This is a genomic window from Micromonospora sp. NPDC049529, from assembly GCF_055586685.1.
Genome location: NZ_JBVJHT010000003.1, coordinates 5,504 through 56,777, shown reverse-complemented (window position 1 = coordinate 56,777; position 51,274 = coordinate 5,504). Strand labels below are relative to the sequence as shown.

Annotated in this window: 50 protein-coding genes, 2 tRNA genes and 2 pseudogenes; 23 read left to right on the top strand and 31 right to left on the bottom strand. The window is 71.8% G+C overall.

What is annotated here, in order from left to right; genetic code table 11:
* Nucleotides 1-430: 430 nt before the first annotated feature.
* The gene (locus tag ACZ6QQ_RS05470; protein ID WP_465874631.1) at nucleotides 431-1,570 is read left to right on the top strand and encodes a cell wall anchor protein; all 1,140 of its coding nucleotides are present in this window, start codon (nucleotides 431-433) and stop codon (nucleotides 1,568-1,570) included.
* A gap of 96 nt (nucleotides 1,571-1,666) precedes the next feature.
* Here ACZ6QQ_RS05470 and recG read toward each other — a convergent pair whose 3' ends face one another.
* The 3 genes and pseudogenes from recG to ACZ6QQ_RS05455 all read right to left on the bottom strand — a co-directional run.
* The gene (gene recG, locus ACZ6QQ_RS05465; RefSeq protein ID WP_465874630.1) at nucleotides 1,667-3,889 is read right to left on the bottom strand and encodes an ATP-dependent DNA helicase RecG; all 2,223 of its coding nucleotides are present in this window, start codon (nucleotides 3,887-3,889) and stop codon (nucleotides 1,667-1,669) included.
* A gap of 20 nt (nucleotides 3,890-3,909) precedes the next feature.
* A pseudogene (locus ACZ6QQ_RS05460) lies at nucleotides 3,910-5,391 on the bottom strand (DAK2 domain-containing protein); the annotation flags it as partial.
* Between the two features lie 111 nt (nucleotides 5,392-5,502).
* Nucleotides 5,503-5,700, bottom strand: a pseudogene (locus ACZ6QQ_RS05455) (DAK2 domain-containing protein); the annotation flags it as partial.
* A 200-nt stretch (nucleotides 5,701-5,900) separates the two neighbouring features.
* Here ACZ6QQ_RS05455 and rpmB point away from each other — a divergent pair.
* Nucleotides 5,901-6,092, top strand: a complete 192-nt coding sequence (gene rpmB, locus ACZ6QQ_RS05450) for a 50S ribosomal protein L28 (RefSeq protein WP_326560460.1) — start codon at nucleotides 5,901-5,903, stop codon at nucleotides 6,090-6,092.
* A 246-nt stretch (nucleotides 6,093-6,338) separates the two neighbouring features.
* On the opposite strand, the gene ACZ6QQ_RS05445 is transcribed toward rpmB, so the two are convergent.
* A complete protein-coding gene (locus ACZ6QQ_RS05445) occupies nucleotides 6,339-6,806 on the bottom strand; it encodes a GNAT family N-acetyltransferase (RefSeq protein WP_465874629.1) in 468 nt (155 codons plus the stop codon).
* Between the two features lie 138 nt (nucleotides 6,807-6,944).
* Nucleotides 6,945-7,883: a thiamine-phosphate kinase gene (locus ACZ6QQ_RS05440; protein WP_465874628.1), complete on the bottom strand. Its 939-nt coding sequence runs from the start codon at nucleotides 7,881-7,883 to the stop codon at nucleotides 6,945-6,947.
* A gap of 189 nt (nucleotides 7,884-8,072) precedes the next feature.
* Here ACZ6QQ_RS05440 and ACZ6QQ_RS05435 point away from each other — a divergent pair, with 189 nt between their 5' ends.
* Nucleotides 8,073-8,306 (top strand): Lrp/AsnC ligand binding domain-containing protein, encoded by a 234-nt coding sequence (locus ACZ6QQ_RS05435; RefSeq protein WP_326560463.1) that lies wholly within the window; start codon nucleotides 8,073-8,075, stop codon nucleotides 8,304-8,306.
* Complete coding sequence (locus ACZ6QQ_RS05430) at nucleotides 8,307-8,945, top strand: DUF3515 family protein (RefSeq protein WP_465874627.1); 639 nt, start codon at nucleotides 8,307-8,309, stop codon at nucleotides 8,943-8,945.
* Nucleotides 8,946-9,087: 142 nt separating this feature from the next.
* Here the strand turns inward: ACZ6QQ_RS05430 and ACZ6QQ_RS05425 are convergent, their stop codons facing one another.
* From ACZ6QQ_RS05425 to ACZ6QQ_RS05415, 3 genes are all read right to left on the bottom strand, one after another.
* Nucleotides 9,088-10,188, bottom strand: a complete 1,101-nt coding sequence (locus ACZ6QQ_RS05425) for a D-alanine--D-alanine ligase family protein (RefSeq protein WP_465874626.1) — start codon at nucleotides 10,186-10,188, stop codon at nucleotides 9,088-9,090.
* 222 nt (nucleotides 10,189-10,410) lie between these two features.
* Nucleotides 10,411-10,632 (bottom strand): hypothetical protein, encoded by a 222-nt coding sequence (locus ACZ6QQ_RS05420; RefSeq protein ID WP_329108301.1) that lies wholly within the window; start codon nucleotides 10,630-10,632, stop codon nucleotides 10,411-10,413.
* A 222-nt stretch (nucleotides 10,633-10,854) separates the two neighbouring features.
* Nucleotides 10,855-10,977 carry a hypothetical protein gene (locus ACZ6QQ_RS05415; RefSeq protein ID WP_281278644.1) on the bottom strand — a complete coding sequence of 41 codons (123 nt, stop codon included), beginning with the start codon at nucleotides 10,975-10,977 and terminating at the stop codon, nucleotides 10,855-10,857.
* Between the two features lie 285 nt (nucleotides 10,978-11,262).
* On the opposite strand from ACZ6QQ_RS05415, the gene ACZ6QQ_RS05410 reads away from it, so the two are divergent.
* Nucleotides 11,263-12,108, top strand: coding sequence for a helix-turn-helix domain-containing protein (locus ACZ6QQ_RS05410; RefSeq protein WP_465874625.1), 846 nt, complete (start codon nucleotides 11,263-11,265; stop codon nucleotides 12,106-12,108).
* A gap of 4 nt (nucleotides 12,109-12,112) precedes the next feature.
* Nucleotides 12,113-12,334 (top strand): DUF397 domain-containing protein, encoded by a 222-nt coding sequence (locus ACZ6QQ_RS05405; RefSeq protein WP_465874624.1) that lies wholly within the window; start codon nucleotides 12,113-12,115, stop codon nucleotides 12,332-12,334.
* Between the two features lie 163 nt (nucleotides 12,335-12,497).
* Here the strand turns inward: ACZ6QQ_RS05405 and ACZ6QQ_RS05400 are convergent, their stop codons facing one another.
* Genes ACZ6QQ_RS05400 through ACZ6QQ_RS05390 form a run of 3 tightly spaced genes read right to left on the bottom strand, consistent with a single transcriptional unit; the run spans nucleotide 12,498 to nucleotide 15,405 of the window.
* Entirely contained in the window at nucleotides 12,498-13,628 is a 1,131-nt protein-coding gene (locus ACZ6QQ_RS05400) for a cystathionine gamma-lyase (RefSeq protein WP_465874623.1), read from the bottom strand.
* Between the two features lie 32 nt (nucleotides 13,629-13,660).
* A complete protein-coding gene (locus ACZ6QQ_RS05395; RefSeq protein ID WP_465874622.1) occupies nucleotides 13,661-14,659 on the bottom strand; it encodes an NAD(P)H-dependent glycerol-3-phosphate dehydrogenase in 999 nt (332 codons plus the stop codon).
* On the bottom strand, nucleotides 14,656-15,405 hold the full coding sequence (locus ACZ6QQ_RS05390) for a lysophospholipid acyltransferase family protein (protein ID WP_465874621.1): 750 nt from the start codon (nucleotides 15,403-15,405) through the stop codon (nucleotides 14,656-14,658). Before ACZ6QQ_RS05390 ends, ACZ6QQ_RS05395 begins: the two co-directional genes overlap by 4 nt.
* Nucleotides 15,406-15,533: 128 nt before the next feature.
* Between ACZ6QQ_RS05390 and cofC the strand changes: the two genes are divergently transcribed.
* From cofC to ACZ6QQ_RS05365, 5 genes are all read left to right on the top strand, one after another.
* The gene (cofC, locus tag ACZ6QQ_RS05385) at nucleotides 15,534-16,154 is read left to right on the top strand and encodes a 2-phospho-L-lactate guanylyltransferase (RefSeq protein WP_465874620.1); all 621 of its coding nucleotides are present in this window, start codon (nucleotides 15,534-15,536) and stop codon (nucleotides 16,152-16,154) included.
* A 60-nt stretch (nucleotides 16,155-16,214) separates the two neighbouring features.
* Complete coding sequence (locus ACZ6QQ_RS05380; protein ID WP_465874618.1) at nucleotides 16,215-16,412, top strand: cold-shock protein; 198 nt, start codon at nucleotides 16,215-16,217, stop codon at nucleotides 16,410-16,412.
* A gap of 252 nt (nucleotides 16,413-16,664) precedes the next feature.
* Complete coding sequence (locus tag ACZ6QQ_RS05375) at nucleotides 16,665-18,953, top strand: RNA degradosome polyphosphate kinase (RefSeq protein ID WP_465875020.1); 2,289 nt, start codon at nucleotides 16,665-16,667, stop codon at nucleotides 18,951-18,953.
* A gap of 34 nt (nucleotides 18,954-18,987) precedes the next feature.
* Nucleotides 18,988-20,517 (top strand): CYTH and CHAD domain-containing protein, encoded by a 1,530-nt coding sequence (locus ACZ6QQ_RS05370; RefSeq protein ID WP_465874616.1) that lies wholly within the window; start codon nucleotides 18,988-18,990, stop codon nucleotides 20,515-20,517.
* Nucleotides 20,514-21,383 (top strand): NUDIX hydrolase, encoded by an 870-nt coding sequence (locus tag ACZ6QQ_RS05365; protein ID WP_465874614.1) that lies wholly within the window; start codon nucleotides 20,514-20,516, stop codon nucleotides 21,381-21,383. Before ACZ6QQ_RS05370 ends, ACZ6QQ_RS05365 begins: the two co-directional genes overlap by 4 nt.
* Nucleotides 21,384-21,441: 58 nt before the next feature.
* Here the strand turns inward: ACZ6QQ_RS05365 and ACZ6QQ_RS05360 are convergent, their stop codons facing one another.
* The 4 genes from ACZ6QQ_RS05360 to leuC all read right to left on the bottom strand — a co-directional run bounded on the left by ACZ6QQ_RS05360 (nucleotide 21,442) and on the right by leuC (nucleotide 26,442).
* Nucleotides 21,442-23,430, bottom strand: a complete 1,989-nt coding sequence (locus tag ACZ6QQ_RS05360) for an endonuclease/exonuclease/phosphatase family protein (protein ID WP_465874613.1) — start codon at nucleotides 23,428-23,430, stop codon at nucleotides 21,442-21,444.
* A 152-nt stretch (nucleotides 23,431-23,582) separates the two neighbouring features.
* Nucleotides 23,583-24,167, bottom strand: coding sequence for an HU family DNA-binding protein (locus tag ACZ6QQ_RS05355; protein WP_465874612.1), 585 nt, complete (start codon nucleotides 24,165-24,167; stop codon nucleotides 23,583-23,585).
* A gap of 218 nt (nucleotides 24,168-24,385) precedes the next feature.
* Nucleotides 24,386-24,973 carry a 3-isopropylmalate dehydratase small subunit gene (gene leuD, locus ACZ6QQ_RS05350; protein WP_465874610.1) on the bottom strand — a complete coding sequence of 196 codons (588 nt, stop codon included), beginning with the start codon at nucleotides 24,971-24,973 and terminating at the stop codon, nucleotides 24,386-24,388.
* 14 nt (nucleotides 24,974-24,987) lie between these two features.
* Nucleotides 24,988-26,442: a 3-isopropylmalate dehydratase large subunit gene (gene leuC, locus ACZ6QQ_RS05345; RefSeq protein WP_465874608.1), complete on the bottom strand. Its 1,455-nt coding sequence runs from the start codon at nucleotides 26,440-26,442 to the stop codon at nucleotides 24,988-24,990.
* A 49-nt stretch (nucleotides 26,443-26,491) separates the two neighbouring features.
* On the opposite strand from leuC, the gene ACZ6QQ_RS05340 reads away from it, so the two are divergent.
* Complete coding sequence (locus ACZ6QQ_RS05340) at nucleotides 26,492-27,178, top strand: IclR family transcriptional regulator (RefSeq protein WP_465874606.1); 687 nt, start codon at nucleotides 26,492-26,494, stop codon at nucleotides 27,176-27,178.
* 304 nt (nucleotides 27,179-27,482) lie between these two features.
* On the opposite strand, the gene ACZ6QQ_RS05335 is transcribed toward ACZ6QQ_RS05340, so the two are convergent.
* The 3 genes from ACZ6QQ_RS05335 to ACZ6QQ_RS05325 all read right to left on the bottom strand — a co-directional run bounded on the left by ACZ6QQ_RS05335 (nucleotide 27,483) and on the right by ACZ6QQ_RS05325 (nucleotide 28,661).
* Nucleotides 27,483-27,555: transfer RNA gene (locus ACZ6QQ_RS05335), tRNA-Glu, on the bottom strand.
* A gap of 96 nt (nucleotides 27,556-27,651) precedes the next feature.
* Nucleotides 27,652-27,723: transfer RNA gene (locus tag ACZ6QQ_RS05330), tRNA-Gln, on the bottom strand.
* A 134-nt stretch (nucleotides 27,724-27,857) separates the two neighbouring features.
* On the bottom strand, nucleotides 27,858-28,661 hold the full coding sequence (locus tag ACZ6QQ_RS05325) for a fumarylacetoacetate hydrolase family protein (protein WP_465874604.1): 804 nt from the start codon (nucleotides 28,659-28,661) through the stop codon (nucleotides 27,858-27,860).
* A gap of 165 nt (nucleotides 28,662-28,826) precedes the next feature.
* On the opposite strand from ACZ6QQ_RS05325, the gene ACZ6QQ_RS05320 reads away from it, so the two are divergent.
* From ACZ6QQ_RS05320 to ACZ6QQ_RS05300, 5 genes are all read left to right on the top strand, one after another.
* On the top strand, nucleotides 28,827-30,644 hold the full coding sequence (locus ACZ6QQ_RS05320) for a hypothetical protein (protein WP_465874602.1): 1,818 nt from the start codon (nucleotides 28,827-28,829) through the stop codon (nucleotides 30,642-30,644).
* A 142-nt stretch (nucleotides 30,645-30,786) separates the two neighbouring features.
* A complete protein-coding gene (locus ACZ6QQ_RS05315; RefSeq protein WP_465874600.1) occupies nucleotides 30,787-31,221 on the top strand; it encodes a protein-tyrosine phosphatase family protein in 435 nt (144 codons plus the stop codon).
* An 83-nt stretch (nucleotides 31,222-31,304) separates the two neighbouring features.
* Complete coding sequence (locus ACZ6QQ_RS05310) at nucleotides 31,305-32,168, top strand: 3-methyladenine DNA glycosylase (protein WP_465874598.1); 864 nt, start codon at nucleotides 31,305-31,307, stop codon at nucleotides 32,166-32,168.
* A gap of 55 nt (nucleotides 32,169-32,223) precedes the next feature.
* Nucleotides 32,224-33,711 carry an outer membrane protein assembly factor BamB family protein gene (locus ACZ6QQ_RS05305; RefSeq protein ID WP_465874597.1) on the top strand — a complete coding sequence of 496 codons (1,488 nt, stop codon included), beginning with the start codon at nucleotides 32,224-32,226 and terminating at the stop codon, nucleotides 33,709-33,711.
* Nucleotides 33,712-33,731: 20 nt separating this feature from the next.
* Entirely contained in the window at nucleotides 33,732-35,147 is a 1,416-nt protein-coding gene (locus ACZ6QQ_RS05300; protein WP_465874595.1) for an outer membrane protein assembly factor BamB family protein, read from the top strand.
* 144 nt (nucleotides 35,148-35,291) lie between these two features.
* Here ACZ6QQ_RS05300 and ACZ6QQ_RS05295 read toward each other — a convergent pair whose 3' ends face one another.
* The 3 genes from ACZ6QQ_RS05295 to ACZ6QQ_RS05285 all read right to left on the bottom strand — a co-directional run bounded on the left by ACZ6QQ_RS05295 (nucleotide 35,292) and on the right by ACZ6QQ_RS05285 (nucleotide 36,653).
* On the bottom strand, nucleotides 35,292-35,486 hold the full coding sequence (locus ACZ6QQ_RS05295) for a DUF397 domain-containing protein (RefSeq protein ID WP_465874593.1): 195 nt from the start codon (nucleotides 35,484-35,486) through the stop codon (nucleotides 35,292-35,294).
* A 193-nt stretch (nucleotides 35,487-35,679) separates the two neighbouring features.
* Nucleotides 35,680-35,874, bottom strand: coding sequence for a DUF397 domain-containing protein (locus tag ACZ6QQ_RS05290; RefSeq protein ID WP_465874591.1), 195 nt, complete (start codon nucleotides 35,872-35,874; stop codon nucleotides 35,680-35,682).
* Entirely contained in the window at nucleotides 35,865-36,653 is a 789-nt protein-coding gene (locus ACZ6QQ_RS05285; protein WP_465874590.1) for a helix-turn-helix domain-containing protein, read from the bottom strand. The genes ACZ6QQ_RS05290 and ACZ6QQ_RS05285 overlap by 10 nt, the downstream gene beginning before the upstream one ends.
* A 242-nt stretch (nucleotides 36,654-36,895) precedes the next feature.
* On the opposite strand from ACZ6QQ_RS05285, the gene ACZ6QQ_RS05280 reads away from it, so the two are divergent.
* The 4 genes from ACZ6QQ_RS05280 (at nucleotide 36,896) to ACZ6QQ_RS05265 (ending at nucleotide 38,347) form a co-directional block, all read left to right on the top strand.
* A complete protein-coding gene (locus tag ACZ6QQ_RS05280) occupies nucleotides 36,896-37,117 on the top strand; it encodes a hypothetical protein (protein ID WP_465874589.1) in 222 nt (73 codons plus the stop codon).
* Nucleotides 37,114-37,380 carry a flavin reductase gene (locus ACZ6QQ_RS05275; RefSeq protein ID WP_465874587.1) on the top strand — a complete coding sequence of 89 codons (267 nt, stop codon included), beginning with the start codon at nucleotides 37,114-37,116 and terminating at the stop codon, nucleotides 37,378-37,380. The genes ACZ6QQ_RS05280 and ACZ6QQ_RS05275 overlap by 4 nt, the downstream gene beginning before the upstream one ends.
* 29 nt (nucleotides 37,381-37,409) lie before the next feature.
* Nucleotides 37,410-37,595, top strand: coding sequence for a hypothetical protein (locus tag ACZ6QQ_RS05270; protein WP_465874585.1), 186 nt, complete (start codon nucleotides 37,410-37,412; stop codon nucleotides 37,593-37,595).
* A gap of 371 nt (nucleotides 37,596-37,966) precedes the next feature.
* Nucleotides 37,967-38,347 (top strand): VOC family protein, encoded by a 381-nt coding sequence (locus tag ACZ6QQ_RS05265; protein ID WP_465874584.1) that lies wholly within the window; start codon nucleotides 37,967-37,969, stop codon nucleotides 38,345-38,347.
* Nucleotides 38,348-38,358: 11 nt separating this feature from the next.
* Here ACZ6QQ_RS05265 and ACZ6QQ_RS05260 read toward each other — a convergent pair whose 3' ends face one another.
* The 9 genes from ACZ6QQ_RS05260 to ACZ6QQ_RS05220 all read right to left on the bottom strand — a co-directional run bounded on the left by ACZ6QQ_RS05260 (nucleotide 38,359) and on the right by ACZ6QQ_RS05220 (nucleotide 47,396).
* Nucleotides 38,359-39,003, bottom strand: a complete 645-nt coding sequence (locus ACZ6QQ_RS05260; RefSeq protein WP_465874582.1) for a M15 family metallopeptidase — start codon at nucleotides 39,001-39,003, stop codon at nucleotides 38,359-38,361.
* A complete protein-coding gene (locus ACZ6QQ_RS05255) occupies nucleotides 39,000-40,175 on the bottom strand; it encodes a UDP-N-acetylglucosamine--N-acetylmuramyl-(pentapeptide) pyrophosphoryl-undecaprenol N-acetylglucosamine transferase (RefSeq protein WP_465874580.1) in 1,176 nt (391 codons plus the stop codon). Before ACZ6QQ_RS05255 ends, ACZ6QQ_RS05260 begins: the two co-directional genes overlap by 4 nt.
* Nucleotides 40,176-40,180: 5 nt before the next feature.
* Nucleotides 40,181-41,218, bottom strand: a complete 1,038-nt coding sequence (locus ACZ6QQ_RS05250; protein ID WP_465874579.1) for a D-alanine--D-alanine ligase family protein — start codon at nucleotides 41,216-41,218, stop codon at nucleotides 40,181-40,183.
* 1 nt (nucleotide 41,219) lies between these two features.
* Entirely contained in the window at nucleotides 41,220-42,404 is a 1,185-nt protein-coding gene (gene alr / locus ACZ6QQ_RS05245) for an alanine racemase (protein WP_465874578.1), read from the bottom strand.
* Nucleotides 42,405-42,618: 214 nt separating this feature from the next.
* Entirely contained in the window at nucleotides 42,619-43,038 is a 420-nt protein-coding gene (gene arfB, locus ACZ6QQ_RS05240; RefSeq protein WP_465874576.1) for an alternative ribosome rescue aminoacyl-tRNA hydrolase ArfB, read from the bottom strand.
* 88 nt (nucleotides 43,039-43,126) lie between these two features.
* Nucleotides 43,127-44,044, bottom strand: coding sequence for a S1C family serine protease (locus ACZ6QQ_RS05235; RefSeq protein WP_465874575.1), 918 nt, complete (start codon nucleotides 44,042-44,044; stop codon nucleotides 43,127-43,129).
* 179 nt (nucleotides 44,045-44,223) lie between these two features.
* Entirely contained in the window at nucleotides 44,224-45,183 is a 960-nt protein-coding gene (locus tag ACZ6QQ_RS05230; RefSeq protein ID WP_465874573.1) for a VWA domain-containing protein, read from the bottom strand.
* The gene (locus tag ACZ6QQ_RS05225; RefSeq protein ID WP_465874572.1) at nucleotides 45,180-46,190 is read right to left on the bottom strand and encodes a DUF58 domain-containing protein; all 1,011 of its coding nucleotides are present in this window, start codon (nucleotides 46,188-46,190) and stop codon (nucleotides 45,180-45,182) included. Before ACZ6QQ_RS05225 ends, ACZ6QQ_RS05230 begins: the two co-directional genes overlap by 4 nt.
* 150 nt (nucleotides 46,191-46,340) lie before the next feature.
* Nucleotides 46,341-47,396, bottom strand: a complete 1,056-nt coding sequence (locus tag ACZ6QQ_RS05220) for an AAA family ATPase (RefSeq protein WP_465874570.1) — start codon at nucleotides 47,394-47,396, stop codon at nucleotides 46,341-46,343.
* A gap of 187 nt (nucleotides 47,397-47,583) precedes the next feature.
* On the opposite strand from ACZ6QQ_RS05220, the gene ACZ6QQ_RS05215 reads away from it, so the two are divergent.
* Nucleotides 47,584-48,516 (top strand): endonuclease/exonuclease/phosphatase family protein, encoded by a 933-nt coding sequence (locus ACZ6QQ_RS05215; RefSeq protein WP_465875019.1) that lies wholly within the window; start codon nucleotides 47,584-47,586, stop codon nucleotides 48,514-48,516.
* Between the two features lie 48 nt (nucleotides 48,517-48,564).
* Here the strand turns inward: ACZ6QQ_RS05215 and cimA are convergent, their stop codons facing one another.
* Nucleotides 48,565-50,154: a citramalate synthase gene (gene cimA, locus ACZ6QQ_RS05210; RefSeq protein WP_465874569.1), complete on the bottom strand. Its 1,590-nt coding sequence runs from the start codon at nucleotides 50,152-50,154 to the stop codon at nucleotides 48,565-48,567.
* A gap of 518 nt (nucleotides 50,155-50,672) precedes the next feature.
* On the opposite strand from cimA, the gene ACZ6QQ_RS05205 reads away from it, so the two are divergent.
* Nucleotides 50,673-51,080, top strand: a complete 408-nt coding sequence (locus tag ACZ6QQ_RS05205; protein ID WP_465875018.1) for a PRC-barrel domain containing protein — start codon at nucleotides 50,673-50,675, stop codon at nucleotides 51,078-51,080.
* Nucleotides 51,081-51,274: the final 194 nt, after the last annotated feature.

Sequence of the window (51,274 nt, the reverse complement as noted above, 5' to 3'; positions counted from 1 at the left end):
CCTCCCCCCCCCCTTCTCTTTCCCCTCCCCCCCCCCCCCCCCCCCCACCCCCCCCCCCCCCCCCCCCCCCCCCCCCCCCCCCCCCCCGCCCTCGGCATTCTCCGCCACAAGCCGACCAACCACTTCGGACGATCGACGGAAATCACTCTGAGCAGTCGAGCCAGTACGGAACCGCAGAACATGTACCCAGATGCAAATTCCCGTGGAACTTCCCGCAACGTCGACTATCTCGAATGAATAACAGAATCCTTAACTGCTGCTCAAGACTGTCGCTGCTCCGTCGACATCGCTAAGGTCGGGCGCTGTGCCGGTACGACTCAACCGGCGTACGACGTCGGGGAGGCGTCAACGCGGATCGCGCCTTATTCGGCAGCGACCGTTCTCGTCACTCCTCGTCGTGTCCTGAAGCTTTCATCCCTCAGGAGTACCTGTGATTCGTCCCAAGCTGTCGCTCCGGCGGCCGCTCGCCGTACTCGGGGCCACCTTCGTGGGTCTCGCTGCAGCAGTCGCCGTAGCCGCTCCCGCCAGTGCCCACATCTCCGTGCCCTCCGGTAGCGCCGTCTGCGACACCAAGACCGGCGAGTGGGTGGTCACCTGGAAGGTCGAGAGCACCCTGCACTTCGATTCCGACAAGTTCAAGCTGCACTACATCCGCACAACCCCGCAGGACGCCGCGATCGATGGCATCGTCCGCAACAAGGACTACCCGGTCGACACCCCGATCGTGGGCACCCAGCGGGTTCCCGGCACCCTCACCAAGGCCGAACTCGACGTGAAGGCAACCTGGAGCGACGGGTTCCGCGAGAAGGACCTTCGCGAGGGCAACGTCACCCTGGAGGGTACCTGCGTCAAGGAGACCCCGGAGCCCAGCCCTTCGGCGTCACCCAGCCCCACGCCGACCGTCACACCGACGACTCCTCCGGCCAAGGTGAGCAGCCCGAACGCGTCCACCTCGTCGGCTTGCGACGGCACCGTCCAGGTAACCCTCAGCAACGGCGAGGACGCCACCGCAGACGCGGTACTCCGGGTCAAGGCCACCGGCTTCGACAAGACCTACACGCTGAAGCCCGGCACGAGCAAGGACGACATCGTCGTACCGGCCAATGCCGGCGAGATCAAAATCACCGAGGGTGACAAGCAGGTCGGTAAGACCATCACCTGGGCCGAGCCGGAGAACTGCGTCGAGCCAGGCGAGCCGGTGGGCGGCTACGAGTCCACCTGCGAGGAACTCATCTTCATGATCAGCAATCCGGAAGACGGCGAGCCGGTCACCCTGACGCTCACCCCGAGCACCGGTGAGCCGAAGACCCTGACCGTGGCGCCGGGCACGACCGAGACCGCGAAGTTCCCGGCCTCGGAGGGTCTGACCGTCACCCCGAGCGCCGAGGGCCTCGATGACACCACACCGATCGCCTGGGAGAAGCCCGAGGACTGCGGTGGTGGCGGCGGCGGTCTGCCGGTCACCGGTGCTGCCGCCGGTGGCATCGCCGCCGGCGCGCTGGTCCTGCTCGCCGCCGGTATCGCGCTCTTCGTACTGGCCCGCCGTCGCCGGCTGACCTTCACCGTCTGATCCCGCCGAGGCAGGTGAACTGAACCAAGCGCACCGAAGCAAAAACTCGCGGGCGTACCGACCATATGGTCGGTACGCCCGCGAGTTTTTGCCGGCTCAGCCCTTCTCCAGGTACTCCGCGCGTTCCTCGTCGACCAGGGCAGCCACCGAGGCGGCCAGGGCCGGCTGACCGGTCAACTCCGGATCCTCCTCGACCAGGGCGATCGCCTCCACCCGCGCGTCCCGGATCAGGTCGGTGTCCCGCAGCAGCGAAAGCAGCCGCAGGTGCGAACGCCGACCGGACTGGGTCGCGCCGAGCACGTCCCCCTCGCGGCGCTGCTCCAGGTCCAGCTCCGCCAACCGGAAACCGTCCGAGGTGGAGGCGACCGCGTCCAGCCGCTCGCGGGCCGGCGTACCCTCCAGCGCCTCGGAGACCAGCAGGCAGAGGCCGGCCGCCGAACCCCGCCCCACCCGCCCCCGGAGCTGGTGCAACTGGGAGACGCCGAACCGGTCGGCGTCGAGCACGATCATCACGGTGGCGTTCGGTACGTCCACCCCGACCTCGACCACCGTCGTGGCGACCAGCACGTCCAGGTCCCCGGCGGCGAAGGAGCGCATCACGGCGTCCTTCTCGTCCGCCGGCAGCCGCCCGTGCAGCACCCCGATCCGCAGCCCGTGCAGTGGCCCCTCGGCCAGCAGCGGCGCCACCTCGGTCACCGCCAGCGGGGGGCGCTTCGCGGACTCGTCCGCCGGTGCCTCCTCCGCCGAGGCCGGGCCGTCGCCGATGCGCGGGCAGACCACGTACGCCTGGTGTCCGGCGCCCACCTCCTCGCGCAGCCGGCGCCAGGCCCGGTCCAGGAACGCCGGCTTCTCCGACGCCGGCACCACGTGCGAGGCGATCGGCGAGCGGCCACGCGGCAACTGGGCCAGGGTGGAGACCTCCAGGTCGCCGTAGACGGTCATCGCGACCGTGCGCGGGATCGGGGTCGCGGTCATCACCAGCACGTGCGGCGGCTGCTCCGCCTTGGCCCGCAACGCGTCCCGCTGCTCCACCCCGAACCGGTGCTGCTCGTCGACCACCACCAGGCCCAGGTCGGCGAAGTCGACGCCCTCGTACAGCAGGGCATGGGTGCCCAGCACGATGCCGGCGCGGCCGGCGGCCACCTCTTCCAGCGCGGCCCGTCGGGCCGCCGCGCCGAGCGACCCGGTGACCAGCGCGACCCGTGTCCCGGCCGGGTCGCCGTCGAGTTCGCCGGCCCGGCCGAGCGGGCCGAGCAGGTCGAGCATGCCCCGGAAGTGCTGGGCGGCGAGCACCTCGGTCGGCGCCAGCAGCGCCGCCTGGCCCCCGTCGTCGACCACCTGGAGCATGGCGCGCAGCGCGCACACGGTCTTGCCCGAACCGACCTCGCCCTGCAACAGCCGGTGCATCGGGTGGGCGGTGGCCAGGTCGGTGGCGATCTCCTCGCCGACCGCGCGCTGCCCCTCGGTCAGCTCGTAGGGCAGGCGCGCGTCGAAGGCGGCCAGCAGGCCGGCGTCGCGGGCCGGTCGGGGTCGCGCCGGCCACGCCGCCGCGCGGTGCTTGCGCTGCACCAACGTCAGCTGTACGGCGAACGCCTCGTCCCACTTGAGCCGGTGCCGGGCCCGGTACAGGTCCTCCTTGGTCCCCGGCCGGTGGATCTCCCTCAGCGCGGTGCCGAGCCCGATCAGGTTCCGGCTGGCCCGCAGGGTCGCCGGCAACGGGTCCTCGGGCATCGTCACGGTGTCCAGCACCACCCGGACGCAGCGGGCGATCACCCAGGTCGGCACCGCCGCCGCGGCCGGGTAGACCGGGATCAGCGCACCGGCGAACTCCTCGACCTCCTCGGCGGCCGCCACCTCACCGTCGGCCGCACCCTCGCCGAGCAGGACGTACTCGGGGCCGTTGAGTTGCCGTCTGCCCCGGAACTCGGTCACCTTGCCGGCGAACAGTCCCCACCGGCCGGGACGCAGCTCCCGCTCGCGCCAGGCCTGGTTGCCGAAGAAGGTCAGGGTCAGGGTGCCGCCGGAGGAGTCGCCGACGACCACCTCCAGCAGGTTGCCGCGCCGCTGCCGCATCGGCCGGACCGTGGTCCGCTGCACCTGGCCGAGGACGGTCACCTGCTCGCCGATCTCCAGCGACCGGATGTCGGTGTGCTCGCCGCGTTCGTCGTACCGGCGGGGGAAGTGGTAGAGCAGGTCACCGACGGTGTGCAGGTCGAGGTGGCTGGCGAGCGCCTTGGCGGTCTTGTCGCCGAGCGGTGTCTTCAGCGGTGTGTCGGCCGTCAGCCGCAGTGGCGTCTCGGGCGTCGACGGCTCGGTCATGCCTTCTGCTCCCCGCTCGGTCATTCGATCCCCACCAGCAGCGGGTAGAACGGCTGCCCGCCGGGATAATCGTGCACCTCCACGAACGGCCAGCGGCCCGACACGTGGGCCCGTACGGCGTCGGCGAGCCCGGCCGGCGCGTCGGCACCGAGCAGCAGGGTGACCAGTTCGCCGCCGCCGCCGAGCATCCGGTCGATCAGCCCGGTGCAGGTCGGCAGCAGTTCGGTGCCGATCAGGTGCACCTCGCCCTCGACCAGCGCCAGTACGTCACCGGGCTGGCACCGCCCGGCCACCGTCAGCGCCTCCCGGGTGGCGTGGCAGACCTCGCCGTACCGGCACGCCCCGGCCGCCTCGGCCATCGCGATGACGTCGTCCTCGAACCGGCGCCCCGGGTCGCGTACGGCGAGCGCCGCCAGCGCCTGCACCGGCGAGCGGGTCGGCACCACGCTGACCTTCACCCCGTGGCCGTGCGCCTCCTTCGCGGCGGCGTTCGCCACCGCCTGGGTGTTCGGGTCGTTGGGCAGGACCACCACCTGGGCGGCGCCGGTGGACCGGATCGCGGCGAGCAGGTCACGCGTCGACGGGTTGCCCGCGACCACGGTGGCGCCCTCGGCGGCGACGAGTTCGGCCAGCCCCGCACCGTGCGCGACCACCACCGCCGACCGCTCCCGCTCGGCTTCCCGCGCCCCTGCACCGGCGGCCTGCTCCCACGCCCCGGCACCGGCCTGTTCCGACGTCCCGGCACCGGTCAGCGGATCGGCGAAGCGGACGACCGAGATGTGGTACGGCCGGCCGGCGTTCACTCCGGCCTCCACCGCCGCACCGACATCGTTGACGTGCACGTGCACGTTCCAGGTGGTGACCGCCCCGGAGGTCGCCTCGTCGCCCACCACCACCAGTGAGTCGCCGAGCCCGGCGAGGACCTCCCGCAACCGTCGCACCGCCGCCGGCTCGGCGTCGAGCAGGAACTGCACCTCGTAGGCGTACGTCTCGGCGCCGGTCTCCCGGACCGCGGTGACCGGCCCGGCCGGCACGGACGCCGGGACGGTGGGCGCCGCACGCTGCGGGGCCGCACCGGTGATCACCTCGACCAGCGCGTCGAGCAGCACGCAGAGGCCGCGCCCACCGGCGTCGACGACCCCGGCGCGGGCCAGCACCGGCAACTGCTCGGGAGTACGCGCCAACGCGTCCGCACCGCCGTCGGCGGCCGCCCGCGCCACCGCCCCCAACTCGTCGGAGTCGTCCCGGGCAGCCGCCTCGGCCGCCGCCGCGACAACACTCAGTACGGTCCCCTCGACCGGCACCGCCACCGCCGCGTACGCCGCCGCGCTCGCCGCCCCCAGGGCGCGGGCCAGGTCCCGCCCACGTACGACGGTCGAGGTGGCGAGCGTGTCGGCCAGGCCGCGCAGGATCTGCGAGACGATCACGCCGGAGTTGCCCCGGGCGCCGAGCAACGCCCCCCGGGCCATCAGCCGCAGCACCCGCCCGTGCGGGCTCTGCCCGACCGGCCCACCGGTCGGCGTCTCCCCCGCCGAGCGGCCCCGGCCCCGCGTGTCCCGCGCCGACCCGGCCCGCGTCCGCTCCGGCGTGTCCTCCACCGAGCCGGCCCGCGTCTGCTCCGGCGTGTTGTCCAGGTCGAGCGCCAGTGCCTGCTGGGCCGAGGTGAGGGTGAGCACCAGGTTGGTGCCGGTGTCACCGTCGGGCACCGGGTAGACGTTCAGCTCGTCGATCTCGGCCTGGTGCCGTTTGAGTGCCGCCAGCCCGCCCGCGCACCACCGCCGGACGGCGGCGGCGTCGAGGGTCTCCAGCACGGCGTGAAGCCTACTGGTGGGCACCGACGCGTGCCGGTCGCCGCGACGGCCGTACGGTTCGTTGACGCGCCGCGTACCCGCCTGGTGCTCGGCGGGTGGAGCCGATTCGCCGGCCGGTCAGGGCATCGGGTAGCCTGACGAGGTTGCCCGGACAGCACCCTGCCGGCGACTTCATGAACGATCAATCCCAGGAGTATCCCGTGGCTAGCGTGTGCGACGTCTGTGGCAAGGGGCCGGGCTTCGGCCACAACGTTTCCCACTCGCACCGGCGGACCAACCGCCGCTGGAACCCGAACATCCAGACCGTGCGCACCCCGGCCGGTGGCGGCAACACCCGCAAGATGCAGGTCTGCACCTCCTGCATCAAGGCCGGCAAGGTCGTCCGCGCCTGACGCGTCCACCGCGTCCCCCGGTTCGGCACCCCACCGAACCCCAAGCATCAGCCGTCGGGTCCCCACGACCCGACGGCTACTTGCGTTCCTCCCTCCCCTCCCCCCCCCGCCGCCCGCGCCGCCCGCGCCGCCCGCCGGCCACTCTTGTAGAGAATGAGTGGTAATCCGGGGTGCCGAAACCACTCTTTCTCTACATGAGTGGGCGGCGGTGCGCGGGGGGGCGGGGCGGGTGGGGGTGGGGGTGGGTTAGAGGGGGCGGGCGAAGGAGAGGCAGCCGGGGGAGTCTCGGTAGTAGCCGAAGTTCTCGATCTGGACGTAGCCGCAGGCCTGGTACATCGCTATCGCCTCGGGTTGCTGGTCGCCGCACTCCAGGATGAGGCGTTTGCGACCGTGCTCGCGTGCCGAACGCTCGACCGCCGTCAGTACGGCGCGGGCCACGCCCCGGCCACGGGCGGCCGGGGCGGTGTACATCCGCTTCAACTCGGCCGTCTCCCCCGCGTCGCCGTGGCTGCGCCAGCCGCCGCAACCGACCGCCTCACCACCCCGGTACGCGACCAGGAACGCCCCGGACGGGGACTCGAAATCGCTCACCTCGACCGGCGTCTCGTCGCCGCTGCCGCCGTACCGCAGGCCGAGGTCGGCCAGGGCGTCGGCGACGAGTTGCTGGGCCACCAGGGAGTCGTAGCGCACCACGCGGATCTCGATCTCACTCACCCGTAAAGGGTACGGCCGCAGCCGGCCCTTACTGATCCGGTTCCCGGTCAGGAAGATCTCACCGGAATCCGGGTTATCTCCCGGCGAACGGGCGCTGAACAGGTCAAACGTCCGTCCGCCGGGTCTACCCGTGCCGGGCTACCGGAAGTGGTCCCAGCCGGTCGGCCCCCGGTAGGGCTTACCGTCGACGGTCAGCCCGCTCCCGTCGACCACCCGTCCGATCACCCGCCAGTCGTCCGGCAGCGCGAGGTGCGCCGGGAACGTCGCGGCCAGGGCGTGGTCGTCCCCGCCGCCGAGCACCCAGGCGTACGGGTCGACGCCGAGGGCGTGCGCCGCGTCCCGCATCTGGGCCGGCATCTCGAAGGCGGCGGTACGCAGGTCGATGCCGACCTCGCTGGCGGTGGCCACGTGTCCGAGATCGGCGAGCAGCCCGTCCGACACGTCGATCATCGAGGTGGCGCCGAGGCGGGCTGCCTGCGGTCCGGCCCGGTACGGCACCTCCGGCCGCCGGTACGCCTCGACCAGCAGTTTCGGCGTACGGAATCCGCGCGAGAGCACGGTGTAGCCGGCTGCGGCGTACCCGACCCGGCCGGCGAGGGCGACCACGTCGCCGGGCCGTGCTCCGCTGCGCACGACGGGCGCCCGGCCACCCAGGTCACCGAGGGCGGTGACGGCGATGGTGAGCGTCGGACTCGCCGACATGTCGCCGCCGACCACGCTCGCCCCGACCAGCGCCGCCTCCGCGCCGAGCCCGTCGGCGAGCTCCTCGGCCCAGCGCACCTCCAGGTCGGCCGGGATGCAGAGCGCCACCAGCAACGCCGTCGGCAGGGCTCCCATCGCGGCGATGTCGGCCAGGTTCGCGGCGGCGGCCCGGTGCCCGACATCAACCGCCGAGGACCAGTCCCGCCGGAAGTGTCGCCCCTCGACCAGTACGTCCGTCGAGGCGGCCACCCGACCGTCCGGGGCGGTCACCACGGCGGCGTCGTCGCCGGGGCCGAGCAGCACCGACGGGCCGCTGCCCAGCCGGGCGGTGACGCGCGCGATCAGACCGAACTCACCGGCCCGGGCCACGCTCACGCGCCGACCCCGGCGCCAGGGCCCGTTACCCGGGCATCCGGCGCCGGTCGGCGCACCAGCACGCCACACCCACCGATTCGCTCGCTCCGCACGCTCACTTGCGCCTCCCTTGACCACCGGTGGGGAACAGACCCACTCCGTACGGTATTTTCACGGTCGAGCCGCTCGGCGGCGGACGGAGGTCGGGTCGTGGTCCAGGCGTACATCCTCATCCAGACCGAGGTCGGAAGGGCGCGTGACGTGGCCGCGCAGATCACGGATATCTCGGGCGTGGTCCGGGTCGATGCCGTGACCGGGCCGTACGACGTGGTTGTCCTCACCGAGGCGCACACGGTCGACGAGTTGGGCAAGATGATCGTCAGCAAGGTTCAGTTGGTGCCGGGGATCACCCGTACCCTGACCTGCTCGGTGGTGCGGCTCTAGATGGCACAGCCCGTTCCCGGATCGACCGGTTCCACCGAATCCACCGAATCGCCCACCACCGGGGCGGCGGACGGGTCCATGCGGCAGGCCGCGATCTGGGCGACCGTGGTCGCCCTGCCACTGACCGTGCTGGTGGCGTTGTTCGCCTTCGGCCGGCTGGCGCCTGATTCGGAGGCCGCCGCGAAGCCGACGCCGTCGGCCACCTCCGCAGCCCCACGGGCGCAGTCCACCGCCCCGGTGCCGGTGACCGCCGTACCGCTCGGCGACCGGGCGGCGACAGTCTGCCGGGCGCTGCTCTCCCGGCTCCCGGCGAACCTGGGCGAACTGGCACAGCGGCCGGTCAGCGCCGGGCCGGAGCAGAACGCCGCGTACGGCGACCCGGCGGTGACGGTGGCCTGCGGCAGCCCGCCGCCCTCGTTCCCCCCGACCGATCAGGTCTGGGTGGTGAACAAGGTGTGCTGGCACGCGCAGGAGCAGACGGACGCGACCGTGTTCGTCACGGTGGACCGCGAGGTGCCGGTGCGGGTCACCGTGCCCCGTGGCTACGACCCGCCGTTGCAGTGGATCGCGCCGATCGCCGACCCGGTGGTCGCCGCCGTCCCGTCCGCGACGACGAGGCCCACCGGCTGCGTCGCCTGAACCGAGCGCCGAACCGGACCAGGGAAGCCCGACCGGGGAAGCCGGACCGGGTCTGCTACCGGTGGGAAGCAGCGGACCGGGCCCACGGCTGCGGGCCCGGTCGGATGTTGGGTCGGGCTCGGGTCAGTCGGTTCGGGGTGGGTCAGCGTAGGCCGGTGCCGCGCCGCAGGGCGGTACGGATCAACCGGTCGACCAGCTTCGGGTACTCCAACCCGGCCGCCGCCCACATCTGCGGGAACATCGAGGTCGAGGTGAAGCCCGGCATCGTGTTGATCTCGTTGAGGTAGATCTCCAGGTCGGGCGTGACGAAGAAGTCGACCCGGGCCAGGCCGGCGCAGTCCAGCGCGGTGAAGGTACGGCAGGCGTACTCCTGGACCTGCCGGGTGACCCGCTCGGGCAGCGCGGCCGGGATGTCGTACTCGCAGGCGTCGCCGAGGTACTTCGCCTCGAAGTCGTAGAACTCGCGATCGCCCGCGACCCGGACCTCGGCCAGCACGGATGCCTCCGGGCCGCCGCCGGCCTCGCCCTCCAGCACCCCGCACTCGATCTCCCGGCCGACGATCGCCGCCTCGACCAGCACCTTCGCGTCGATCTGTCGGGCGGTGACGATCGCCGCCTCCAGGTCGGCCCAGTCGGAGACCTTGGTGATGCCGTACGACGATCCGGCGCGGGAGGGCTTGACGAAGACCGGCAGGCCGAGCCGTTCCTTGTCCTGCTCGGTGAGCGTCATCCCGCTGCGCAGCACCACGTACGGTCCGGTGGGGATGCCCTCGGCCACGGCGAGCTTCTTGGTGAACTCCTTGTCCATCGCCGCGGCGGAGGCGAAGACCCCGGAGCCGACGTACGGGATGCCGGCCATCTCCAGCAGCCCCTGGATGGTGCCGTCCTCCCCGTACGCCCCGTGCAGGGCGGGGAAGACGAGGTCGATGTCGCCGAGTGCGGCGGGTCCCTCGGTCGCGTCGAGCACCATCAGGCCGTGACCGGTCGGGTCGGCCGGCAGCACGACGGCGGAACCGGCACTCGCGGTGATCTCCGGAAGATTACGTTCAGTAATGACCAATTGCTGTGGGTCACCACTGGTCAGCACCCATTCTCCGGCTTTGGTGATGCCCACCGGCACCACCTCGTACTCGTCCGGATCCAAGGCGTTGATGATGCTTCCGGCGCTCACGCAGGAGATCGCATGCTCCGTGCTACGACCGCCGAAGACGACTGCGACGCGGGTCTTCCGTGGGCTTGTCACGCGGGTGACCCTACTCTGCGTGGCCGCCGTGCGGGTCGATAGGCCGGGAGTTCGATCAAGGAGCAGGCTCACCCCGACCGATGGTATGGAGCGTGCTGCGGGCGCGCGGTTCCGCGGACCCGCCCCGGGGCAGTCGGCCGGGCGGGCACCAGCCGGTGCCCCGGGGCGGCGCGGGCCAGGGTCACGGTGGTCGGGGACCTCGACCACCGGGGGCCCCGGCATTCAGTGCGGTTCGGGACATCGCCGTCCGACGGCGATGACTTTGACCCGTTGCCGTCCGGCCCGGACCATGCCGAGCGCGGCGAACGCGCCGGCGATCCGGTCGGCGGCGTCCCGGCTGGTGGCGCCGACGACCTGGCGGCGTCGTTCCGGCTCCACCCGTTCGTTGCGCCCCTCGACGCTGAGCGGGCGGACGTCGGTGAGGACAACGAGGTAACGGGTCACCACGGGCGGCCTGCCGGCACCGATCGAGCGGACCGGGCGACACGCCCCCACCCTGGCGGATGCGGATGCGGGTGCGGATGCGTTCGTGAGAGCGGTCGCGAGTGACGGTGTGGGTGCGATCGCGGGTGCCGATGTGGGCGCGGGTGCCGATGTGGGCGCGGGTGCCGATGTGGGCGCGGGTGCGGGCGCAATTGCGGGCACTGGTCCTGCTCCTCGTCCTGGTCAGCCGGCATGGCGGGCCACCGCCTCGGGTTCGGCCGTGGTGCCGGCCAGGCCGCCGGAGCGGTCCCGGCAGACGTACGCCAGGTCGGCGTGGATCCACGCGCCGTCGTTGTCGCGCAGCACCGGCCGCGTACACCATCGGCATCGTGAGACACGAGGCCAACAGGGGGTCGCTGTCATCCGACACCTCCGGGTCCACGGCGGGTGGGGCACACGGCGGCCGGGTCCGGGGGAGGTCCCCGACCACCGTGCGCCTCATTCCCCTTTCCGTCACTCGCCGCCACCGTCGACACGACCACCGGCAGCGAGGACGCCAACACAGGTTGCCATCCGTGAAAGCGTGAATGCAACTCTCATGGGCGATCTCTCATGCACACTTTCTCGCCGACGTATGTCAGACTCTGCTCCATGGCACCGAAGACCGCTCGCGCCCGCCGCCTCGGCATCGCCCTCAAGTCCTATCGCGAGGCTGCCGGGTTGACCCTCGAACGCGCGGCCGAGGAGATCAACAGCACCCGCAGCACGCTGTCCAGATACGAGAACGCGCTCAGCCTGCCCAGCCCGGCAACCGTCCGCGCCCTGCTCACGCACTACAACGTGGACGGTGACGAGCTGAAGAACACGATCGATCTCGCGAAGGAGGCCAAGAAGCCCGGCTGGTGGGTGTCGTACTCGTACCTGCTGGACCGCAGGACCGCCGACTTCATCGCGCTGGAGTCCGAGGCGACGTACATCCAGTCCTTCGAACCGTCCCTGGTGCCGGGACTGTTGCAGACTCCGGACTACATCCGGGCGATCATGCTCGGCGGCCCGCACACGCTGGGCGACGACGAGATCGAGGAGCGGGTCCAGTTCCGCCTCAACCGCCAGAAACGGCTGACCGCCACCCCCGATCCGCTGGTTCTCGACGCGGTGATAGACGAGGTGGCGCTACTGCGCCGGGTCGGCGGTGACGACGTCTGGGCGGAGCAACTGGAGCACCTGATCAAGCTCTCCGAGATACCGCACATCACGATCGGAGTGATCCCGCTCTCCGCCGGTTACCACCGGGGCACCAGGGGATCACTGCACATCCTCGAATTCGGCCCAGATGATCAACCCTTGGCCTCGGTCGAGACTGTCGCAGGTCAGCTCTCCTTCGACACCACGCTCGAGTTGGACACCTGCACGAAGATCATGCAGCACCTCCGTACCGTGGCGCTGAGCCCGGAGGAGAGCAACAAACTGATCTCCAACCTCCTGAAGGGACGGTAGACACATGTCCGCTCCAACCACCACCACAATGGCCGCTTTCGCGACGGCCGCCTGGCGCAAGAGCAGCCGCAGTGGCGACCAGGGCGCCTGCGTGGAGTTCGCCGTCACCACCGAGGCGATCGGCGTCCGGGACTCCAAGGACCCGGGCGGCCCGATCCTCACCTTCCCCGCCAACGCCTGGTCGGCGTTCGCCGGCGCCGTGCCGACCGGCCCGATCGTCGACTGATCGAGCCCACCGGCGCCTATCGACCAGCGCCACACCCGCGCCCGCCCGGCCCAGTGGGGACTTCGGCGGCCTCGACCGAGCGAGCGCGACCAGCACCTCGGAAGCCCCGATCTCCTCCGATCGGGGCTTCCGCCGTTGTCGTACGCGTGAAGGTCGCTCGGCCTCAGCGGGCCGCGTCGAGTGCCGTGGTGATGTCCGCGACCAGGTCGGCGGTGTCCTCCACGCCGCAGGAGAGCCGGACGAAACCGTCCGGGGTGTCGTCGCCCCACTGCGCCCGCCGGTCGGCGCTGCTGTGCAGACCACCGAACGAGGTCGCGGCGAAGACCAGCCTGGCGGCGCGCAGGAACCGGGTCACCCGCTCGGCGTCGCCGAGGTCGAACGAGAGCACCCCCGGCACCCGGCGCATCTGCCGGCTCGCCACCGGGTACGACGGGTCGCCGGCAAGGCCCGGCCAGCGCAGCCCGGTCACGTCGGCCCGCTCGCTCAACGCCAGCGCCACCGCCGCCGCGTTGGCGCTCTGCCGGGCCAGCCGCAGGTCGAGGGTGGCCAGCGACCGGTGCGCCAGCCAGGCGTCGAACGCGCCCGGAACCGAGCCGGTGGTGGCCCGCCAGGCCCGCAACGGCTCCAGCAGCTCGGCCGACCGGGTCGCCAGGTAACCGAGCAGCAGGTCGGAGTGGCCGGTCAACGCCTTGGTACCGGAGGCGACGACCAGGTCCGCGCCGAGGTCGAGCGGGCGCTGGCCGAGCGGGGTGGCGGTGGTGTTGTCGACCACGACCAACGCCCCGGCGGCGTGCGCCCGGTCGGCGAGTTCGGCCACGTCGCAGACGTCCAGGCCGGGGTTGGCCGGCGTCTCCAGCAGCAGCAGCCGGACCCCCTCGAACGACGGGTACGGCCCGGCCGTCGGCGCGAACTCGACCCGTACGCCCATGGTGGCCAGGGTCGAGGTGGCGAACGCGCGCACCGGGAAGTAGCCGTCGGTGGGCAGGACCACGCCGTCACCGGGCTTGAGCAGTGCCAGCAGCACGGCGCTGATCGCCGCCTGCCCGCTGGCGAAGGCGAGGCAGTCGCCCCCCTCCAGCTCGCCGATGGCCGCCTCCAGTGCCCGCCGGGTGGGGTTGTCCGGCCGGCCGTAGCCGTTCGGGCTCGCCGCCGGTCCGGCCGCCGGGTCGAGGTGGTACGGCGCGGCGAACACCGGACCGGGCAGGAACGGCTGGCCCGGCTCCGGCTCGGGAAGTCCGGCGTGCACGCACCGGGTGCCGTCACCGTAGCCGCGCGGGTCCTGCTCGTCGATCATCGTCTCTCCTGCTCCGTACGGCGTTCCGGTGGTCATTCCGGTCTCGGCTTGCGGCTCATCAGCACCGCCATCGCCAGGCGCGGGTTCGCGCCCTCGTGGCAGACCAGCTCGACCTGCTCGGTGATCGGCATCTCCACCCCGTGCGCCCGGGACAGGTCCCGGATAGCCAGGCAGCTCTTGACTCCCTCGGCGGTCTGCCGGGTCGCCACCTGGGCCTGTTCGAGGGTCTCCCCCCGGCCGAGGTGCTCGCCGAAGGTCCGGTTGCGCGACAGCGGGGACGAGCAGGAGGCGACCAGGTCGCCCATGCCGGCGAGCCCGGCGAAGGTGAGCGGGTCGGCGCCGAGCGCCACGCCGAGGCGGGCGGTCTCGGCCAGCCCCCGGGTGATCAGGGTGGCCTTGGTGTTGTCGCCCAGTCCCATCGCGGTCGCCATGCCGTACGCGAGCGCGATCACGTTCTTCACCGCGCCGCCGAGTTCGCAGCCGATCACGTCGTCGTTGGTGTAGGGCCGGAAGTAGGGCGTGGTGATCGAGGCCTGGACCAGGGTGGCGCGGTCCATGTCGGTGCAGGCGACCACGGTCGCGGCCGGCTGTTCGAGGGCGATCTCGGGGGCCAGGTTGGGACCGGAGACGACCGCGACCCGGTCCTCGGACACCCCGGCGGTTTCCATGATCACCTGGCTCATCCGCTTGGTCGTGCCCAGCTCGATCCCCTTCATCAGGGAGACCAGCGTCGCGTCGGGCTCGATGTACGCGGCCCAGTCGGCCAGGTTCCCGCGCAGCGTCTGCGACGGTACGGCGAGCACCACCAGGTCGGCACCGACGATCGCGGCGGCGGCGTCGGTGGTGGCGGTGACCCGCTGCGGCAACCGCAGATCGGGCAGGTACTCGGAATTGTGGCCGGTGGTCCGGATCGCCTCGACCACGGACTCGCGGCGGGCCCAGATGGTCACGTCCCGGCCGGCGTCGGCGAGGACCTTGGCGAAGGCCGTACCCCAGGAACCGGCGCCGAGGACAACGACATGGCCGGTCACGCGGTGTCCCCGGCGTGCTGCTCGGGCTCACCGGCGACGGTCTGGCGCTGGCCGTTCGGCGCCCAGATCGGCGGCGGCGTGCCGCCCCGGATCTCGGCGAGCTGGTCGCGCAGGCGCAGCATTATCTCGTTGGTCATCTCGTCCAGTACCTGCTTCGTCGGCGCCGCACCGGTCCACCGGTCCAGGTCGACCGGTGCTCCGGCGACCACCGTTACCGGGATCCGGGGGCGGAGGTTGAGCTTGGCGTTGCGGGGGTCGAACATCTTCTGCGCGCCCCACATGGCGATCGGCACGACCGGGGCGCCGGTGGCCAGGGCCAGCCGGGCCGCACCGGTCTTGCCGCGCATCGGCCAGAGGTCGGGGTCCCGGGTGGTGGTGCCCTCCGGGTAGATCACCACCGCGCCGCCGTCGTTGACCGCGGCGACCAGGGTCTCCAGCGACCGGGCGGCGTCGACGGTGCCCCGCTCCACCGGGATCTGCCGGCACCGGAGCAGGATGTAGCCGACCAGCGGCACCCGGAAGATGCTCGCCTTGCCGAGAAACTGCGGCCACCGGCCGGCGTCGTTGATGTAGTGCGCCACCACCAGCGGGTCGGCGTGCGAGATGTGGTTCGGCACGATGATGACGCCGCCCGAGGTCGGCAGGTGTTCCATGCCGGCCCAGGTCCGTCGGGTCCAGACCCGCAGCGCCGGCTTCACCAACGCGATCGCGAACCGCCGCCAGAACCCCAGCCTGCGCCGTGCCACTATGCCCCTCCTCGTTGTTCCCGGGTGCCCAGGGGCACCGGCCGCCCCGGCCCCGCAGCGAAATCATGCCTGCTCGCCCCTGGTACGGCCAGCGAGGGGCCGGTGCCCGCGGCTGGCAGGATGGTCGGGTGACCGAACCGACCTGGACCGTGGTGGTGCCGGTCAAGCGGCTCAGCGCGGCCAAGAGTCGGCTGCGTGGCGCGCTGCCGGGGGTCGCGCACGAGTCGCTGGCCATGGCCCTGGCGCTGGACACGGTGAGTGCCGCGCTGGCCTGTCCGGCGGTCGCCGGGGTGCTGGTCGTGACCGACGACATAACGGCCGGTCGGGCGTTGCGCGGGCTCGGGGCGCGGATCACCCCGGATCCGCCGACCGGCGGGCTGAACGGTGCGTTCACCCTCGGTGCGACCCTGGTCGACGGGACCGGGGTGGCCGCGCTCACCGCCGACCTGCCGGCGCTGCGGCCGGACGAGCTGACCGCCGCGCTGACCGCGTCGGCGGCCGGTCCGCCCCGGCTGCGCCGGTTCGTCCCGGACACCCCGGGCACCGGTACGGTGCTGCTGGTCGCACCGGCCGGCGTACCCCTGGATCCGCGCTTCGGCGGGGAGTCGGCGTCGGCGCACACGGCGTCCGGGGCGCTCGCCCTGACCGGGGCCGGGGCGAGCCTGCGCCGGGACGTCGACACCCGGGCCGACCTGCTGGCCGCGGCGGCGCTCGGCCTCGGCCGGCACACCGCCGCCCTGCTCCCCTGACCGCTCCGCCCGCCCGGTCGGGCCGTCCGGGGCGGCCTGGCCCGGTGTACGGTGCTGGGCATGCAGGGCACCGTGGCGACGTACGATCCGCAGACCCGCTCCGGCACGTTGCTGCTGGACGACGGCACCGAGGTCGCCTTCCCCGCCGCGGCGTTCGACAACTCGGGGTTGCGGCTGCTCCGCCTCGGCCAACGACTGAAGATCGAGTACGGCGGGTCCGGTGAGGTAACCCGGATCACCCTGCCCGGCCTGGTGTGATCATTCACCCCCGGATAAACAGGGACGAATCAGCCCGTTTCAGCAGCCGATGGCCGGATCCGATCACCGCGGACGCGCGCATTGTCCGACTTGCCGTGATCCGAAGACGGCAAGTTCATTTTACGTTCACCGGGTTCGGGCAATGATGAAGCGGTGAGCACCCCGCCCGCCCACCCTCGCCCCCAGTCACCCGGCCGCGCCCTGGCCACCACCGCCCCCCGGGCCGCACTACCGGACGCCCCCCGGGCCGCAGTGCCGGACGCCCCCCGTGCGGCACTGCCGGACTCCGAACCACTCGTCCCGGCCGGCACCCCCCAGCGGGGACCGAACGGACGGTTCGTCCGGACCGACGGCAACGGCGCCGACCAGGGATCCGGTGGCACCCCGCCGCCGGCCGACAACCCGCCGCCCGCCGCCGAGCCACTGCCCGAGGACCGGTTCCTCAACCGGGAGCTCTCCTGGCTGGACTTCAACGCCCGGGTCCTCGCCCTGGCCGAGGACCCGACCACCCCGCTGCTGGAACGCGCCAAGTTCCTGGCCATCTTCGCCAGCAACCTGGACGAGTTCTACATGGTGCGGATCGCCGGACTGAAGCGCCGGCTACAGGCCGGACTGCCGGTACGCGGCGGCGACCGGCTGCCGCTGCGTACCCAGCTCGAACTGATCTCGGAGAAGACCGCCGACCTGGTCGCCCGGCACGCCAACTGCTTCGTCGAGGACGTGGTGCCCCGGCTCGCCGCCGCGAACATCCACCTGATCCGCTGGGCCGAACTGCCCGCACCGGAACGGGAACGGCTGCGCACCTACTTCCGCGAACACATCTTCCCGGTGCTCACCCCGCTCGCCGTCGACCCGGCGCACCCGTTCCCGTACATCTCCAGCCGGTCGCTGAACCTCGCGGTGGCCGTACGCGACCCGGACGGCGGGCCGGAACTGTTCGCCCGGGTGAAGGTGCCGAACAACGTGCCCCGCTTCGTCCGGGTCGAACGGGACACCCCCGGCATGCGCTTCCTGCCGCTGGAAGACCTGATCGCGGCCCACCTCAACCAGCTCTTTCCCGGCATGACGGTGGCCGAGTGCCACCTGTTCCGGATCACCCGCAACGCCGAGGTGGAGGTCGACGAGGACCGCGACGAGGACCTGCTCCAGGCCCTGGAACGCGAACTGGCCCGGCGCCGCTTCGGCCCGCCGGTACGCCTGGAGGTCGCCTCCTCGATCTCCGACCACGTGCTCGACCTGCTGGTCCGGGAACTCGACATGGACGACCAGGACGTGCTGCGGGTGCCGGGGCTGCTCGACCTCTCCTCGCTCTGGCAGGTCTACAACGAGTGCGACCGGCCCGACCTCAAGGAACGCCCGTTCGTCCCGGCGACCCACCCGCGCCTGGTCGAGGGCGAGGTCCCGCGCAGCGTCTTCGCCACCCTGCGCGACGGCGACATCCTGGTGCACCACCCGTACCACTCGTTCGCGACCAGCGTGCAACGGTTCATCGAGCAGGCCGCCGCCGACCCGAACGTGCTCGCGATCAAGCAGACCCTCTACCGGACCAGCGGCGACTCCCCGATCGTCGACGCGCTGATCGACGCCGCCGCCGCCGGCAAGCAGGTGGTGGTGCTGGTCGAGGTGAAGGCCCGGTTCGACGAGGTGGCCAACATCGGCTGGGCACGGGTGCTGGAGCGGGCCGGCTGCCACGTCGTCTACGGCCTGGTCGGGCTCAAGACGCACTGCAAGACCGCCCTGGTCGTACGCCAGGAGGGCAACCAGATCCGCCGCTACTGCCACATCGGCACCGGCAACTACCACCCGAAGACGGCCAGGCTCTACGAGGACTTCGGCATGCTCACCGCCGACCCGGAGGTCGGGGCGGACCTGACCGACCTGTTCAACGTACTGACCGGTTACAGCCGGCAGACCCGGTTCCGCCGGCTCCTGGTCGCCCCCGACGGCGTACGCAGCGGGATCATCGAGCGGATCGACCGGGAGATCGCGCACGCCGCGCTCGGCGTACCGAGCCTGGTGCAGATCAAGGTGAACTCGCTGGTCGACGAGGACATCGTGGACGCGCTCTACCGCGCCTCGCGGGCGGGGGTGCACGTGGACCTGATGATCCGGGGGATGTGCACGCTGCGGCCCGGCGTACCCGGTCTGTCGGAGAACATCCGGGTCCGGTCGATCCTCGGCCGGTTCCTCGAACACTCGCGGGTCTTCCGCTTCGGCAACGGCGGCGGCACGCTGGCCGCCGACGCGGCCGCCGGTGGCCGGCCGGTCGGCGCGCAGGGCGGCTCGGCCGAGTTCTGGATCGGCTCGGCCGACCTCATGCACCGCAACCTCGACCGCCGGGTGGAGGCGCTGGTCCAGGTCACCGACCCGGTCGCGCGGGCCGAGCTGGACCAGGTGCTGAGCACCGCGATGAGCGACGACGTCGCCTCGTTCGAGTTGCACCCGGACGGGACGTGGAGCCGGCGGTCCGGCGAGCCCGGTCGACCGCTGGTCGACTTCCAGGACGCGATGCTGCGCCGGGTGGCTCGTACCGCGAAGTAGCCGCCGCGCGCACCGGCGTGGATAGGCTTGGCGGATGTTGGAGGAGGAACGCAAGTACGAGGTTGACGAGAATTTCGCGCTGCCGGACCTGTCCGCCACGGTGCCGGCCGGCGGCCGGGTGGTGGCGCTGCCCGCGGTGACCCTGACTGCCACCTACCTCGACACCGCCGACCTGCGGCTGGCCCGCGCCGGTGTCTCCCTGCGCCACCGCAAGGGTGACCCGCTGCCCTGGACGGTCAAGCTCCCGTCGGACGTGCCCGGCACCCGACACGAGATCTCCCGCCCCGGCAAGCGGCGGGAGACCCCGGCCGAGCTGACCGCGCTGGTCACCGCGTACTCGCGCGGGGCGGCCCTGCTGCCGGCTGCCGTGGTCCGCAGCGTGCGACACGCGTACGAGCTGCGTGACGGCGCCGACCGGGTGCTCGCCGAGATCGCCGACGACGCGGTGTCGGTGCTCGACGGCGACCGGGTCCGGTCCCGGTTCCGCGAGGTCGAGGTCGAACGCAAGAGCGGTGACCGGGACCTGCTCGACCGAGTGGAGGCGGCGCTGCGCGAGGCGGGTGCCGTCGCGGGCGGCTTCACCCCCAAGCACGTACGCGCGCTCGGCGAGGCGGCGGCCGGTGCACCCGACCTGGTCGGCCCGACCGACCTGCCGGGCAAGCCGAGCGCCGCCGACGTGGTCACGAACGCGATCCGCCGTGGCGTCGGCAAGGTGCTCACCCACGACCCGCTGGTCCGGTTGCGCCAACCGGTCGGCGACGACGACACCGCCGTACACCAGATGCGGGTCGGCAGCCGGCGGCTGCGCAGCGACCTGCGGACGTTCCGGTCGCTGCTGGCACCGGAGTGGGTCGGCCCGCTGCGCGACGAGCTGAAGTGGCTCGCCGACGTGCTCGGCGCGGCCCGCGACGCGGAGGTGCTCGGCGCCCGGCTGCACGTGACGGCCGCCGCCGACCCGCTCAGCCCGGTGGATCCGGCGGCGGTCGACCGGATCGACACGGTGCTGACCCAACGGCACGAACGGGCGCTGGGCGCCGTCGACGAGGCGCTCGGCTCGGCCCGCTACGCGGCCCTGGTCGAGGCGCTGGTCGCCGCCACCCGCGAGCCGCGGTTGACCCCGGCGGCGCGGGGGCGGGCCCAGGACGTACTGCCGAAGCTGGTCGCCAAGCCGTGGCGCCGGCTGGCAAAGGGCGGCAAGGGCAGCGACGCCGCCGCCGACCTCGACCCGCTCGCCCCGGACGAGCGGTGGCACGCCGTACGGATCAACGGCAAGAAGGCCCGGTACGCGGTCGACGCGGTCGCCCCGGTCCTCGGCGGCGGGGCCCGGAAGCTGGCCAAGTCCCTGTCCCGGGTGCAGGAACTGCTCGGCGAGCACCAGGACGCGGCGGTGGCCGCCGACACCTGGCTGGAGGTGGCGGCGGCCGATCCGACCGACCATGCCCTCGCGGTGACCGCCGGCCGGCTGGTCGAACGGGAACGAGCCTCGATCCGGGCGGTCCGGGCCGAGTTCCCCGAGGCGTGGGCCGAGACCACCAAGGGCAGCCGGACGGACTGGCTGCCGTGACCGCGCTGATCCGGGCGGCCGGCGGTGTCGTCTGGCGCCCGTCCGAGGGTGGCGTGCAGGTGTGCCTGGTGCACCGGCCGCGCTACGACGACTGGTCGTTGCCGAAGGGCAAGCTGGAGTCGGACGAGCACCCGCTGGTCGCCGCCGTACGCGAGGTCGCCGAGGAGGCGGGCGTACGGGCGGTGCCGCAGGCCCGGTTGCGCAGCGTCCGGTACTTCAGCGAGGGCCGGCCGAAACGGGTGGACTACTGGGCGATGCGGGCGGTCGCCGAGGGCGGGTTCGAGCCGGAGACCGAGGTGGACGACATCCGCTGGCTCGCCCTGGACGAGGCGATCGCACTGGTGACGTACCCGCACGACACCTGGGTGCTGCGCGACTTCGCCGCCCTGGCCCCGGTGACCTCGGTGCTGGCGGTGTTCCGGCACGCGAAGGCGGGCAGCCGGGCCACCTGGTCGGGGCCGGACACCGCCCGGCCGCTGGACCCGGAGGGCGTGGCGCAGGCCCGTACGGTGGCCGCGCTGGCGGCGCTGATCCGCCCGGTACGGCTGCGCTCGGCGACGGCGCGGCGCTGCGTACAGACCCTGGAGCCGCTGGCCGCGCTCCTCGACCTGCCGATCGAGGTCGACTCCGATCTCGACGAGCCGAAGCCGGGGCAGGACGTCACCGAGTGCGCGTTGGCGCTGGCCGCCCGGCTGACCGAGCTGGCGCTGGACGGCCGTACGGCGGTGGCGTGCAGCCAGGGCAAGGTGATTCCGGGCGCGCTGGCGCACCTGTCCGGCGCACCCGCCGACTACCGCACCCCGAAGGCCGGCGGCTGGCTGCTCGCCTTCTCCGCCGACCACCTGCTCGGCGCCGACCGGCTCTGAGCGCCGGCCCGGCTGCGGGTGCCGACCCGGCTCCGAGTGCCGACCACCCGGCGGGGGGTCAGTCGCCGGGCAGGGTGAGGGTGACCGCCACGGCGAGGTGGTCGGAGGCCACACCCGGTACGGCGGCCACCTCGCTCGCACCGACGCCACCGGCGACGAGCACGTGGTCGATCTGTTCCACCGGGTTGTCGGCCGGGCTGGTCATCAGCGGCCGGTCGGCGGCGAACGCGTCGACCAGACCGGCGTCCAGCAGGGCCTGGAACGCCGGCTCCCCCGGTTGGGTGTTCAGGTCCCCGGCCAGCACCAACGGCCGCCCAGTGGCCAGCTCGACGGCGTAACGGGCGGCCGTACGGGCCTGTTCGACCGGTCCGTCGTCGGGTGGCGGCTGGAAGTGGGTGGAGACGACCACCAGCTCACCGCCGCCGGCCCGGAGCACCACCCCGAGCGCCTGGGCGCCGGTCGGGGCACCGAGGCGCGGCAGCACCACCGTGCCGGCCGACTCGACCGGCAGCGAGGTCAGCACGGCGTCACCCCAGACCGGGTCGGCGGCCGGGGCGAAGGCGTACCGCATGCCGAGGCGGCCGGCGAGCAGGGCGAGGCTGTCGTGGCCGCCGTTGAGCAGCCAGGCCCGGTCGACCTCGCTCAACACCACCACGTCGGGCCGCTGGCCGGCGATGGCATCGGTCAGCCCGTCGAGGTCGAACCGCCCGTCGAGCCCGAAACCCATCCGGATGTTGTAGGCGACCAGCCGTACCCGGTTGCCGTTCGTCTCCCCGGCGGCGTCCGCGGCCGGCGGTGTCAGCAGGCCGGCGACCACCGCGAGCGCGGTTCCCGAGATCACCGCCGTGCGCCGCCAGGACCGCAGCGGCGTCCGCACCCCGTCACCGCCCGCTTCCGGTACGCCCGTCGCCGGCTCGGCCGGGACGGGTCCCCGGACCGCCGTCCCCGCCCCGGCCGGCGCCCGGATCGCCACCACTGCCACGAACAGCGCCACCAGCAGCGGTATCGCCGCGTTCGGGTAACCGATGTCGTAGGCGGCGTAGTAGCCGATCGCGCCGACCACGAAGACGACGGTGCCGCCCAGTGCGGCCCAGCCCCGCCGGACGGACGGCCCACCCGCCCCGCCGGTCCCACCGGTCCCGCCGGCCGGCGTCGACCTTCCCCCGGCGTCGGCCAGGGCCAGGCAGCCGCCGAGTCCGGCGGCGGCGAGCGGGATCGCGGCCACCAACGCCAGCGGTTGGTGGAGCGCGAACAGGCCGGTGCCGGCCAGCAGCGCGACCGGGTACAGCCAGCGCAGCACGGGTTGGCGTACCGGCCCGAGCCCGGTGGCCAGGAACAGCCCGACCGCGGCGGCGACCAGGACCGTCGTCGACAGCGGCCCGGCCGGTGGTGGGACCGCCACCCGGTCGAATCCGGCGGCGGCACCGGCCAGGTAGGACGTGCCGGTCGCGGCGAGCGCGGGCGAACCGGCGAGCATGCCCCAGAGCAGCAACGCCGGGCCGGCGAGCAGCCACGGCCGCGCCGGCCCGACCGGGTACGGACCCGCCGCCCGGACCTGCGCGACCAGGAAGGCGGCCGCCACCGGTACGACCACCAGCAGGTCCACTCCCCCGCGCCAGACCAGGTCGTGCGTGCCGAGCGCGGTGTGCAGTACGGTCGTCGCCGTCAGCCCCACCACCACCCCCGGTACGGCGACCGGTGCGGTGGCGGCCAGTCCGGCCAGCCAGACCAGCCCGGCGAGCAGGCCGGCGCTGGCGAGGTAGAGCTGGGCCGACCCGCCCGAGGTGGCCGGCAGTACGAGCCGGCAGCCGACCAGGGTGACCGCCGCGACCAGGGTGACCCGGCCGGCGCCGAGCAGCCGCAACAGCGGCGGCGCACCGAGCGGGAGGACGAACCAGAGCAGGGCGAAGGCACCCATCAGCTCGGCCGGGGTGGACGCGGCCTGTCCGAAGATGGTGATGATCGAGGGCAGCCAGACCCGGAGGATGTCGACGAGGAGCAGCACGCCGAGTGCGGCGGCGGTGAGCGCTGGAGCCGAACGACGCACCGGTACTCCCGTGGGGGCGGGGCGGACGGGGTCGGGCCATTCTCCGGCCAACGCATCGACGGGTCAACGCCCGGTCGACCAGTAGTGGCACCCGGTGACCGCAAAGAGGCGCCCACCGGCGAACCGGTGGGCGCCCCACGTACCTCGCTGTTTCAGCGTCGGGCGGCGGCCTTCTTGGCCGGGGCCTTCTTCGCCGGAGCCTTCTTCGCCGCTGTGGCGCGGGTGGAAGTGCTCTTCGCCGCCGTGGTCTTCTTGGCCGCGGCGGTCTTCTTGGCTCCGGCGGCCTTCGTCGCCGGTGCGGTCTTCTTCGCCGCCGCCTTGGTGGCGGTGGCCTTGGCGGGGGCGGCCTTCTTGGTGGCGGTCGCCTTCTTCGTCGCCGCCGCCTTCGTGGCCGTGGTGCCGGTGGCCTTCGCCGCCGCCGTCGCCGTGGTCTTCTTCGCCGCGGCGGTGGTCTTCGGCACCTTGCCGCTGGACACCATGTCCTTGAACCCGGCGCCCGGCCGGAAGGCCGGGACCGATGTCTTCTTCACCTTCACCGACTCGCCTGTTCGAGGGTTCCGCGCTGTTCGCGCCCCCCGGACACGCTTTTCGAAGACTCCGAAACCGGTGATCGCCACCTTTTCCCCCTTGGCGACCGCCCCCTGAACCTCGGCGAGGACCGCGTCGAGCGCCGCCGTCGCCGTCTTCCGGTCCCCCAGGCGAGCGGCGAGCGCCTCGATGAGCTCGGCCTTGTTCACGACTTCCCTCCCGTATGTGCAACTGGACTCAACGCGAGCCATTCTGCGCGCACGGTATGCCCTGTGCCACCGGGACACAAACATCTGCGGGAAAAAAGCCATTGTGTCGCAACGGATTCGCCCCCACCGGCGGCTCGGAGCTGCCCGGAAGGCGTAGGGCAGCAACGAATCCGTAAGTCCGGCGGGGGCGAAAACAGCTCCCGGGAGGGCGGTGTGGGCTATGCCACGACCGGCAGGAAGGGCAGCCGGTGCCGCTCGTACTCGGTGATGTTGGTCTCGTGGCGGAGGGTCAGTCCAATGTCATCCAAGCCTTCGATGAGCCGCCAGCGGCTGAAGTCGTCCAGGGGGAAGGACCAGGTGGCGTCACCTGCCCGGACCTCCCGGGCGGTCAGGTCGACGGTGATGCGGGTGGTCGGGTCGGACTCGACCAGGGCCCACAGTTCCTCGACGGCCTTCAATTCGAGCTCGACCGGCAAGAGCCCTTCCTTGAGCGAGTTGCCACGGAAGATGTCACCGAAGCGGGGAGAGATCACCGCCTTGAATCCCCAGTCCCGCAGTGCCCACACGGCGTGCTCGCGCGATGACCCGGTGCCGAACTCCGGCCCGGCCAACAGAATCGACGCAGTGGAATAGATGGAATCGTTGAGGATGAATGCCGGATCTTCTCGCCACGCACTGAAGAGGCCGTCCGCGAAGCCGGTTCTGGTGACCCGCTTGAGATACACCGCCGGAATGATCTGATCGGTATCCACATTGGAACGACGCAACGGGACCGCGGTGCCGCTGTGTACGGTGAACTTCTCCATGTCGTATCAGCCCTTCACAGGTCGGCCGGGGCGGCCAGCCGGCCGATCACGGCGGTGGCGGCGGCGACCGGTGGCGAGACCAGATGGGTACGCCCGCCACGGCCCTGCCGGCCCTCGAAGTTGCGGTTGGAGGTGGAGGCGGAACGCTGCCCCGGCTTGAGCGTGTCCGGGTTCATGCCCAGGCACATGGAGCAGCCGGCGAAGCGCCACTCGGCCCCCGCGTCGATGAAGACCTTGTCCAGTCCCTCCTGCTCGGCCGCCTCGCGTACGGCCGCCGAACCGGGTACGACCAGCATCCGTACGCCGTCGGCGACGGTGTGCCCGCGCAGCACGTCGGCGGCGGCCCGAAGGTCCTCCAGCCGGCCGTTGGTGCAGGAGCCGACGAAGACCACGTCCACCGGGACCTCGCGCAACGGCGTACCGGGGCGCAGGTCCATGTACTCCAGGGCCTTGCGGGCGGCGGTCTGCTCGGCCTCGGTGACGAAGTCCGCCGGATCCGGCACGACCGCGCCCAGCGCCGCGCCCTGTCCCGGGTTCGTGCCCCAGGTGACGAACGGGGCGATCCGGCTCGCGTCGAGGAAGACCTCGGTGTCGAACGTCGCGTCGGGGTCGGTCGGCAACGTACGCCAGTACGCCTCGGCGGCGTCCCAGTCGGCGCCCTGCGGCGCGTTCGGGCGGCCCTTCAGGTACGCGAAGGTCGTCTCGTCCGGCGCGATCATGCCCGCCTTGGCGCCCCACTCGATCGACATGTTCGCGATGGTCATCCGGCCCTCCATGGAGAGCTTGCGGATCGCCTCGCCCCGGTACTCCACGATGTGGCCGCGCCCGCCGCCGGTGCCGACCTGGGTGATCAGGGCCAGCACCAGGTCCTTCGCGGTGACGCCGGGGCCGAGTTCGCCGGTGACGGTGACCGCCATCGTCTTCGGCCGGATCTGCGGCAGCGTCTGGGTGGCCAGCACGTGCTCGACCTCACTGGTGCCGATCCCGAAGGCCAGCGCGCCGAAGGCGCCGTGGGTGGCGGTGTGCGAGTCACCGCAGACGATCGTCAGGCCCGGCTGGGTCAGGCCGAGCTGCGGCCCGATCACGTGCACGATGCCCTGGTTCTCGTCGCCGAGCGGGTGCAGCTTCACCCCGAACTCGGCGCAGTTGCGGCGCAGCGTCTCGATCTGCGTACGCGAGGTCGGGTCGTCGATGGTGAGCAGGTCACCGCGACGGGCCCGGAACGCCGGGTCGGCGTACCCGGTCGGGGTGTTGTGGTCCTCGGTCGCGAGCGTGAGGTCGGTACGCCGGACCCGGCGACCGGCCATCCGCAGCCCGTCGAAGGCCTGCGGGCTGGTCACCTCGTGCAGCAGGTGCAGGTCGATGAAGAGCAGATCCGGCTCGCCCTCGGCGGATCGCACCACGTGAGTGTCCCAGACCTTCTCGGCCAGGGTCCTGGGCGAGGACGGTGTTGGCGTGACTCCCACCATCTGGACATCCTAAATTCTGGGAGGTATGTTTCGGCTTGTGGGACACAGTATGAGCGGTGTCGGCGTTCTCGACAAGGCGGTGGTCATCCTGGCCGCCTGCGTGGACGGCGCCAGCCTGGCCGAACTCGTTGATCGCACCAAGCTGCCAAGAGCCACCGCACACCGGTTGGCACAGGCCCTGGAGATCCATCGGATGCTGGTACGCGACACCCAGGGGCGGTGGCGGCCGGGCCCGCGCCTGGGCGAGCTGGCCAACGCCGCACCCGACGTGCTACTGACCGCCGCCGAGCCACTGCTCGCCGCGCTGCGCGACGCCACCGGGGAGAGCGCCCAGCTCTACCTGCGCCGGGCGGACGAACGGATCTGCGTGGCCGCCGCCGAGCGCGCCAGCGGGCTGCGCGACACCGTACCGATCGGGGCGGTGCTGCCGATGACCGCCGGATCGGCCGCCCAGGTCCTGCTCGCCTGGGAGCCGCCGGAGGCGGTCATGCCACTGCTGCCGAGGTGCAAGTTCACCGGACGCACCCTCGCCGAGGTACGCCGCCGAGGCTGGTCGCAGAGCGTCGCCGAGCGCGAGATCGGTGTGGCCAGCGTCTCCGCCCCGATCCGCGACCGCACCGGCCGCGTCATCGCCTCGATCAGCATCTCCGGCCCTATAGAACGCCTCGGCCGCCGCCCCGGCGACCGCCACGCCATGGCCGTAGTCCGAGCCGGCCAACGCCTAAGCGGCCTCTAACCCCCGCCCCCTCTGCTCCCCCTCCCCCTCCCCCTCCCCTAGATCCGCACTCTTGTAGAGAAAGAGTGGCAATCCAGTCGCGGATTGCCACTCTTTCTCTACATCAGCGCGATCTTCGACGGGGGTAGCGGCGGCGCGCGGGGTGGCGGGTGCGGGGCGGGGGCTGGCCCCCGGGGGTACGGGGGGTGCGGCGGGTTCCGGGGGGAGGGGTGCGAAAAAACGAGCGAAGTGCCGGCGGCACTGCGCTCGTTATCGCATAATAAAAATAGCCCGCGCCACTTGGGTGACACGGGCTCCGAACCTGTAGCCCCGACGGGATTCGAACCCGCGCTACCGCCTTGAGAGGGCGGCGTCCTAGGCCGCTAGACGACGGGGCCAGGACTTTCTGTCTTACCTGTCTTACTTTGTCCCCCGAAGAAGACCGCTGAACTCTATCAGAGATCAGCTACCGGCGCCATCTCTGGTGTCGGTAGCTGGGGTACCAGGACTCGAACCTAGACTAACTGAACCAGAATCAGTTGGGCTGCCAATTACCCCATACCCCATCGGTGCCTTCCAGCACCGAGAAAAGACTTTACCGGACCGACTGGGAGAGGCCAAATCGGGTTATGCGATCCGGCCCCCACCAGCGGATCAACGGCCGTTGGCCAGGCCGCCGGCGCCGTACTGGACGGGTCGTTCAGTCCAGCGCCACCACCGGGTTCGACAGCTCGCCGATCCCGTCGATCCGCACCGTGACGGTATCCCCGTCGACGAGCGGGCTAACCCCCGCCGGGGTTCCGGTCAGGATCACGTCGCCGGGCAGCAACGTCATCACGTGTGAGATGTAGGACACCAGGGTCGGTACGTCGAAGACCATGTCCTTGGTCCGCCCGAGCTGGCGTACCTCCATCTGGTCCGGGTTGCGGCCCACCTCGCAGCGAACCTCCAGGTCGCTGACGTCGAGGTCGGTGACGATCCACGGGCCGATCGGGCAGAACGAGTCGAAGCTCTTCGCCCGCGTCCACTGGCCGTCCGCGCGTTGCAGGTCGCGGGCGGTCACGTCGTTCGCGGCGGTGTAGCCGAAGATCGCCTTCTCGGCCGTCGCCCGGTCGACCCGGCGGGCGCCGGTCACGCCGATCACCACGGCCAGTTCGGCCTCGTGTTCGACCTGCTTGGACTGGGTCGGCAGCCGGATCGCGTCCCGTGGCCCGATCACCGACGTGGAGGGCTTGAGGAAGAGCAGCGGCTCGGCGGGGACGTCCGCACCGTGTTCGGCCGCGTGCTCGACGTAGTTACGCCCGACGGCGACCACCTTGCTGGGCAGGATCGGCGAGACGAGCCGTACGTCGGCCAGCGCCCACCGGGCGTTGGTGAACCGGATCTCACCGAACGGGTGGCCCTCGATCTCGGCAACCGTCAGGGCGCCGGGACCGGCGCCCGGTTCACCCTCCACGACGCCGAACGACATTCCCTTGGCATGAGCAAAACGAACGATACGCACCACGCCAATCTAGCCGTACCAGCGTGAATCCGGCCGGCGACCACCGACGGTGCCGGTACGGCGACGCGGCACCCTACTCCAGCCGCTCCTTCTGCCGGCGCGATTCGCCCCTTCCAAACACCATTGACCGAGAGGCGGCTTAGCGTCAGAAAAGGAGGTCTCGTTGTGATTTCTGCACCGACCCGACGGCGTCTGGCCAGTACGGCCATCGCGAGCTGCCTGCTCTCCCCCATCCTGCCCGGCGGAGTCGCACGGGCGGCGCCCTCGGCGGTCACGGTCGTGATGGCGAGCGGCGGCACCATCGCACCGACCTACCAGATCCTGGTGCACAACGGCACCACCAGCACCATCGACACCACCGTGCGGCAGGAACTGCCCCGCGGCACCTCGCCGACCTCGGTCAGCAACGGCGGGCAGACCAGCCTGCCCACCGGGCAGACCGGTGGGACGGAAATCTCCTGGCGGCTCCAGCTCCCGCCCGGCGGCATGGAGACGCTCAACACCACACTGCCCCCGGCCCCGACCGGGGTCCCGGTGAGCGCACCGGCCTGTGCCTTCGCCGGCACCGGGGACATCCCGTTCGACTGCGCGAGCGCGACCTGGCAGGGCGCCGCCGCACCGAAGGTGGAGGATGCCGACCCGGCGATCTGGCAACGGCCGGCGTACCTGGCCGGTGGGCTGGCCGTGCTCCTGCTGCTGTTGGGCGCGGGACTCTGGTGGTGGCGCCGCCGGGTGCGCCGACGGATCGACCGCGACCGCGACGGCGGAGCGGGCGGTGGAGCAGCCCAGGGTGGTGGAGCAGCCCAGGGTGGTGAAGCACCCCAGGGCGGTGGAGCAGCCCAGGGCGCTGGAGCAGCCCAGGGCGGTGGAGCACCCCAGGGCGGTGGCTCGCGACCGGCTGGCGTCGGATCAACGGGAGCCGGTGGGACAGCGGGACGCGGCGGGACGCCAGGAGGCGGCGGGACAGCGGGAGGCGGGGCACCCGGAGGCGGGGATCTGGCGGGGGTCGGTTCGCCGTCGGGCGGGGGTGGGGCACCGCGAGGTGTCGGGGAGCCGCCTTACCTCGACCGGCCGGCGGCACTGGACCGCCCGCCGCCCGGACTCGCCCGAGGGCTGGCCCGTGGCGTGGCCCGGATTCGTCCGGGTGACGGCGCCGAATCGTGGCCGTCGCCGGCCCCGTCGTGGGGCGCGTCCATCCCGCCCGAGGAACGACCGGCCACCGGCTGGGCTTCGGTCGAGCGTACCCCGACGACGGCCGGCGCACCCTCCTCCGACCGGCAACCGCCCGCAGAGCGGCAGGACCGGGGACAGCCGGAGCGGGGGCGGACGTTGTCGGCGACCATTCCGAGCATGCCGGACGGCGTTCCGAACACGTTCCTCTCCGGCGGTTCGTCGACGGCTCCGCCCCGGCCGGCCGTACCGGCGCGGCGCGGGCGACGTACGGGGCCGCCGATCTGGGTGGTGGTCGGACTCGCCGTGGTGATCGTCGGGCTGGTGGCGGCGGCTGCGGCGTGGACCGCCACCGCCAAGGTCAGCGCGATCGACACCGGCAAGCAGCCGACCAGCGGCGCCTGGGTGGGGCGGACCAGCACCGGGGCGATCGGCGCGACCATGCGGGACGCCACCTTCGAGTTCACCGTCTACCGGGTGAACTGCGGGGACGCGGTGCAGCTGCCGGCCGGACCCCGGCCGTCCGGGCACCGCTGCCTGGCCACCATCAGCGCCCGTAACGTCAGCAAGGAGAACCAGCTCTGGTACGGCGAGTCGCAGCGGGCGTACGCGCGGACGGGTAACTGGGTGACCACCGACATGGGCGCGACCAGGGCGCTCAACGGCGGCCGGGACATCTTCGCCGAGCCGGTGCCGCCGAGCGAACGGATGCTCTTCCCGATCGTGTTCACGATGAACGGGCCGAACCCGCCAGCCCGGATCGAGCTACGCGGCGCGGTCTTCTCGGCCGGCGTGAGCATCGCGGTGACCTGAACCGCCCGCCCCGACGCCAGGGGCGGGGCAATCATGATCTACGCGCGCTGAGCTGTTCTGCGGGTGGCTGCTGCGACAGGTGAGCGCGCGTCGATCATGTGCGGGGTCCCCGTGCGGAACCGTCCCCGCCTAGGCTGGCCGGGTGACGCGGCTCTGGGAAGCGACGGACAGCGGTGTCCTGCGCCTGCCGTCGGGGCGTCTGGTCCGGGGACGCGGCCTGCGGCGGCCGCTGCCGCCCGGACCGGAGCCGACGTTCGGTGTCTACCTGCTCGGTCGCCCGCCACCGCCGACGCCGTGGCCGGCCACCTGGCTGCGCTGGCCGGACTTCCGGCTGCCCGCCGACCGCGAGCAGGCCGCACGGGTGTTCGCGGAGATCTGGGAGCGGGCCGGCAGCGAGCGGGTCGAGGTTGCCTGCGGCGGCGGTCGGGGGCGTACCGGCACGGCGCTCGCCTGTGTGGCGGTGATCGCCGGCATCCCGGCCGGTGAGGCGGTGGCCTTCGTCCGGGAGCACTACGACCGGCACGCCGTCGAGACGCCCTGGCAGCGACGGTACGTCGAGCGCTTCACCGCCGGGTAGCGCGGCAACCGACCGGAGCGGGCAACTGACCGGAGCGGGCAACTGACGGGAGCGGGTGGCCGGGGGCTGCGTACGCTGGGCCGGTGACCGTTGCCGCCGCCCGTACCGTCGTGCTCGACGCGGCGACCTGGCAGGCCCGGCGGGCGGCCCACGAGCGTCGGGTGGACGACTGGCTGGCGCCGCACCTGCGGCGGCGGCAGGCCGGCGAGCGGCACCCGGTCGAGGACTTCCTGTTCACCTACTACTCGCACCGGCCGGCGCAACTGCGGCGCTGGCACCCCGGCGCCGGGGTGGTGCTGGCGGGCGCGGAGCCGGACGACTTCGGCCGCGACTACCGCTCGGCGTCCGCCGGACTCACCCTCGACACCGAGGCGGTACGCGCGCGGCGCGGCGACTCCGTCGACTGGATCCGTACGCTGCTGAGCCGCACCGCCGACCGTCCGGCCCAGTTCGGCTGCTTCGGGATGCACGAGTGGGCGATGGTCTACCGGCAGACCCAGCAGGAGGTACGGCACAACTCCTGGCCGTTGCGGCTGTCCCCGGAGCAGACCGCGCAGACGGTGGAGCGGACCGGCGTACGGTGCAGCCACTTCGACGCGTACCGGTTCTTCACCGCCCCGGCCCGGCCGTTGAACCTGCTCAGCCCGACCCGGGAGACCCAGCACGACCTCGAACAGCCCGGTTGTCTGCACGGCAACATGGATCTGTACAAGTGGGCGTACAAGCTGTCTCCGCTGGTGCCGAGCGAGTTGGTGGCCGACGCGTTCGCGCTGGCCCGGGAGATCCGGACGCTGGACATGCGGGCCAGTCCGTACGACCTTGCCGCTCTCGGCTACCCGCCCGTGCGGGTGGAGACCGCCGAGGGACGGGCCGAGTACGCCGCCGCCCAGCGTGGTTTCGCCGAACGCGCCGCGCCGCTGCGCGCCCGCCTGCTCGCCGCCCTCTGACCATCGTCGATCCGCAGGGTTCCCGCTCGACCGGTGAGGCCACCTACCATTTCGGGTGACACCGGCGGAACGGGGAACGGCGATGGTCGGTACGGAACGCACCGGAGAACCACCGGTCGTGGTGATCGACCTCGGTACCATCCGCGCCGATCCGGTCGAGGTGGAGCCCCGCCGGCCGTTCACCTGGCGCCGGCTGCGACCGACGGCGCTCGCCCTGGTGGTGGGGCTGCTGCTCACGGCGGGCGGGTCGGGTCTGCCACCGCCACCGATCATCAGCGAGATCGCCACCGTGCCGTACACGTCGGCCGCCCAACTGAACGCCTACCCGGGCCGGGGTGTGCTGCTCACCGACCGGCTGCTCTTCACCACCACACCGGAGCAGGGCGGCCTGATCTGGCTCGTTTCGGCGTACGAGGTGGACCGGGGTCGTCGGGTGTGGACGTACGAGCTCCCGGTGCCGCCGGACACACAGGTGAAACTCGCGTACCGGGCCGGTCTGCTGCTGCTCACCGGGCCCCGCAACGACCGGACCGGGATGCGTACGGTGGCGCTGGACGCGGGCTCCGGACGGCAACGCTGGTCGTTGCCGCACGAGGTGCAGACGTTCCACGGCGCCGATCACGCGCTCGCCGTCGACATCGTGTTCGCCGACAACTCGACGCTCGCCGACGGGTCGTACCGGGAGGGGACGTCGTACGGGTCGCCGTGGGGGCGGGCCTACAGTCAGCCACCGGCCGGGCGGGTCGTCACCGGTGTCAACCTGAGCACCGGTGAGGTGCGGTGGCGTTCCGAACTGCTGAGCAAGGTGGAGATCGAGGGCGCCGCCCGGTTCAACGACGACGAGACGGGCAGGGCTCCGAACCGGGACTACGGCCTGGCGGTGGTGACCGCCGACGGTGTGGTCGAGCTGCGGGACGCCCGTACGGCGGCGGTCCGGCACCGCTTCCCGGCCGCCCACCCCGACTCCCAGGTGCAGCTCGGTGAGGACCTGCTGCTGATCCAGCACAGCGCCACGGAGGTCACGGCGTACTCCACCGAGACCTACCAGCACCGGTGGAGCCGGTCGATGCGCGAGGACGGCTTCGTCGGCTTCTGCGGCATCGGCACGCTGGTCTGCGACACCAACGGACCGGGCTCGTGGATGCTCGACCCGGCCACCGGCAGGCGGAGCTGGCCGATCCCGCGCGAGCACGTCATCACGGAGGCGGGTGAGCACCTGATCGAACTGGTGGACGGGGGCTCGCGGCGGCCGCTGCGGACCGTCGATCCCCGGACCGGCGAGCCCCGGCAGCATCTGATGGACTGGCAACGCGCCAACATCATGCCGAGCGGGCGGGTCCTCTTCGTCGCCCCGGAGACCTATCTCGGGCCGACCTGGCTGGGTGTGCTCATATCGGGAACGGTCGAGCCGGTCAGCCTCGGGAAGGTGCCGGCCGGGGTTTCCCACTGCCAGCTCACCTCGTACGTGATCGTCTGCATGACCCCTGACGACAACCTGCGGATGTGGCGCTACCGTGCCCCGGTCCAGGCGGGTGACGTATGAGTGCGGGCGACGGAGGACGGATGGACGACGACAGCCGAGGCGCGACTACCGGGACGGGTGCCCCGGTGCTGATCGATCTCGACCTGTTGCGCGACGACACGCACACCGGTGCGGATGCAGTACCCGATCGGTTGGTCAGGTGGAGCCGGCTGCGGCTGGGTGCGCTGGTGCTCGGCGTGGCGCTGCTGCTGACGGCCGGTGGTTCCGCCGCGCCGGGACCGCCGCCGCTGACCGAGCTGACCGCCCTGACCGTGGCGCCGGACCGGGGCTACCTGCTCACCCCCGATCGGTTGTTCGTCGAGACCGGTCGACCCGGCGAGTTCGTCTCCGCGTACGAGCCGGGCCGGGGGCGGTTGCTCTGGACCTCGGAGAACGACCGGGATGCCGGCGTCGGCGGGCTCGGCGAGCAGGTCGGCAACCTGTTGCTGGTCCGGGAGCTGGGCGACGACGTCCCGTACACCACGGCGGTGGACGCCCGTACCGGTGCGGTCCGCTGGTCGGTCGCCGGTCCGGTCGAGGCGCTGTCCGACGGCCGTACGGGAGTGATCCGGGAGGAGGTCTTCCCCGCCGACGCCCGGCCGGTGGACCTCAACTCCCAGCCTGCTACGGGCACGGTGTACTACTCGCTGGGTTCCGGCAAGTCATGGTTGGTGCCGCCGATCGGGATGAGGCTGCACGCGGTGGACCTGGACACCGGACGACCGCTGTGGGACTCGGTGCCGGTGGCCGACATGGTGGGCGTACGCCGGTCAGCGGTCGTCCCCGATGCCGATGGGGATGACCCGCTGGTGGTCGCCACCATGGACGGTCGGGTCGAGTGGTGGGACACCCGCACCGGCAGGACCCGGCGGAGCGTGCCGGCGGTCGTCCCGAACCGACCGGCGATGGTTGTCGTCGGGAACCTGCTGGTGGTGCAGCGCGCCGACACCGCCGAGCTGACCGCGTACGACGTCGACACGGCCGCCCGGCGCTGGCACCGCGACCTGGGTCGCCCGGGCGTACGGGTCGGCGACTGCGGCGACCGGCTCTGTGTGGGCGACGAAACAGGTTGGCAACTGCTCGACCCGGTCACCGGTGCGGACGAGCCCCGAATCGCCCCCGGCATCGTCCGGGAGGTCAACGGGGATCACCTGGTGGAGGTGCGGGTCGACCAGGTCAAGCTGGTCCGTAGCGTCGACCGGCCGACCGGGCGGACCCTCGCCGACCTGACCGGTTGGGAGGCGATGAGCAGGGCGCGGCCGGGCGCACCGATACTGCTCACCCACGAGGTCGCCGCGGCCGGGCCGACCTGGTTCGGTCTGCTGGCGCCGGGGGCGACCGAGGTCGACCTGCTCGGGGTGGTGCCGTACCGGGCGACGGACTGCCAACTCGCGGGAGACCTGATCGCGTGCCGGGAACGATCGGACGTGCTACGCCTCTGGCGGTACCGCCACTGAGCGCGGGCAGCCGCTCCGCTGAGGAAACCTGAGGCGTTGTACGTCCGCGACGGAAAGTGGGCCGCAGCCGGCGAACCGTCCGTACGCCGAGTGCCCGCCCCCAGGGGACGGGAGCGGGCACCGAACGACTGTGGTGAGCGTCAGCTACGGCCGACGGGACGGCACACCGGCGACGAACGCCTGCCACGCGGCGGGCCCGAACGCCAGGGTGCCACCGTCACGATCCTTCGTGTCCCGCACAAACACCCGCCCCGGCAGGTTGTCCGCCACCTCGACGCAGGCACCGCCCTGGCTGTTGCTGCGGCTGCTCTTACGCCACCGGGCGCCGATCAGATCCATCTCTCCGCCTCTCCCGACATCAACTCAAGGGTCTGCCAACCGTTGATCCACGCGCGCTCACCTGTTCCAGGGGCGGGCACCAGAACAGCTGAGCGCGCGTGGATCAAGGACACCCACCCAGCCGAGCCACCCACCGAACAGCGGCGCCCGCCCCTGGTAGGGAGCGGGCGTCCGTGATGCCGTCGAGTGAGAACTACCGCTGACCGGTAGCCACATCAGCGACGAAGGCCCGCCAAGCGTCCGCCCCGAACGCCAACGTGCCACCGTCGCGATCCTTCGTGTCCCGCACAAACACCCGCCCCGGCAGGTTGTCCGCCACCTCGACACAGTTGCCGCCATTGGTGTTGCTGCGGCTGCTCTTACGCCACCGGGCGCCAGTCAAATCCATGTCTCTGCCACTTCCGATATCAACTTGAGGGACTGCTGGTGGGGTAGCGCCTCGCCCCGGATGGACTCCCACACCTGGACCGCGTGCTTCATGTCCTCAGGGCGGTCGAAGGTCTGACCGTGCAGCTGACCTTCAATATAGACAATGTCCTCGCCCACGGGCGGGGTGGCGATCACGAACGGGCCGTTAAGCCCAGCGTACGCGCCGACAGACAGGGGCACGACATGGATTCGCACCCGGGGCATCGACGTCCCGACCTTCACCAGGTGCTGGAGCTGCTCCCGCATCACGGTGGGATCACCAACGGGCCGACGTAGCACGAACTCGTCGATGACGACGGTAAACAGGGGCGGGTTGTCCCGAGTGAGGATCTCTTGCCGCTCCAGCCGTGCGACCACCTGTTGCTCGATCTCCTCCGGCGCCAGCAGAGCCGAGGCAGCAAGCAGCGCGCGTGCATACGCCTCGGTCTGAAGCAATCCAGGCACGAACAGTGGCTCGAAACTCCGCAGGGCGGTTGCCTCCTCCTCGATGCCCGCCCACTCGCGGAACCAGGCGACCATGCCGTCCCGGCTGATGAGGCGTTGGATGCGGACGAACAGGCCGTTGGTGCCGAACGCCGAGTCGCATCGGCGGGCAAAGTCGGCGCTGGGGCGACGGTCCCCGTTTTCGATCTTGCCGACCAACGCCGTCGAATAGTTGATGGCTTCGGCAAGTTCCTGCTGGGACATCTCAGCGGCGATGCGGGCTACCCGCAACTCCTCGCCGAAGTGGTCGAGCATTGGTGATCTCTGCACGGACAACCCCGGACAAGTTTGCTACCAATGGATCATGACCTGTTACCCGTTACCGGTAGAGCTATTGAATCTCCCCACCGTAGTGAGGTCTACAGCAGAGTGTCACTAGCGGAACCGCTCGGACCCATCGGCAAGTGGACCGGATGGGCGGGACTGCGGGGCCGCTCCGATCTCCCCACCCGACCTTCTCGGAGCGGCCCCTTCCACGACGAGAACGGAGACGAATCGTGTTCATCGACAACGACGAAGCGAACGAGCAGCATGAAAGATCCACAATGGAAGTTGCACCGCGCGAGATGACGCCGGATCTGCCGCCGGCCCGCGCGCCGAGAAGGCGTTCGACAAACCGGGGACCGGGGTACGACGCCCCGCCGATCGCCCCACTCGAACTGTTCGCGTCCGGTGTCTCCTCCGGTCGCGTACGGCAGAACACGCACCGATCGGCGTGACCGCTCGTACGCGTACCCGGAAAAGGCCGCACCTGCCGATGCGGCCCACCTGGCGGTGTCGGGTCTGCGCGGCCGAATGGCCGTGCGGCCCGGCCCGGCTGGCGCTGCTGGCGGAGTATCGCCGAAACCGGATCGCCTGCTGCCTCTACCTCTCCGCCCAGTACGTGCACGCCCTGAAAGACCTGGCCGAGTACGCCCCGAACGCGCCCCGCAATGATCTTTATCAGCGATTCGTCGCCTGGCCTTCGGAGCACCACCGATGACCGGACCGACGCGTCCCCGACTGGTGAAGGTGACCTTCAACCTCACCCCGTCGACCGACGCGGCACTGACCCGGCTCGCGTCGCTCGACGGCAATCGCACCGACGCGCTCAACCGCGCGGTGAGAATCGCCGCGCTGGTACGGGAACTGGCACCCGAGGGCCATTTCACGATTGTGCAGGGGGATGGAGTGCCGCGCGAGATCTACCTCATCTGACAAACTCCCGGAGAAGGAGTGCGGCCAGCGTGGACAACGACGATTTTCTCGCCCCGCACCGTCCCGGCGTCGGGTGGCAGTGCGGCGACTGTGACCAGCAGTGGCCGTGCCCGACTTTCCGGGGTCGCCTCCGGTCGCTCTATCGTGGCGAACCGGAAAGGCTGGCGACGTTCATGCACCATTTCCGGGAGCGGGCGGCGGCGGATCTGCCCGACCTGACCCCGGCACAGGTCGAAGCCCGATTCCTCGGTTGGATATCGGACCCGCCGCCGCGCCGCCGGCTTCGCTCGATCTGACGGGATCAGTGGGCTTCGGATCGGCACCGGATGGGCAAGAATGAATCTGACACGCCCACTGGTCCGGGAGGAAACATGGCTCGACCACCCCGCATGATCGTCTCCGGCATCGTGCTCGACTCGCCCGACGCCCAGGAGCTTGCGGGCTTCTACCGGCGGTTGCTCGGCTGGAACGTGGTGCAGGACGAGCCCGACTGGGTGAAACTCGGCGCACCGGTGGGCGGTGCCGGGCTGTCGTTCCAGACCGAGTCGGAGTACGTACGGCCGACCTGGCCCGCCGGCCCGGACGACCAGCAGATGATGATGCACCTGGACATCGAGGTGGACGACCTGGAGGTCGCCGGGGAACACGCGGTCGCGGCCGGTGCCACCCTCGCGGACTTCCAACCCCAGGACGACGTACGGGTCTACCTCGACCCGGCCGGTCACCCGTTCTGCCTGTTCCTGCCCGGCTGACTCCCGCCCGGCTAACTCAGGTCGACCGGGCCGTACCGGGTGCTGTCGGCCCTCGTCTGCAGCGCCCAGTAGCGGTCACCGAACGACCAGTGCCACCACTCGGTGGGGTAGTTGACCAATCCGGCGGCCGAGAGTGCCGCGCCGAGGATGTCGCGGTTGGCCCTGGCCTCGGGCGAGATGTCGGGCGAACCGGTGAAGCAGGCGTTCGCGCTGGCCACGGGGCTGTCGTTGACGGCCGTACCCAGGTCGAGTTCGTCCCCGTCGGCGGTGCAGAGGGTGAGGTCGACGGTTCCGCCGGTGCTGTGCGGGGCCACCTCGGGCGGCGAGACGTACTTGCTGGCCTCGACGTGCAGGCGCTCAGGGGTCCAGCTCGGATACTTCCCGCGCAGTTCGTCCTTGTAGTCCTCGAAGTAGGTCGTCTGGAGCGTCAACGGGCGGTAGCCCTCGACGATCAGCAGCCGCAGTCCGGACGGCAGGGTCCGCTGGGCGGCGAGCAGCCGGGCGACGGTCTCCTCCCGCAGGTGCGCGTACGCACCGGCCGGGTCGGCGAGGCGGTCGTCCATCCTCAACTCGTCGATCCGACGCAGGTCGACCAGGGGTTCGTTGTTGTCGCCGAGCGGGATGGCGGAGATCCGTCGGTCGGAGAGCAGGATCATGACCCGTACCGTCCGGCGGCGTCGATGATCGCGGTCGCGACGGCCGCGGCGGCGTCGGGACGTCCGTGACTCCTGGCCGTGTCGGCGAGCTGCCGGCGCCGGTCCGGGTGGTCGAGTAGCACCATGATCTCCTCGCGGAGGCGGTCGGGGGTCGCGTCGGGGCCGGCGAGCATCCGGGCCGCGCCCGCCTGCGCCAGGTGCCAAGCGGTACGCCGCTGCTCGTCACCCCCGGTCGGGATCAACGGGATGAACACGCACGCCTTGCCGAGCGCGGTCAGTTCGGCGACGGTGCCGGCACCGCTGCGAGCCACCACGATGTCGGCGGCGGCGAGCACGTCCGGCAGCTCGTCGTGGACGTAGTCGACCACCCGGTAGCGGTCCCGCAGCTGCTCCGGCAGCCCGTCGGCGATCAACCGCATCCGGTCGAAGGAGAACTCCCCGCACTGGTGCAGGACCTGACAGCCGGCCAGCAGCTCCGGCAGGATCTCCGCGACCAGGTTGTTGACCTGCACCGCCCCCTGGGCGCCGCCGGTGACGTAGAGCAGCGGCAGGTGCGGATCCAGCCGGTACGCGGCCAGCGCCCGGCCCCGGTCACCACGCAGGATCTCCGGCCGGACCGGGTTGCCGGTGACCACCGCACGGGCCCGCGCCCGCTTTGGCAGGTGCTCGACCGAGGACTCGTGGCTGAGCAGGATCCGGTCGGCGATCCGGGCCAGGATCCGGTTCGCCAGCCCGAGGGTGAGGATCTGCTCGTGCATGACCAACGGCCGGCGGGTCAACCAGGCCGCGACTCCGATCGGTACGGAGACGTACCCGCCGGTGGAGAGGACCACCGCCGGTCGGGTACGGACCACGATCATGATCGCCTGGAGGATGCCGAGCGGGACCCGGAACGCGTCGGCGATGTTGCGCCCCAGCTCGCGCAGGTTCGGCGACCGGCGCAGCTTCCCGGTGGTGATCGCCCGGAACGGAATCCCCTCCTGCCGGGCGATTCTCGCCTCCAGCCCGTGCGCGACACCGACCCAGAGCAGTTCCGGTTCGATGCCGGCGACGGCGAGCCGGGCGCGCAGCGTACGGATGGTGGTCAACGCCGGATAGGTGTGCCCGCCGGTTCCGCCGCCGGTGACGACGACCCGGATCCCGTGCAGACGCTCGGCACTGTAGATGACCATTGCGCTCAGACCGCCGCCGGCTTCGCGGTGCCCCGACCGGCGGCCCCGCGCGGATCGAGCCGCGACTCCTTCAGCGCCCCCGCGATCAGGATGTCGAGCAGGGCCGGAAAACCGATCCCGGCCCGCTGCCAGATCTGCGGGTACTGCGACGCGGCGGTGAAGCCGGGGAACGTGTTGACCTCGTTGACCACCGGTTCCTCCCCGGTGTGCGGGAGGAAGAAGTCGACCCGGAGCAGCCCCCGGCAGTCGAGGGTGCGGAACGCCCGTACCGCCCGGTCCTGGAGCAACCGGGTGGTGGCCGGGTCGATCGCGGCCGGGATGTGGAAGACGGCGCCGCCGTCGTACTTGGCGTCGTAGTCGAAGAAGGCGGCGCTCGCCACACTGATCTCCAGCGGCGGCCCGGCCTCGATCCGGCCGTCCGGATGTTGGAGTACGGCAACGTCGATCTCACGTCCGCGTACGGCCGCCTCGACCAGCATCCGCGCGTCGCTCTCCCGTGCGTCACTCTCCCGCGCCAGGTCGAGCGCGGCCGGCAACGCCTCCCACCGGTCCACCCTGGAGACTCCGAGGCTCGATCCGGCGCGCGCGGGCTTGACGAAGACGGGCAGGCCCAGCCGCTCCCGGTCGGCCGCCGACAGCTCCTCCCCCGCGCGCAGTGTCACCCCGTCCGCCACCCGCAGACCGTCGGCGACGAGCAGCCGCTTCGTGATCGTCTTGTCCATTCCGGCGGCGCTGGCGAACACCCCGTTGCCGACGTACGCGACGCCGAGCCATTCCAGCATCGACTGGACCGTGCCATCCTCGCCGTACGGGCCGTGCAGGGCCGGGAACACCACGTCCTGCCCGCTCAGCACCCGTAACGCGGCACCGAACGGGACGGGATCGCCGTTGACCCGCCACCGGCCGTCCCGCTCGATCAGGACCTCGGTCACCTCGTACGCCGCACGGTCGAGGTGCGCGAGGATGCTCTCCGCCGAGCGCCGGGACACGTCGTGCTCACCGCTGCGCCCACCGAAGAGCACCGCCAGCCGGATGTTCGTCAACTCATCGCTCCCCGTGAAGATGTACCCGCGCCACCCGCGCGCCGATCCCGGTCATGACCTCGTGCGGATTGGTCCCCGCCCACCCCGCCCACTCCCCCACACCCGGCACAACCCCGCCACCGCCACCAGCCGCCCCGCCCACGCCCGAACCCGTACCCGCCGTGTCCGCGCCGCCGACCCCGAAGACGACCACCTCGTCGCCGATGCTCACCGGCAGATCACCGGCGTCGACCACGCACTGGTCCATGGCGATCCGGCCGACGATCGGACACCGTCGACCGGCGAGCCACACCGACGCCCGGCCCTCGGTGCTGCGGGACAGCCCGTCGGCGTACCCGAGCGGGATCAGCGCGAGCGTGGTCGCCCGGCCGGTGACGTGCTCCGGCCCGTACGAGACACCACTGCCGGCGGGGACCCGCTTGACGTTGACCACGCTCGTTCGCAGGGTCATCGCGGGCCGCAGTCCGAACCGCCCGGGACCGGTCGAGCCGAACGGGTCGACGCCGTACAGGGCGATCCCGATCCGGCAGAGGTCGTACCGGGTCTGCGGGGCGCCCAGCGCCGCCGCCGAGTTGGCCAGGTGCAGCAGTTCGGGTGTGAGTCCGGCGCCGCGGGCGATCCGCACCGCCTCCCGGAACGCCGCGGACTGCCCGGCGACGCTCGGCCGCCCCGGCACGTCCGCGCCGGTCAGGTGGGACCACACACCGCGTACGCGTACGTCGCCCTCGGCCTCGTACTTGCGCGCCCAGGCGACCAGCTCCGGCCAGTCGTCCGCGGTGGCGCCGTTGCGCGACAGGCCGATGTCGGCCTTGAGCTGCACGGTCGCGGGGACACCGAGACGGGCTGCCGCAGCGGCGACGGCGTGCAGGTGGGTGAGGGTCGACACCGCGATGTCGACCCGACCGGCGATCAGTGCGGCGAAGTCGTCGTCCGGCCGGTGCAGCCAGCTCAGGATCGGCACCCGGATCCCGGCCGAACGCAGGGCGAGCGCCTCCGTGGTCGAGGTGACGCCCAGCCAGCTCGCTCCGGCCCGTACGGCCGCTCGGGCGACCGGTTGCGCACCGTGCCCGAAGGCGTCGGCCTTGACCACCGCCATCAGCGGGGTACGGGCCACCGCCGCGACGGTACGCACGTTGTGCCCGATGGCCGAGAGGTCGATCACCGCCTCCCCCAGCTGCCCGCTCACCACTCCAACCCCCGACCCCAAAACCCCACCCCAAGATCGCGCAGATGTAGAGAAAGAGGGGCTTTTCCCCCGTCGGAAGCCACTCTTTCTCTACAAGAGCGCAGATCTTGGGGTGGGAGGAGGGCGGGTGGGCGCACGGTGCGATGGTGGTTGGGGGGTGTGTGGAAGTGGTGAAGAAGTGGCGAGTGGGGGGTTCGGGTTGGCGCCGGGAGGGTTAGTCGTCGTCGGAGCGGCGCAGGCGCTTGGTCTGGCCCCGGCGCTTCTTGTCGGCGATCCGGCGTTCCTTCGCGCCCCGCGAGGGGCGGGTCGCCCGGCGCGGCGGGGCCGGCGGCGCGGTGGCCTCGGCCAGCAGGGCGGCCAGCCGCTCCCGAGCCGCCTCCCGGTTCATCAACTGCGACCGGTGCTCCGACGCGGTGATGGTCAACACCCCGTCGACCAGGCGGTTGGCCAACCGGCCCAACGCCCGCTCCTTGAGGTGCTCCGGCAGGGCGGTCGACCGGGCCAGGTCCCAGGACAGTTCCACCCTGGAGTCGGTGGTGTTCACGCCCTGCCCGCCCGGGCCGCTCGACCGGGAGAAACGCCAGGTGAGTTCCGCGTCGGGGATCGCCGCACCGGGGCGGATGGGCAACGTCACGACGCCGGCCGTCCGGCTCGGAGGATCGTCATGTCGTCAGCCATGGCTAGAGGCTAGTCCCCCGCCCCGCCACTCCCGCCGACATATTTCAGCCGCCCTTGCCGATAATCGTGTCGGCGACCTGCTGGACCTGCTCGATCGGGATGGCGAAACCGATGCCGATCGAGCCCTTGCCGTCGATGGTGGCGATGGCGGTGTTCACCCCGACCACCTCACCGCGCGCGTTGACCAGTGGTCCGCCCGAGTTGCCGGGGTTGATCGGGGCGTCGGTCTGCACCGCCCGGTGCCGGTTGTTGCCGAGCTTCACCTGCCGGTCCAGCGCGCTCACGATGCCGGCGGTGACCGTACCGGAAAGTCCCAGCGGCGAACCGACCGCGAGCACCGGCTCGCCCACCCGGGTCGCGCCGGGCTTGGCCAGCACCAGCGGCGCCAGGCCGGCGCCCGGCGGCACCTTGAGTACGGCGATGTCGCTGCCCGGATCACGCCCCACCACCTGGGCCGGCAACTGGCGACCGTCCGGCGTCTCGACCATCACCGTCGGTTCACCGGCGGCGCTGGCGCCGGTACCGGCCGCCCCGGGACCCGCCGACGCGGCAGCCGCCCCGGCCTGGGCCACGATGTGGTCGTTCGTGATCAGATGCTGCTGGTCGTCGATGGCGAAGCCCGATCCGGTGGCCATCCCGCCACCGTTGGCCACGGTCACCGACACCACCCCGGGTACCACCTGCGCCGCCGCGCCCACCAGGTCCGGTGGCAGCGCCGACGGGGAGGCGGACGCCTGCGGGCCCGCCCCGTCCCAGCCGGCGACGTAGCCCCCGGCGAGCCCGCCCGAGGCGAGCGAGAGCGCGATCACGGCCAGGCCGGTCAGCAGGATCCGGCGCCACCGCCGGCCGCCGGAGCCGGAACCGTCGCCGTGCCCGTTGCCCCGCCCGCCCGACGCGGGATCGAGATCAGGTGAGATGAACCATGGGCCGCGCGGCTCGCCCAGCCCGCTCTGCTGTGCCATAGCGCACTCCTCGTCCGGTCAGTCCCGCTCCGACCTACCCACGCCGTCGTCCCGTACCGCTCCCCGCCACCCCCCCTGTCGGGAAGCGTCCCTTCCTGTCCCGGAACGTTCCGGAGCACTCCGAAACGCGCTGACAAACACTGCGAAACGTGCTGACAAAGGGGCCCTCCCGGGCCCGGTCAGGGCAGTCGGGAGAACCAGACCATCGAGCCGGCCGCCGCGCCCAGCGCCAGCAACAGACCCACCCCGATGAACCGGGCCGACACGTCCTGCTGCTCGGTGCGGTAACCGACCGACGTACCGATGTCCTGGTAGACGGCCCGCAGTTCGGCGCTCGTACCGGCCTCGTGGAACTCGCCGCCGGTCTCCTCGGCCACCGTGCGCAGGGTCTGACCGTCGACCGGCACCCGGATCGGGCGCCCGCCCCGGTCGATGTAACCGGCGGCGGTGCCGAACGAGATCGTGTGCACCGGCACCTTCAGCTTCACCGCGTCGTCGGCGGCCGTCATCGGATCCCGGCCGGAGGTGTTCGCCCCGTCCGAGAGCAGCACGATCCGGGCCGGCGGTGGCTCCTGCGCGGCCTGCGAGTCCAGCGTCTGGACCGCCTCCAGCGAGGTGCTGATCGCCTCCCCGATCGCGGTCCCCTGCACGCCGGTGCTCCCCTCGGCCAACCGTTTGATGCCCAGGTGCAGGGCGTTGCGGTCGGTACCGGGCGGCACCAGTACGGCGGCACTGCCGGCGAAGGCGACCAGCCCCACGTTGAACTCGTCCGGTAGCGCGTCGGCGAACTTGTGCGCCGCGACCTTCGCCGCCGCCAGCCGGTCCGGCTCCACGTCGGTGGCGAGCATCGAGGTCGACACGTCGACCGCGACCATCACCGTGGCCCGCTCCCTGGGCACCCGTACCTCGTCCGACGGGCGGGCGAACCCGACCACCAGCAGCGCCAGCATCGCCAGGAACAGGCTCGCCGGCACGTGCCGGCGCCAGGCCGGACGTTTCGGGGCCACCCGGTCGAGCAGCCGCAGGTTGGTGAACCGGACCGCGTACTGGCTGCGCCGCCGCTGCATCAGGACGTACCCGACAGCGACCGCCAGTACGCCCGCCAGCAGCCACAACCGCTCTGGAGACTGCCAGGTCACCTGCCACCCCCCGGTCCCGCCGTCACCGTCGCACCGGCCGGCGGCCGGGCGGCTCTGGCCAGTCGCCGCCGGGACTGCACGTGCCGCGCGATGTCGGCGATCCAGTCCCGGTCCGTACTCAGCGCGAGGTGTTCCGCGCCGGATCGGCGTACCGCCCCGGCGACGAGTTCCCGTTGCGCCCGCGCGGCCTCGGCGAACCGCTGCCGTACCCGCCGGTCGCCGGTCGACACCTCACGGCGCCGTCCGCCCTCCGGGTCGACGAAAGTGATCACCCCGACGTCGGGCAGTTCCAGTTCCCTGGGGTCGACCACCTCGACCGCGAGCACCTGGTGCCGGGCGGCCAGCCGGCGCAGCGGCCGTTCCCAGGTCGGCTCGCCGACGTCGGCGTCCGGCAGCCCGTCGAGGAAGTCGGAGACGACCACGGCCAGCCCGCGTCGGGGGGTGGCCGAGTTCAGCGCGGCGATCGCCTCGGCCAGCGCCGGTGGCCGGGCACCGTCGCCGCCGCGCGGCGCCGCCAGCAGCGTACGCAGCAGACTCAGCAGGTGATCCCGACCGGTACGGGCCGGAAAGCGGCGAACGCCCTCCGGGCCGAGTACGTGCGCGCCGAGCCGGTTGCCGGAGCCCGCCGTGAGGTAGCCGATCGCGGCCACCGCCGCCACGGCCAGTTCCCGTTTCTCCACCTCGGCGGTGCCGAAGTCCATGCTCGGTGTCGAGTCGACCAACAGCCAGGTGGTCAGTTCCCGGTCCGCGTCGACCTCGCGTACGTGTGGCAGCGTCGTCCGGGCGGTGACCGCCCAGTCCATCCGGCGTACCTCGTCCTCGCCGGGGCGGTACTCGCGGCTGCCGGCGCACTCCGAGCCCGGTCCGGGCAGCAGTCCGAGGTACTGCCCGTGCAGCAGCCCGTCGAGTCGGCGGTTGATGGCCAGTTCCAACCGGCGCAACCGGGCCTCCGGCGCGAGTTCCCGCAGCGTCGCGCCCTGCCCACTGCCCTCCTCACGCTCGGTCATGGCGTCTCCTCGCTGCGCTCGTCGGCACCATGACTGCCACGACTGAGCCAACCGATGCCCTCGCTGCGCTCGGTCATGGCGTCTCCTCGCTGCGCTCGTCGGCACCATGACTGCCACGACTGAGCCAACCGATGCCCTCGCTGCGCTCGGTCATGCTGCGGCCAGGCCGGGGGTGCGGTCGTCGTCGCGGCGGGCGGGGGCGATCCGGGGCGGGGGTACCGCCTCGATCAGGCGGCGTACCACCGCCTCGGCCGGGATGCCGTCGGCGACCGCGTCGAAGGAGAGCACCAGCCGGTGCGAGATGACGTCGACCGCGAGTTCGCGGATGTCCTCGGGCAGCACGTAGTCGCGGCCGCGCAGCATGGCCTGGGCCCGCGCGGCGGCCACCAGTCCGAGGGTGGCGCGAGGGCTGGCACCGTACGCGAGCAGGGGCGCGACCTCCTGTAGGCCGAACCGGGCCGGGTTGCGGGTGGCCAGGATCAGCCGGACGACGTACTCGGCGAGGGCGTGGTGGACGAAGACCTGGGCGGCCCGCTGCTGCAACGTACGCAGCCGGTGCGGGTCCAGCACCCGGCGGGCCTTCGGCTTGTCGCTGCTCATCCGGTAGAGGATGGCGAGTTCGTCGACGTCGCTGGGGTAGTCGACGGTCACCTTCATCAGGAACCGGTCCCGCTGTGCCTCGGGGAGCTGGTAGACGCCCTCGGACTCGATCGGGTTCTGGGTGGCGAGCACCAGGAACGGCTCCGGCACCGGGTAGCTGGTGCCGCCGATCGAGACCTGGCGTTCGGCCATCGCCTCCAGCAGCGCCGACTGCACCTTCGCCGGGGCCCGGTTGATCTCGTCGGCGAGCACCAGGTTGGCCATGATCGGGCCCAGTTCGACGTCGAAGGTCTCCTTCGACGCCCGGTAGATGCGGGTGCCGACGATGTCCGAGGGGACGAGGTCCGGGGTGAACTGGATCCGGGAGAAGCTGCCGCCGACGGCGGTCGCGAGGGTCTGCGCGGCGAGGGTCTTCGCCACCCCCGGTACGCCCTCCAGCAGGCAGTGCCCGTCCGCCAGCAACGCGGTGAGCAGCCGCTCCACCAGGCGGTCCTGTCCCACGATCACTCGTTTGACCTCGAACAGGGTCTGCTCGAGTTCGGGGCCGGTCGACGTTGTCTCGACCGGCCTGGGCCCACTGGCCAAGGTGTCCGACATGTCCGTCACGGTGCAAGCTTCCCCGTGAGCGCACGGGCAAACATGTAAGGAGCGCTCTTCCTTCACCAAACCGCCACAGCCGCCCGCTACCTTGATCCGCATGACCGCCCCGGGCACGAGTACGGCACCGCCACCGGCCGCCGACACCGCGACACCACCACCGTCCCCCTCCGGTTGGCTGCGGCGGGCCGGCACGATCGCCTGCTGGCTGTCGCTGGCACCCGGACTGGGCTGGGTGGTGCTGCGCCTCGGCGGGCTGGAACGCGGGATCCTGGTGCAGGTGGTGGCCTTCACCCCGTACGTCGTGATCTGCACGCTGGTGCCGCTGGGGCTGGCCCTCGCGCTGCGGCGCTTTCCCGCCGCGATCGCCGCCGCCCTGGTCACCATCGCGCTGGCGGCCGTGGTCGGGCCACGGGCGGTGCCCGACCGGCAGCCCGATCCGGGCGGGCCGACGCTGCGGGTGATGACCGCCAACCTGCTCTTCGGCGGCGCCGACGCGGCCGCCCTGATCGCCCTGGTCCGCGACGAACGGGTGGACGTGCTCGCGGTGCAGGAGTTCACCTCCGGGGCGGCCGACGAACTCGACCGGCTCGGCCTGGGCGAGTTGCTGCCGCACCGGCGACTCGGCCCGGACGACGGCGCCTCCGGTTCCGCGCTCTACGCCCGGTTCCCGCTGCGCGACGGCGGCGTGCGACGCAACGGCGGCGGCTTCCACCAGGCGTACGGGACGCTGCTGGTGCCGGGCGCACCGCCGGTGCTGGTCGAATCGGTGCACCCGATGGCACCGCACTCGCTGGACGTGCTGTCGGCCTGGCGCGCCGACCTGGCGGCCGAACCGCCGGCCACCCCGGACGGCCCGTTACGGGTGCTGGCCGGGGACTTCAACGCCACCCTCGACCACGCGCCGCTGCGCCGGTTGCTGGCCACCGGTTACGTCGACGCGGCCGAGGCGACCGGCGACGGGCTCGTCGGCACCTGGGGCCCGTACGACGGCGATCCCATTCCCCCGGTCACCATCGACCACGTGCTGGCCGACCGCCGGATCGCGGTACGCGAGACACGGGTGCACTCCCTCGCCGGCAGCGACCACCGCCCGGTCGTCGCCGAACTGACCCTCCCCGCCGCCTGAGGGGTACCTCGTCACCGACGACGACCAGGCACCCCTCAGGCGTGGTCCTTACACCTCGGCGGGCTCGCGGGAGACGCCGTACGTGAGCGCGTCGACCAGCGCGTGCCAGCTCGCCTCGACCACGTTGTTGTGTACGCCGACCGTGGTCCAGTCCCGCCCCCGGTCACCGGTCGTCTCCAGCAGCACGCGGGTGACCGCCCCGGTGCCGTGGCTGCCCTCCAGGATCCGGACCTTGTAGTCGGCCAGTTCGAACGTACGCAGCGCCGGGTAGTGCCGGGTCAGCGCCACCCGCAGCGCCTCGTCCAGGGCGTTGATCGGACCGTTGCCCTCGGCGGTGGCGATCACCCGCTCACCCCGTACCCGGATCTTGACCGTGGCCTCGGAGACCACCGAACCGTCCTCGCGGTGCTCGACCAGCACCCGGTACGACTCCAGCGTGAACGGCCTCGGCACACTCTGGTCGGGCAGTTCGGAGCGGACCAGCAGCTCGAACGAGGCGTCGGCGGCCTCGAACGACCAGCCGCCGGCCTCCAGTTCCTTGACCCGCTTGGTCACGTTCGACAGGGCTTCGGGATGGCCGGCCAGGTCAATACCGAGCTCACGGCTCTTGAGCTCGATGCTGGCCCGACCGGCCATCTCCGTCACCAGGATCCGCATGTCGTTACCGACCAGCGACGGCTCCACGTGGTTGTAGAGCACCGGATCCACTTTGATCGCACTCGCGTGCAGCCCCGCCTTGTGGGCGAAGGCGGCGGCCCCGACGTAGGCCTGGTGGGTGTCGGGGGCGATGTTGGCGATCTCGGTGATGGCGTGCGAGACGCGCACCATCTGTTCCAGGCAGCCGTCCGGTAGGACGGGCAGCCCGAGCTTGAGTTGCAGGTTCGCGACGACGGTGAACAGATCGGCGTTGCCGGGGCGTTCGCCGTACCCGTTGGCGGTGCACTGGAAGTGTTCGACGCCGGCTTCGACGGCGGCGATCGTGTTGGCGACCGCGCAGCCGGTGTCGTTCTGGCAGTGGATGCCGAGCCGGGCCGGGCTGATGCCGAGTCGTCCGGTCAGCGCCTGGATCGCGGCCGTGATCTGGGACGGCAGCATGCCGCCGTTGGTGTCGCACATGACCACCCGCTCGGCACCGGCGGCGAGCGCGGTTTCGACCACCGAGGCGGTGTACGCCGGGTCGTACCGGAAGCCGTCGAAGAAGTGCTCACAGTCAATGAAGACCCGGCGTCCCTCGGCGACGAAGTGCGCGACGCTGTCCCGCACCATGGCGAGGTTCTCCGCCCCGGTGGTGCGCAGGGCCCGTTCGACGTGCCGGATGTCGGACTTGGCGACCAGGCAGACCGCCGGTGTCTCGGCGTCGAGCAGGGCGCGTACCTGTGGGTCGTCGGCGACCGCGAGGCCGGCCTTGCGGGTGGCGCCGAACGCGACCAGGGTGGCGTGGCGCAGCTTGAGTTCGGTACGGGCGCGGTGGAAGAACTCGGTGTCCTTGGGCATCGCGCCCGGCCAGCCGCCCTCGATGAAGCCGACGCCGAACTCGTCGAGCAGCCGGGCGACGGCCAGTTTGTCGACCACCGAGTAGCTGATCCCCTCACGCTGTGCACCGTCGCGCAGCGTCGTGTCGAAGACCTGGTAAGCCATCTGATTCCTTTCGAAGCAGCACCGTCCGTCCGGCTGCGGCCCGATGGCCGGACAAACAAAATGACCCCCCGCTGATGCGGGAGGTCTGCGCGCTCGGCGTGAGGGGTTGCCGGCGCGCTAGTCGCGAATAATCAGTACGTGCTGGGTCACGCTCGGTACTCTGCCACTCCCGACCGGATTTCGGGAGGGAAAATCCATATCGCGGGATGCGGTGATCACCCAGCGGACGGCCCGGACAACGGACAACGGACGACGGCCCGGACATCGGGACAGGAAGGTGTAACTTCCGGCGCCCCTGGGTAGCAAGGTTCGGGACAGCGAAGTCGAGGACGAAAAGAGGAGTGAAAGCCATGAACAGGCTCGACCCTCAGCCGACCCCGGACCAGAACCCGGAACCGATCCCGTTTCGGACCCCGGAGCCGACGCCGGACCAGGCGCTGGACCCGACCAGCCGTCGCGGACCCGACGAGTGGACGGGGACCGCGTCAGCGGAGACCACCCGCCCGACGGGCGAATCCCTGCCGACGGGCGCCTTCGAGTCGTCCGAGTCGTTCCAGCCGTGGCGCTACCGGGACGACGCCGGCGTGACCGGCGCCGACCTGGTCGGCTACCACGTCGAGGCGACCGACGGCGGCATCGGCAAGATCGACCGCGCCAACTACGAGGTCGACGCCAGCTTCCTGGTCGTCGACACCGGGCCGTGGATCTTCGGTAGGAAGGTCATGCTGCCGGCGGGCGTGGTCAACCACGTCGACCACGACGACCGCAGGGTCTACGTGGATCGCGACAAGGCCCAGATCAAGGCCGCTCCCGAGTACACCGAGAGCGACCAGACCGATCCGGTCTACCTGGACAAGATCGGTGGCTACTACGGCGGCATGTACGGCCTGCCCGGCACGCCGCCGCCCCCGCACCGGCCGCTCTGACCTGGCCGGAGACAGTAGTTCCAGCCAGACCCGGCCGACCGCTCAACCGGGTCGGACTACCGAGGCGGGGGGGGGGGGGGGGGTGCCCCCCCCCCCCCCCCCCCCCCCCCCCCCCCCCCCCCCCCCCCCCCCCCTCCTCTGTCCCCCCCAGCAAAAAAATGAAAGGCCTCCCCTTCACCTCTCAACCACCCCAA

Coding starts and splice junctions, on each gene's coding strand:
- ACZ6QQ_RS05285 (WP_465874590.1), bottom strand. CDS start 36,653: ATGCTCGACCACTTCGGCGAGGAGTTGCGGGTAGCCCGCATCGCCGCT.
- ACZ6QQ_RS05370 (WP_465874616.1), top strand. CDS start 18,988: ATGTTGGAGGAGGAACGCAAGTACGAGGTTGACGAGAATTTCGCGCTG.
- ACZ6QQ_RS05400 (WP_465874623.1), bottom strand. CDS start 13,628: ATGATCGACGAGCAGGACCCGCGCGGCTACGGTGACGGCACCCGGTGC.
- ACZ6QQ_RS05265 (WP_465874584.1), top strand. CDS start 37,967: ATGGCTCGACCACCCCGCATGATCGTCTCCGGCATCGTGCTCGACTCG.
- ACZ6QQ_RS05410 (WP_465874625.1), top strand. CDS start 11,263: ATGGCACCGAAGACCGCTCGCGCCCGCCGCCTCGGCATCGCCCTCAAG.
- ACZ6QQ_RS05340 (WP_465874606.1), top strand. CDS start 26,492: ATGAGCGGTGTCGGCGTTCTCGACAAGGCGGTGGTCATCCTGGCCGCC.
- ACZ6QQ_RS05255 (WP_465874580.1), bottom strand. CDS start 40,175: ATGGTCATCTACAGTGCCGAGCGTCTGCACGGGATCCGGGTCGTCGTC.
- ACZ6QQ_RS05295 (WP_465874593.1), bottom strand. CDS start 35,486: ATGGATCTGATCGGCGCCCGGTGGCGTAAGAGCAGCCGCAGCAACAGC.
- leuD (WP_465874610.1), bottom strand. CDS start 24,973: ATGGAGAAGTTCACCGTACACAGCGGCACCGCGGTCCCGTTGCGTCGT.
- ACZ6QQ_RS05290 (WP_465874591.1), bottom strand. CDS start 35,874: ATGGATTTGACTGGCGCCCGGTGGCGTAAGAGCAGCCGCAGCAACACC.
- leuC (WP_465874608.1), bottom strand. CDS start 26,442: ATGGTGGGAGTCACGCCAACACCGTCCTCGCCCAGGACCCTGGCCGAG.
- ACZ6QQ_RS05260 (WP_465874582.1), bottom strand. CDS start 39,003: ATGATCCTGCTCTCCGACCGACGGATCTCCGCCATCCCGCTCGGCGAC.
- ACZ6QQ_RS05405 (WP_465874624.1), top strand. CDS start 12,113: ATGTCCGCTCCAACCACCACCACAATGGCCGCTTTCGCGACGGCCGCC.
- cimA (WP_465874569.1), bottom strand. CDS start 50,154: ATGGCTTACCAGGTCTTCGACACGACGCTGCGCGACGGTGCACAGCGT.
- ACZ6QQ_RS05380 (WP_465874618.1), top strand. CDS start 16,215: ATGCAGGGCACCGTGGCGACGTACGATCCGCAGACCCGCTCCGGCACG.
- ACZ6QQ_RS05235 (WP_465874575.1), bottom strand. CDS start 44,044: ATGGCACAGCAGAGCGGGCTGGGCGAGCCGCGCGGCCCATGGTTCATC.
- ACZ6QQ_RS05430 (WP_465874627.1), top strand. CDS start 8,307: ATGGCACAGCCCGTTCCCGGATCGACCGGTTCCACCGAATCCACCGAA.
- ACZ6QQ_RS05225 (WP_465874572.1), bottom strand. CDS start 46,190: ATGACCGAGCGTGAGGAGGGCAGTGGGCAGGGCGCGACGCTGCGGGAA.
- ACZ6QQ_RS05300 (WP_465874595.1), top strand. CDS start 33,732: ATGGACGACGACAGCCGAGGCGCGACTACCGGGACGGGTGCCCCGGTG.
- recG (WP_465874630.1), bottom strand. CDS start 3,889: ATGACCGAGCCGTCGACGCCCGAGACGCCACTGCGGCTGACGGCCGAC.